The 55,111-nt window shown below is 49.8% G+C and carries 65 protein-coding genes, 1 tRNA gene and 1 riboswitch (2 of these 67 only partly in view); of the genes, 20 read left to right on the forward strand and 46 right to left on the reverse strand.

All coding sequences use genetic code 11. The annotated features are described in order from the left end of the window. The 4 genes from BQ2674_RS05395 to BQ2674_RS05410 form a co-directional block, all read right to left on the reverse strand. Positions 1-149: the 5' portion of a GTP pyrophosphokinase gene (locus BQ2674_RS05395; protein WP_075572802.1), read on the reverse strand. The gene continues 466 nt to the left of window position 1, outside the view; the window shows 149 of its 615 coding nt (coding positions 1-149); its start codon is at positions 147-149; the stop codon falls past the left edge of the window. 206 nt (positions 150-355) lie between these two features. Next, positions 356-541, reverse strand: coding sequence for a 50S ribosomal protein L32 (gene rpmF / locus BQ2674_RS05400; RefSeq protein ID WP_075572803.1), 186 nt, complete (start codon positions 539-541; stop codon positions 356-358). A 36-nt stretch (positions 542-577) separates the two neighbouring features. Then, positions 578-1,078 carry a YceD family protein gene (locus BQ2674_RS05405; RefSeq protein WP_075572804.1) on the reverse strand — a complete coding sequence of 167 codons (501 nt, stop codon included), beginning with the start codon at positions 1,076-1,078 and terminating at the stop codon, positions 578-580. A 46-nt stretch (positions 1,079-1,124) separates the two neighbouring features. Continuing rightward, on the reverse strand, positions 1,125-2,795 hold the full coding sequence (locus BQ2674_RS05410) for a nucleoside kinase (protein WP_083222308.1): 1,671 nt from the start codon (positions 2,793-2,795) through the stop codon (positions 1,125-1,127). Positions 2,796-2,945: 150 nt separating this feature from the next. Between BQ2674_RS05410 and BQ2674_RS05415 the strand changes: the two genes are divergently transcribed. Beyond that, entirely contained in the window at positions 2,946-3,980 is a 1,035-nt protein-coding gene (locus BQ2674_RS05415; RefSeq protein ID WP_075572806.1) for a hypothetical protein, read from the forward strand. A gap of 16 nt (positions 3,981-3,996) precedes the next feature. After that, entirely contained in the window at positions 3,997-4,452 is a 456-nt protein-coding gene (locus tag BQ2674_RS05420; protein ID WP_235828822.1) for a TMEM165/GDT1 family protein, read from the forward strand. Positions 4,453-4,564: 112 nt separating this feature from the next. On the opposite strand, the gene BQ2674_RS05425 is transcribed toward BQ2674_RS05420, so the two are convergent. The 7 genes from BQ2674_RS05425 to BQ2674_RS05455 form a co-directional block, all read right to left on the reverse strand. Next, positions 4,565-4,984, reverse strand: a complete 420-nt coding sequence (locus tag BQ2674_RS05425; RefSeq protein WP_075572807.1) for a SoxR reducing system RseC family protein — start codon at positions 4,982-4,984, stop codon at positions 4,565-4,567. Between the two features lie 107 nt (positions 4,985-5,091). Continuing rightward, entirely contained in the window at positions 5,092-7,128 is a 2,037-nt protein-coding gene (locus BQ2674_RS05430) for a heavy metal translocating P-type ATPase (protein ID WP_235828823.1), read from the reverse strand. A 57-nt stretch (positions 7,129-7,185) separates the two neighbouring features. Continuing rightward, on the reverse strand, positions 7,186-7,836 hold the full coding sequence (locus tag BQ2674_RS05435) for an HMA2 domain-containing protein (RefSeq protein ID WP_075572809.1): 651 nt from the start codon (positions 7,834-7,836) through the stop codon (positions 7,186-7,188). A 2-nt stretch (positions 7,837-7,838) separates the two neighbouring features. Further along, positions 7,839-8,120: an HMA2 domain-containing protein gene (locus tag BQ2674_RS05440; RefSeq protein ID WP_075572810.1), complete on the reverse strand. Its 282-nt coding sequence runs from the start codon at positions 8,118-8,120 to the stop codon at positions 7,839-7,841. A gap of 93 nt (positions 8,121-8,213) precedes the next feature. Further along, positions 8,214-8,429 carry a 50S ribosomal protein L9 gene (locus tag BQ2674_RS05445; RefSeq protein ID WP_075572811.1) on the reverse strand — a complete coding sequence of 72 codons (216 nt, stop codon included), beginning with the start codon at positions 8,427-8,429 and terminating at the stop codon, positions 8,214-8,216. A 91-nt stretch (positions 8,430-8,520) separates the two neighbouring features. Next, positions 8,521-9,408 (reverse strand): UTP--glucose-1-phosphate uridylyltransferase GalU, encoded by an 888-nt coding sequence (gene galU / locus BQ2674_RS05450; protein ID WP_075572812.1) that lies wholly within the window; start codon positions 9,406-9,408, stop codon positions 8,521-8,523. Positions 9,409-9,426: 18 nt separating this feature from the next. Next, the gene (locus tag BQ2674_RS05455; protein WP_075572813.1) at positions 9,427-11,055 is read right to left on the reverse strand and encodes an LPO_1073/Vpar_1526 family protein; all 1,629 of its coding nucleotides are present in this window, start codon (positions 11,053-11,055) and stop codon (positions 9,427-9,429) included. Between the two features lie 176 nt (positions 11,056-11,231). Between BQ2674_RS05455 and BQ2674_RS05460 the strand changes: the two genes are divergently transcribed. Further along, positions 11,232-11,879, forward strand: a complete 648-nt coding sequence (locus BQ2674_RS05460; RefSeq protein ID WP_075572814.1) for an HAD family hydrolase — start codon at positions 11,232-11,234, stop codon at positions 11,877-11,879. Between the two features lie 41 nt (positions 11,880-11,920). On the opposite strand, the gene BQ2674_RS05465 is transcribed toward BQ2674_RS05460, so the two are convergent. From BQ2674_RS05465 to BQ2674_RS05475, 3 genes are all read right to left on the reverse strand, one after another. Beyond that, the gene (locus BQ2674_RS05465) at positions 11,921-13,003 is read right to left on the reverse strand and encodes an S-layer homology domain-containing protein (protein ID WP_075572815.1); all 1,083 of its coding nucleotides are present in this window, start codon (positions 13,001-13,003) and stop codon (positions 11,921-11,923) included. 15 nt (positions 13,004-13,018) lie between these two features. Beyond that, positions 13,019-14,053 carry an S-layer homology domain-containing protein gene (locus tag BQ2674_RS05470; RefSeq protein WP_075572816.1) on the reverse strand — a complete coding sequence of 345 codons (1,035 nt, stop codon included), beginning with the start codon at positions 14,051-14,053 and terminating at the stop codon, positions 13,019-13,021. A 104-nt stretch (positions 14,054-14,157) separates the two neighbouring features. Continuing rightward, entirely contained in the window at positions 14,158-15,135 is a 978-nt protein-coding gene (locus BQ2674_RS05475; RefSeq protein ID WP_075572817.1) for an asparaginase, read from the reverse strand. Positions 15,136-15,281: 146 nt separating this feature from the next. Continuing rightward, positions 15,282-15,383: riboswitch (SAM riboswitch) on the forward strand. Between the two features lie 86 nt (positions 15,384-15,469). Between BQ2674_RS05475 and BQ2674_RS05480 the strand changes: the two genes are divergently transcribed. Further along, positions 15,470-16,288 carry a MetQ/NlpA family ABC transporter substrate-binding protein gene (locus BQ2674_RS05480; protein WP_075572818.1) on the forward strand — a complete coding sequence of 273 codons (819 nt, stop codon included), beginning with the start codon at positions 15,470-15,472 and terminating at the stop codon, positions 16,286-16,288. 50 nt (positions 16,289-16,338) lie between these two features. Here BQ2674_RS05480 and BQ2674_RS05485 read toward each other — a convergent pair whose 3' ends face one another. Together BQ2674_RS05485 and megL are read right to left on the reverse strand one after the other, a co-directional pair. Beyond that, positions 16,339-17,760, reverse strand: a complete 1,422-nt coding sequence (locus BQ2674_RS05485) for a Na+/H+ antiporter NhaC family protein (RefSeq protein ID WP_083222309.1) — start codon at positions 17,758-17,760, stop codon at positions 16,339-16,341. A 239-nt stretch (positions 17,761-17,999) separates the two neighbouring features. After that, entirely contained in the window at positions 18,000-19,196 is a 1,197-nt protein-coding gene (gene megL / locus BQ2674_RS05490) for a methionine gamma-lyase (RefSeq protein WP_075572819.1), read from the reverse strand. A 161-nt stretch (positions 19,197-19,357) separates the two neighbouring features. Here megL and BQ2674_RS05495 point away from each other — a divergent pair, with 161 nt between their 5' ends. The 6 genes from BQ2674_RS05495 (at position 19,358) to BQ2674_RS05520 (ending at position 23,025) form a co-directional block, all read left to right on the forward strand. Further along, a complete protein-coding gene (locus tag BQ2674_RS05495) occupies positions 19,358-20,329 on the forward strand; it encodes a LysR family transcriptional regulator (RefSeq protein WP_075572820.1) in 972 nt (323 codons plus the stop codon). 166 nt (positions 20,330-20,495) lie between these two features. Continuing rightward, the gene (locus tag BQ2674_RS05500; RefSeq protein ID WP_075572821.1) at positions 20,496-21,053 is read left to right on the forward strand and encodes a DUF3793 family protein; all 558 of its coding nucleotides are present in this window, start codon (positions 20,496-20,498) and stop codon (positions 21,051-21,053) included. A gap of 12 nt (positions 21,054-21,065) precedes the next feature. Then, positions 21,066-21,479 (forward strand): flavodoxin, encoded by a 414-nt coding sequence (locus BQ2674_RS05505; protein WP_075572822.1) that lies wholly within the window; start codon positions 21,066-21,068, stop codon positions 21,477-21,479. A gap of 141 nt (positions 21,480-21,620) precedes the next feature. Beyond that, on the forward strand, positions 21,621-22,112 hold the full coding sequence (locus tag BQ2674_RS05510) for a PTS sugar transporter subunit IIA (protein WP_075572823.1): 492 nt from the start codon (positions 21,621-21,623) through the stop codon (positions 22,110-22,112). Beyond that, the gene (locus tag BQ2674_RS05515; RefSeq protein WP_075572824.1) at positions 22,109-22,495 is read left to right on the forward strand and encodes a NusG domain II-containing protein; all 387 of its coding nucleotides are present in this window, start codon (positions 22,109-22,111) and stop codon (positions 22,493-22,495) included. The genes BQ2674_RS05510 and BQ2674_RS05515 overlap by 4 nt, the downstream gene beginning before the upstream one ends. An 8-nt stretch (positions 22,496-22,503) precedes the next feature. Continuing rightward, positions 22,504-23,025: a Gx transporter family protein gene (locus BQ2674_RS05520; protein ID WP_075572825.1), complete on the forward strand. Its 522-nt coding sequence runs from the start codon at positions 22,504-22,506 to the stop codon at positions 23,023-23,025. Between the two features lie 50 nt (positions 23,026-23,075). Here BQ2674_RS05520 and BQ2674_RS08590 read toward each other — a convergent pair whose 3' ends face one another. Together BQ2674_RS08590 and BQ2674_RS08660 are read right to left on the reverse strand one after the other, a co-directional pair. Beyond that, positions 23,076-23,270 carry a hypothetical protein gene (locus BQ2674_RS08590; protein ID WP_235828824.1) on the reverse strand — a complete coding sequence of 65 codons (195 nt, stop codon included), beginning with the start codon at positions 23,268-23,270 and terminating at the stop codon, positions 23,076-23,078. Next, on the reverse strand, positions 23,246-23,380 hold the full coding sequence (locus tag BQ2674_RS08660) for a hypothetical protein (RefSeq protein WP_262359905.1): 135 nt from the start codon (positions 23,378-23,380) through the stop codon (positions 23,246-23,248). The genes BQ2674_RS08590 and BQ2674_RS08660 overlap by 25 nt, the downstream gene beginning before the upstream one ends. Positions 23,381-23,589: 209 nt before the next feature. On the opposite strand from BQ2674_RS08660, the gene BQ2674_RS05530 reads away from it, so the two are divergent. Next, complete coding sequence (locus BQ2674_RS05530) at positions 23,590-23,970, forward strand: winged helix-turn-helix transcriptional regulator (protein WP_075572826.1); 381 nt, start codon at positions 23,590-23,592, stop codon at positions 23,968-23,970. A 29-nt stretch (positions 23,971-23,999) separates the two neighbouring features. On the opposite strand, the gene BQ2674_RS05535 is transcribed toward BQ2674_RS05530, so the two are convergent. Together BQ2674_RS05535 and BQ2674_RS05540 are read right to left on the reverse strand one after the other, a co-directional pair. Next, complete coding sequence (locus BQ2674_RS05535; protein WP_075572827.1) at positions 24,000-24,263, reverse strand: hypothetical protein; 264 nt, start codon at positions 24,261-24,263, stop codon at positions 24,000-24,002. A 27-nt stretch (positions 24,264-24,290) separates the two neighbouring features. Further along, positions 24,291-25,271, reverse strand: a complete 981-nt coding sequence (locus BQ2674_RS05540) for an AEC family transporter (protein ID WP_075572828.1) — start codon at positions 25,269-25,271, stop codon at positions 24,291-24,293. Positions 25,272-25,382: 111 nt separating this feature from the next. Between BQ2674_RS05540 and BQ2674_RS05545 the strand changes: the two genes are divergently transcribed. The 3 genes from BQ2674_RS05545 to BQ2674_RS05555 are packed head-to-tail and all read left to right on the forward strand — an operon-like array spanning position 25,383 to position 27,565. Then, complete coding sequence (locus tag BQ2674_RS05545) at positions 25,383-26,024, forward strand: tetratricopeptide repeat protein (protein WP_075572829.1); 642 nt, start codon at positions 25,383-25,385, stop codon at positions 26,022-26,024. Between the two features lie 3 nt (positions 26,025-26,027). Next, positions 26,028-26,675: a lactate utilization protein gene (locus tag BQ2674_RS05550; RefSeq protein ID WP_075572830.1), complete on the forward strand. Its 648-nt coding sequence runs from the start codon at positions 26,028-26,030 to the stop codon at positions 26,673-26,675. Positions 26,676-26,692: 17 nt separating this feature from the next. Continuing rightward, a complete protein-coding gene (locus BQ2674_RS05555; RefSeq protein WP_075572831.1) occupies positions 26,693-27,565 on the forward strand; it encodes a DMT family transporter in 873 nt (290 codons plus the stop codon). Positions 27,566-27,682: 117 nt separating this feature from the next. Here BQ2674_RS05555 and gmhA read toward each other — a convergent pair whose 3' ends face one another. The 3 genes from gmhA to BQ2674_RS05565 all read right to left on the reverse strand — a co-directional run bounded on the left by gmhA (position 27,683) and on the right by BQ2674_RS05565 (position 29,429). Beyond that, on the reverse strand, positions 27,683-28,240 hold the full coding sequence (gene gmhA / locus BQ2674_RS05560; RefSeq protein ID WP_075572832.1) for a D-sedoheptulose 7-phosphate isomerase: 558 nt from the start codon (positions 28,238-28,240) through the stop codon (positions 27,683-27,685). Positions 28,241-28,285: 45 nt separating this feature from the next. Continuing rightward, on the reverse strand, positions 28,286-28,432 hold the full coding sequence (locus tag BQ2674_RS08415; protein WP_159427202.1) for a hypothetical protein: 147 nt from the start codon (positions 28,430-28,432) through the stop codon (positions 28,286-28,288). A 238-nt stretch (positions 28,433-28,670) separates the two neighbouring features. Next, on the reverse strand, positions 28,671-29,429 hold the full coding sequence (locus BQ2674_RS05565; RefSeq protein ID WP_143696401.1) for a hypothetical protein: 759 nt from the start codon (positions 29,427-29,429) through the stop codon (positions 28,671-28,673). Between the two features lie 167 nt (positions 29,430-29,596). On the opposite strand from BQ2674_RS05565, the gene BQ2674_RS05570 reads away from it, so the two are divergent. Beyond that, positions 29,597-29,878, forward strand: coding sequence for a hypothetical protein (locus BQ2674_RS05570; protein WP_075572834.1), 282 nt, complete (start codon positions 29,597-29,599; stop codon positions 29,876-29,878). 720 nt (positions 29,879-30,598) lie between these two features. On the opposite strand, the gene BQ2674_RS05575 is transcribed toward BQ2674_RS05570, so the two are convergent. After that, entirely contained in the window at positions 30,599-31,627 is a 1,029-nt protein-coding gene (locus tag BQ2674_RS05575; RefSeq protein WP_075572835.1) for a YeiH family protein, read from the reverse strand. A gap of 105 nt (positions 31,628-31,732) precedes the next feature. Next, positions 31,733-31,809: transfer RNA gene (locus BQ2674_RS05580), tRNA-Arg, on the reverse strand. Positions 31,810-31,920: 111 nt separating this feature from the next. On the opposite strand from BQ2674_RS05580, the gene murQ reads away from it, so the two are divergent. Genes murQ through BQ2674_RS05595 form a run of 3 tightly spaced genes read left to right on the forward strand, consistent with a single transcriptional unit; the run spans position 31,921 to position 35,268 of the window. After that, entirely contained in the window at positions 31,921-32,835 is a 915-nt protein-coding gene (murQ, locus tag BQ2674_RS05585; RefSeq protein WP_075572836.1) for an N-acetylmuramic acid 6-phosphate etherase, read from the forward strand. Then, positions 32,825-34,204 carry a PTS transporter subunit EIIC gene (locus tag BQ2674_RS05590; RefSeq protein ID WP_075572837.1) on the forward strand — a complete coding sequence of 460 codons (1,380 nt, stop codon included), beginning with the start codon at positions 32,825-32,827 and terminating at the stop codon, positions 34,202-34,204. Before murQ ends, BQ2674_RS05590 begins: the two co-directional genes overlap by 11 nt. Then, positions 34,201-35,268: a MupG family TIM beta-alpha barrel fold protein gene (locus tag BQ2674_RS05595; RefSeq protein WP_075572838.1), complete on the forward strand. Its 1,068-nt coding sequence runs from the start codon at positions 34,201-34,203 to the stop codon at positions 35,266-35,268. The genes BQ2674_RS05590 and BQ2674_RS05595 overlap by 4 nt, the downstream gene beginning before the upstream one ends. 28 nt (positions 35,269-35,296) lie before the next feature. Here BQ2674_RS05595 and BQ2674_RS05600 read toward each other — a convergent pair whose 3' ends face one another. From BQ2674_RS05600 to BQ2674_RS05650, 11 genes are all read right to left on the reverse strand, one after another. Next, complete coding sequence (locus BQ2674_RS05600; RefSeq protein ID WP_205407614.1) at positions 35,297-36,370, reverse strand: ABC transporter permease; 1,074 nt, start codon at positions 36,368-36,370, stop codon at positions 35,297-35,299. Positions 36,371-36,393: 23 nt separating this feature from the next. Beyond that, entirely contained in the window at positions 36,394-37,518 is a 1,125-nt protein-coding gene (locus BQ2674_RS05605; protein ID WP_075572840.1) for an ABC transporter permease, read from the reverse strand. Between the two features lie 4 nt (positions 37,519-37,522). Further along, a complete protein-coding gene (locus BQ2674_RS05610) occupies positions 37,523-39,352 on the reverse strand; it encodes an ATP-binding cassette domain-containing protein (RefSeq protein WP_235828825.1) in 1,830 nt (609 codons plus the stop codon). An 18-nt stretch (positions 39,353-39,370) separates the two neighbouring features. Continuing rightward, entirely contained in the window at positions 39,371-40,360 is a 990-nt protein-coding gene (locus tag BQ2674_RS05615; protein ID WP_075572841.1) for an efflux RND transporter periplasmic adaptor subunit, read from the reverse strand. 91 nt (positions 40,361-40,451) lie between these two features. Beyond that, complete coding sequence (locus BQ2674_RS05620; RefSeq protein WP_075572842.1) at positions 40,452-41,198, reverse strand: TRM11 family SAM-dependent methyltransferase; 747 nt, start codon at positions 41,196-41,198, stop codon at positions 40,452-40,454. Continuing rightward, positions 41,198-42,073, reverse strand: a complete 876-nt coding sequence (locus BQ2674_RS05625) for a type II restriction endonuclease (protein WP_075572843.1) — start codon at positions 42,071-42,073, stop codon at positions 41,198-41,200. The genes BQ2674_RS05620 and BQ2674_RS05625 overlap by 1 nt, the downstream gene beginning before the upstream one ends. Before the next feature lie 37 nt (positions 42,074-42,110). Further along, positions 42,111-43,073, reverse strand: coding sequence for a DNA adenine methylase (locus BQ2674_RS05630; protein WP_075572844.1), 963 nt, complete (start codon positions 43,071-43,073; stop codon positions 42,111-42,113). 39 nt (positions 43,074-43,112) lie between these two features. Further along, on the reverse strand, positions 43,113-43,688 hold the full coding sequence (locus BQ2674_RS05635; protein WP_075572845.1) for a xanthine phosphoribosyltransferase: 576 nt from the start codon (positions 43,686-43,688) through the stop codon (positions 43,113-43,115). A gap of 15 nt (positions 43,689-43,703) precedes the next feature. Next, complete coding sequence (locus BQ2674_RS05640; protein WP_075572846.1) at positions 43,704-46,067, reverse strand: endonuclease MutS2; 2,364 nt, start codon at positions 46,065-46,067, stop codon at positions 43,704-43,706. A gap of 126 nt (positions 46,068-46,193) precedes the next feature. Continuing rightward, the gene (locus tag BQ2674_RS05645) at positions 46,194-47,006 is read right to left on the reverse strand and encodes a peptidase U32 family protein (protein WP_075572847.1); all 813 of its coding nucleotides are present in this window, start codon (positions 47,004-47,006) and stop codon (positions 46,194-46,196) included. Positions 47,007-47,038: 32 nt separating this feature from the next. Then, entirely contained in the window at positions 47,039-47,557 is a 519-nt protein-coding gene (locus BQ2674_RS05650) for a gamma carbonic anhydrase family protein (protein WP_075572848.1), read from the reverse strand. A 255-nt stretch (positions 47,558-47,812) separates the two neighbouring features. Between BQ2674_RS05650 and BQ2674_RS05655 the strand changes: the two genes are divergently transcribed. Together BQ2674_RS05655 and BQ2674_RS05660 are read left to right on the forward strand one after the other, a co-directional pair. Further along, the gene (locus BQ2674_RS05655; protein WP_075572849.1) at positions 47,813-48,358 is read left to right on the forward strand and encodes a glutathione peroxidase; all 546 of its coding nucleotides are present in this window, start codon (positions 47,813-47,815) and stop codon (positions 48,356-48,358) included. Between the two features lie 27 nt (positions 48,359-48,385). Continuing rightward, the gene (locus tag BQ2674_RS05660) at positions 48,386-49,867 is read left to right on the forward strand and encodes an aldehyde dehydrogenase family protein (RefSeq protein ID WP_075573369.1); all 1,482 of its coding nucleotides are present in this window, start codon (positions 48,386-48,388) and stop codon (positions 49,865-49,867) included. Between the two features lie 50 nt (positions 49,868-49,917). On the opposite strand, the gene BQ2674_RS05665 is transcribed toward BQ2674_RS05660, so the two are convergent. The 10 genes from BQ2674_RS05665 to BQ2674_RS05715 form a co-directional block, all read right to left on the reverse strand. Further along, positions 49,918-50,388, reverse strand: coding sequence for an 8-oxo-dGTP diphosphatase (locus tag BQ2674_RS05665; RefSeq protein ID WP_075572850.1), 471 nt, complete (start codon positions 50,386-50,388; stop codon positions 49,918-49,920). Positions 50,389-50,402: 14 nt separating this feature from the next. After that, on the reverse strand, positions 50,403-50,828 hold the full coding sequence (locus tag BQ2674_RS05670) for a DUF3783 domain-containing protein (protein WP_075572851.1): 426 nt from the start codon (positions 50,826-50,828) through the stop codon (positions 50,403-50,405). Between the two features lie 80 nt (positions 50,829-50,908). After that, positions 50,909-51,247, reverse strand: a complete 339-nt coding sequence (rplQ, locus tag BQ2674_RS05675; RefSeq protein ID WP_075572852.1) for a 50S ribosomal protein L17 — start codon at positions 51,245-51,247, stop codon at positions 50,909-50,911. Positions 51,248-51,262: 15 nt separating this feature from the next. After that, entirely contained in the window at positions 51,263-52,246 is a 984-nt protein-coding gene (locus tag BQ2674_RS05680; RefSeq protein WP_075572853.1) for a DNA-directed RNA polymerase subunit alpha, read from the reverse strand. Positions 52,247-52,298: 52 nt separating this feature from the next. Continuing rightward, positions 52,299-52,697, reverse strand: a complete 399-nt coding sequence (gene rpsK / locus BQ2674_RS05685) for a 30S ribosomal protein S11 (protein WP_187364808.1) — start codon at positions 52,695-52,697, stop codon at positions 52,299-52,301. A 21-nt stretch (positions 52,698-52,718) separates the two neighbouring features. Further along, on the reverse strand, positions 52,719-53,087 hold the full coding sequence (gene rpsM, locus BQ2674_RS05690) for a 30S ribosomal protein S13 (RefSeq protein WP_075572854.1): 369 nt from the start codon (positions 53,085-53,087) through the stop codon (positions 52,719-52,721). 19 nt (positions 53,088-53,106) lie between these two features. Further along, positions 53,107-53,220: a 50S ribosomal protein L36 gene (rpmJ, locus tag BQ2674_RS05695; RefSeq protein WP_006791131.1), complete on the reverse strand. Its 114-nt coding sequence runs from the start codon at positions 53,218-53,220 to the stop codon at positions 53,107-53,109. A gap of 21 nt (positions 53,221-53,241) precedes the next feature. After that, entirely contained in the window at positions 53,242-53,460 is a 219-nt protein-coding gene (infA, locus tag BQ2674_RS05700) for a translation initiation factor IF-1 (RefSeq protein ID WP_023053313.1), read from the reverse strand. A 272-nt stretch (positions 53,461-53,732) separates the two neighbouring features. Continuing rightward, the gene (gene map, locus BQ2674_RS05710; RefSeq protein ID WP_075572856.1) at positions 53,733-54,482 is read right to left on the reverse strand and encodes a type I methionyl aminopeptidase; all 750 of its coding nucleotides are present in this window, start codon (positions 54,480-54,482) and stop codon (positions 53,733-53,735) included. Between the two features lies 1 nt (position 54,483). Next, positions 54,484-55,111 carry the 3' portion of an adenylate kinase gene (locus tag BQ2674_RS05715; protein WP_075572857.1) on the reverse strand. Its footprint extends 23 nt past the window's final position, so 628 of the gene's 651 nt are visible here — the last part of the coding sequence; its start codon lies beyond the right edge, outside the window; its stop codon occupies positions 54,484-54,486.

Consider the following 55,111-nt stretch of genomic DNA (forward strand, 5'->3'; position numbering starts at 1 on the left):
GGTGATTTAATGCGGCTGATAACGTGCTCATATGCAGATGCACCAGTCTCTTCTTTTACGGCATTTCCATATAATTTAAGTTGTTCCAGCAAATACGTGCGCACCAATTCCAGCGTGCTCTTATATTCACCGTAAATATTATCGGCCATTACTGCTCCACCTGCTTTTCCTTAGATCTATACCAATTATACCATACGACCGCTTTTTGTTCAGAAACAATCGTCCGCAGCCGTCTGCCCTATTGAGCAGGCCGCTCTCTGCATGAAACACAGCATTATACCGCATAATCAACTCACTTAATGAGAGGAAATAAAAAAGAGCATGCCTTCAGGCATACTCCCTGTTTCTTACGTCCTTATTCGGCTGCCGTATTGTTGACAACCTGTTTACCCTTGTAAAACCCACAAGTAGGGCATACGTGATGAGGCATAACCGCTTCATGACACTGCGGGCATTCTACGAATCCCGGAACCGTCAATTTCCAATTGGCACGGCGGCGCTTCTGACGCGTTTGGGATAATCTGTTCTTCGGTACTGCCATTTATGTGCACCTCCTTAAAAACTCGGCTTAAATTCATCAATGTTTTCGGTTCAACAGTTCTCCTAAAACAGCCAACCTCGGGTCTATATTATCGGCAGGGCAACTGCAAGTACCTTCATTCAGATCCGACCCGCATTGAGGACAAAGACCTGCACAATCCGTACGACACAAGACCTTCATGGGCTCGCTTGCAATCAGGAGCTCCCTAACGGACTCCGTCAGGTCAACGTATTCACCGTTATAGTAAAATACATCTTCCGGAAGTTCTCTTTCCGTACCGTACGTTTCGGCCAATAAGGCTTCCCGTTCCACCGTAACCGGTTTCAGACAACGGCTGCAAGGATATGTGCCTATCGTACGAATCGTACCGGCGACAATTAAATGACTGCCGTCAAACCAATACTCGCCGTCAACGGACACGTCGCTGTCCTTCCAAGGCAAATCACCTACATCTCCCAAGTGATAAACGGGCTGTATAAAAGAAAAGGAGAACTTCTTCCCTTCCTCTTTTCGCGCATTTTCGACTTGAATCCGCATCTTTTTTACCTCGACTTTTTTATTATATCCAGGCCCCTATTCTTTGTCAATACATTCCTTGCGGCCTGTTTTCTTCCCAGGGGCCTATAAATTCGCGCAGGATGGACATGTAAGGTACCGCTTCCTGTGAAAGAGGCGTAAAAGGACGCATAAATGACTGCAGCCGCCTGGCTTCCGAGTAGTACCTGCTGCCACTGCTTACTGAATCAAGCAACGCTTCCGCATACGGTTTCATTACGGAAAGCTCATACGGCAGCGCCGTATTGAAAATCACATCCGCATCTTCCTGATACGGATAAATATTGGTCTCTTCTCCATGACGCACATTCTCCCATTCCTTCAAAGTCGTCTCAGGGCCGCGGCTGCGGAAACGGGAGTCACGTATCATCCTTCTGATAATCCGCGTATCTGCCGTAGAAATACGATTATGATCATTAATGCGTATCTGCGTCAAAACACCTAAAGAGATCTTGAACTTTTCATAACGGGGAAGCATGTATGTCAGCGAATCGTTCAGCGCATGTAAGCCTTCAACCATGATCAGTCCGCCTGCCGGCATCCGCGTACTGTCTTTATCACAGTACCTTCTGCCCGTCGTAAAATCAAAACGGCTGAGGCAAACGGGCCTTCCTTGCTGCAATTCATTGATCTGACGGCTAAACAACTCTGTGTCGACGGCGCGCAGCGATTCAAAATCATAGGTCCCGTCCGGATTGCGGGGCGTTTCTTCGCGCTCAAGAAAATAGTCGTCCAACGAGAGAACAACGGGCCGCAAGCCTACGACCTGAAGCTGTGTCCTCAGGCGTTTACAAAAAGTCGTCTTCCCCGATGAGGACGGCCCCGCTACGAGTACGACCTTAACGGCCGGTTTCTGAGCGACGATCATATCGGCTATCGCACCCATTTTCTTCGCCTGCAGCGCTTCAGACACATCTATGATCGTTCGGATCGTTCCGTCAGCTATATACCGGTTAAGGTCGGCAACATATTCACAGCATATGATGCGCCCCCATTCCTCCGACTCCAGAAAAAGACGGGCCATCTTCGGAACCTCCCTATATGCGGGAAGTTCTCCCGGTGCATCCGGTTTGGGCGTTTCCAAGATAACTCCCGGCGCATACGGGCGTAAGTTGAAACACGTAATATAGCCCATATCCGGCAAGAGAGGTCCGACATAACAATCCGTGACGGATCCGCACCGGTATACGGCCACATCCTCGGCTACGATATGTTCCCTCAACTCCGCCGCTCTGCCGTCATATAAATCACGACACGTGCGCGCAATCGTCTCTTTTGAGGAACGGAGCTGTTCCACCGGCTCTTTGCAGCGGATCAATTCGTCCATTCGTGCTTTAATACGGGCCACATCCTCCGCCGTAACGGTATGACCGATATCGAGTTCGCAGTATAAGGCCTTACATAAGGCATGCCGAACTCTGACAATACCGTTTTTGTACAGATCGGCAACAGCCCGTACAAGCAGAAGAATACAGGTGCGAATGAGGTATCCGTTGCCTTCAGGCGATGCCAAAGAAACCCAGCGGAGCCTTCCGCCCGATCCCGCCTTTTCCTGCAGACCGACAAATTTATTGTGATAAAAAGCGCCTGCAACCGGCCATCCGTCTCTACCTGCCGGCAACGGACATACGGATATTAACGGTTGCTCCGGTTCCGCTGCTATTTCCTTATTGTATGTCAGATCATAGATGCTTACCACATCGGTTCGCCTGCCTTCAGTAAATAAAATGATATGAGCCGTGCATTCATCACAAACAGTTTATTCTATGTTATAATATGTTTTATTATTCAGTATATATCATATGCTCTTTATTGAACAGAACCAATTTAACGGGAAGAAGGTTGTACTGTGCCCAAAACAAGTACGAGGCTTGTCGATTCCGGCACGATAGGCGCCGTTCTCGCTATTGTTTTTTGTCTTGCCGCAGCAGTTGCGGCAAGACATGACATATACGAGAAAACACCTGACTACGCGCTTCGTCAAATCATCAGCTCTGCCGAAAGCGGTGATAAAACCGATTTTTTCGAAGCCGTCCACGACAAAGATATCGCATATGCCGCCTTTGACAGTTTAACCAGACGACAGCAAGGCGACGCCGTGACCGCCATCCTGGAGTTGGCGGGGCTGCCTGCACGGGAAAATTTTGCCAGTGATATACATATCCTTTGGGAAGATGCGCTGACCGGTTCGAACGCGCTTGACGAAGACGGCGGCAAGGCAGCTGAGGCAGGCGGCATATTGCGTGGATTCGGGTTTTCCGTCCCTTTGAAAGGTTGGTATTATGATTCTCACTCCTTCAGTAAATCAATTGCGGCAGGCAAAGCGGAAATCACGGTCAGCCTTTATAACGACAGATTAAAAGCGACACTCCCCTGCTCAATCATTATGGAAAAAAACGCCGACAGTTGGCAGATAACCGGATTGACCGACGATATCGGTTTTCTTACGGCTGTCGACAAGGCTTATAAAAAAGCCTTGGACACGTACAATAAAGATGCAGTACGTCAAATGGAACGTTTCGTCACAATCGGGTCCGTCAATTCATTCCTTAACAAGGATCCTGCAAGCGGCAAAACCTTCCTGTGCCTGCAATATGCACCGTCCTTTCCGAAGGGGACCGCTAATATCAAAGATATTCTGTGCCGCTATACACTGCGCCGCAATGCGGACGAAGCGGTGCTTTATGAAACGGACCTGCATCTCCCCGCATATAAGGACAATGCCGTCCTTACAAGCCAGTTTCTCTTAAATCCTCTTATCCCGTCACATCAGGCTTTACTGGCAAAGGACGGGCTTGACGATACGACAGGTACGTTGAAACTCATGTCCGTTCTTTTAAAGGACGGTACGGCTATAAGATGCGCGGAAAGGTTACCTCAATAAAGGAGTTTTAATTCTTATGACAGCATTTATCACGGCCTTCCTCATGGTTTTCCTGGCGGAGCTGGGCGATAAAACACAGCTTCTCGTCATGACCTTCGCGGCCAAATACAAATGGCAAACCGTGATCTGGGCAGTCTTTGCGGCTACTGCACTCAACCATCTCATAGCCATCATAATCGGCATCTACCTGAACACGGTCATCAACATGAACTACATTCATATAGCCGCAGCCTGTGCCTTTCTCCTCTTCGGCATAATGACGATTCTGCCGAAGAAGAAAAATGACCGGTTCAAAGGTACGAGAGTTATTCTCAATCCTTTTTGGACAGTTGCCATTGCTTTCTTCCTTGCCGAAACAGGCGACAAGACACAACTCGCTACAATAGCTATCGCTGCAAGGTTCGGCGAATGGCTGCCCCTCCTGGCAGGCACGACGTTGGGCATGATTGTGGCGGACAGCCTGGGTATATGAATGGGAATAATTATCAATAAATACATAGCAGCTGAGAAGATTCAACTCTTCTCAGCTGCTTTTTTTATCTTCTGCGGTCTTTTTGAGCTGGCCACAGTTTTTACTTAATTGCTTACGCTTCAACAATTTCAATGACACGAGGCTTCGTATTCTGTTTTTTCGACAGTGTGCGGTCAAAGAACTTGACGCCGGCCAACCCTATACAAAAAGCGATAATCGCGCCGACTACTTCGCTGCGTATCTGATCCGTTCCCATGGAGCCGCTCACAAAGTAGCCGATGAACGCACCGGCTGCAGCCAGGAGAAGAGGCATAATAAAACAGATAAAGGCACCTATGACAATATTCGTATCGTGGAATTCAAACTTTACGTGTTGTCCTTCCTGAGCATTTACGGGGTTCAAGGCCGTAACGACAATGTCACTGGCGCCGTCGCACGCGCCGCAGGCAATACAATCCGAATGGCGGCCTACTTTTACTTCCGCCGTGCCGTCTTCCAAGATGGAGACAATCGTCCCTTCTTCAATCTTCATAAGAATCACTCCTTTTAGAGTACTAATCTCTCCTCTTGTAAGCAGTATATCACAGGAGGGCATGCCAATCAATACTATTTAAGTGCTGATTAGTATGCCCTCTTTATTTATCGAATTTTCCCTTTTCCCGGCCCTAAAATTCGTACGCTGTTGAGCACAACCGCCAAAGTCGCCGTGTTGTGAATGACAGCTGCCCAGAGAGGACTAATCCGCCCCAGCGCGCCGAGAAGCATGGCAGTCGAATTGACAAGAACGGTAGCCGTAAAGTTCTGATTAATAATTTCCATGGTCCGCTTGCCGATTTGCAGAGCATCGTAGAGTTTGCCCGGATCTTCGGAGCGAATCGTAATGGCCGCCGATTCGGCGGCAATATCCGTTTTCCGACCGCCCAGGCTGACACCGATATCCGCAAAAGCCAAGGCCGGTGCATCGTTGATGCCGTCACCGACCATCATGACATTGCCGCGCTTTTGCAGTTCCATAACATAATTCGCCTTATCTTCCGGCAAAATGTCCGCGTGATAGCCGTCAATATCCATGGCATGAGCCACATCGGCCGCCACTTCCTTGGAATCTCCCGTAAGCATGACCACCTCGTCGACACCGATACGCCTCATGCGGTTGAGCGTTTTCTTCATACCGGGCCGCACGGGATCCTGAATAGTCAAAAAGCCTATGTACTTACGGTCTCGCGCCACGTAAAGAATATTCTTGCCCCATGTCGTGTCGATTACGGCAGGAATGCCCGTTACGCCCTGCTCCTCCATAAAGCGCCGGCTGCCGACAAGTATATCCCCGCCGTGCACATTTTCAAAATCCGGCACGGTTGCCTTCATGCCTCTGGCCACGATCGTTTCAGACATAGTATGCGGCGGTGTCTCCCAGTTGTTGTTTGCCACATACTTGTGTATGGCCACGGCCAAGGGATGAACGGAATGCATTTCCGCCGAAGCGGCCAGAAGAATAACTTCTTTTTCCGTTACGCCCGGTTCCGTCTCAATGTGAGAAATCTGCGGCACGCCGATAGTTATGGTACCGGTTTTGTCAAGAACGACCGTATCGACAGACGAAAGGTTTTCAATATAATTTCCGCCCTTGATCAGGATGCCCTGCTTTGCCGCTACGCCGATAGCTGCGGAAATAGCCGTTGCAGTCGATAATTTCAGGCCGCAGGAAAAATCGATAAAGAGAAGATTGAGTACCCGCTGCCAATCCTTCGTCGCCCCATAGACGATGGCCGCGCCGATAAAGGAGACGGGCACGAGCATATTGGCCGTCTTGTCGGCAAAGTTCTGCACCGGCGCCCGCCGAGTCTGCGCTTCTTCAACAAGATGGATAATCTGAGCCAAAGACGTGTCGTTACCGACTTTTTCGACACAAATAACGAGGTCTCCCGCTTCAATAACGCTGCCTGCATAGACGGCGGAATCCGTCTGCTTAATAGCCGGATTCGACTCACCCGTAATGGATGCCTGATTAACGGCTGCATTGCCGCTTATAACTTTACCGTCGACACAAATTTTTTCGCCCAAATGAACGGCTATATAGTCTCCCGGTTTTAACGATTCAACGGGAACCTTACGTTCTCTGCCGTTCTCAACGATCCAGACATCGCGCTGGTCGAGTTTCAAAAGGCCCGAAATTTGGCTGCGCGCTTTTTCGGCAGCATATTCGGTCAACATTTCCGCTCCGTTTGATAAAGCCAGCAGAGTCAGGCTCGATTCGGGTTTACCCGAAAGGACCGACGCTAAAACGGCCGTAGCCGTCAGCGTATCCGCATTGGCCTGCTTGTCTTCCAAAAAGCCCATTACACCGTTACGAATAAAGCGGCGTGCAATAAAAAGCGTAAAGAGGCGGCGAAAGAAGAGAATGCTCCCATAAAACTCGGGGCTCGCCTTGTGAAGTATATTCATGGCAATAAAGCCGCCTACAGAGAGGACGGCTTCGCGCCGATAAGCGGAAGCGTCCAGGTCTTCTTTTATTTCCCGCTTTACGCCCCGTTTATTTTCAAAAGTCCGCACGAACTGTGTAACCGCCCGTATATCAAGGAGTCCTTTATAGTAGAGGATCACTTCCTTTTCCTTGACCGAAGCCGTTACGATACCGCAAATACGGCGCAGCTGAGCGCCCAGAACCAGCCGCATAGGAACCGGCAAAAAGGCCCTGAGCGGAACTCTATAACAACTGTACATACGTCTTACCTACCTTCCGCGTAAGAGGGCGACAGCCCACCAGAGCATTTGCGGCCCTGAAGGCATTTCGCCGAGTGCGACCATGCGTCGTATACCGCGTGTAATTAAAATAAAAGAAACGAGGGAACGCAGATCAAAGAGATGATGTGTTCGTTCATAGACATATGCGCTCATGGAAGACAATACTTCCTGCAATGTATGCTTGTATTCGGATGAAGGCTGACGATTCAATGTATAGCAGGATACATCGGCACAAGCCGTAACAGGTGCGCCCGTGCAGGGGCAAAAGAAAAATCGGCTTTCCAAAAATATTTCCAACCGTTTAAACGCATCATCACTTTCGGCTCGGACAAGAATACTGCCGGTCATCCGGTTTACTTCCACACTCGTCAAACCCCTTACGTCCTTCAACCCTTCCTGCAAGAGCTCCGCCAAGGGTGCATTTCGCATAATCGCCTTCGCCCGATACCGCCTTCTCCCGGGCAAAGCGGAAACACAGGCAAAATCCGGAATCGCCCGCATCCGATATAAAGACGTGCTTTTCCGTTCATTGACGTCACGTCGCGAAACGGCGGAAGCCGATTTTCCGTTACCGCCCAAGTATTTGTGAACGGCTTTGCCGATAGAGGCGCCCAACATAAATCCCGACACATAGGACATGGTTATATCCTCCTTTCTACATGATTCATAATATATTGCTCCACTTTAGCCAATTCACGATTGGATCGCAAGCTGGAAGGTTCATATTTAATTAAAATCGAACCGGTCAGGACATTCGCCTCTACGGACGCGATTTCCTTATAAGCAGATACGTAGCGGCAAACCTGATCGGTCAGGACCTGATTGTTGACAAGGCGATTACTTTGCAGGCGTATTCTGCCGGGTATATATGAACGGACGGAAACGGCCTGCATAATAAAATCCCACTTCGATACGGGTATCATGAATGCTTTTGAACTCCTCCATTATAACATTCGCCATCTTTAAAAAGAACTGCCGCCACTAGTGGCGGCAGTTACATTCATCCGTCTTGCAGCCTAAGCCTGTTCCGCTTCCTGTGCCGCAATGAGGTCTTCCAATTCTTCTTTTTGACGCTGTAATTCGGCCAAAGGAATGTTAGCGGCAACACTGCCTGCAGCAGGCTGCTGCATAGCCAACAATTGCTGTTCCCTTTCCACCATCAATTTATAGCCGAAAATGCCGGCAACAACGCCTACGCCCAAACCGATCCAAAAATCACCATTCTGAAACATAATACACAACTCCTTTTTCTGATAACCCAAAGCAATATATTTTGCTTGTTCTCAATTATATTACCCTTATTGAGAATAGTCAAGGCAAATTTTAAACTTTTTTCGACTCTTTTTCAGCCAAGTTTTGCAAATATGCCCGAAAAGCATCTCCCAAGTCGGGATTGCGCAGGCCATACTCGACGGTAGCTTTCAGAAAGCCGAGCTTGTCGCCTACATCATAGCGCTTCCCCTCAAAGCAGTACGCATACACAGCTTCGTTGCGCGCCATTTCTTTCAGTGCGTCCGTAAGCTGTATTTCTCCGCCCTTCCCGGGCTTCGTCTCGACAAGCGTACGGAATATGTCAGGTGCAATGATATAGCGGCCCAACACGGCCGTACGGCCGGGCGCTTCTGCAGGAGCCGGCTTCTCAACCATATCGGTAACGCGGAGAATATTTTTTCCTGCAACGGGCGTGCCGGAAACGATACCGTAAGCCGACACTTTTTCGGGTTCCACTTCCTGACAGCCCAAAATCGTGCCGCCCACGTCATTAAAAACATCGATCATTTGCTGCAGCGCCGGACGCGTTTCATTATAGACCACGTCATCACCCAGTAAGACGGCAAAAGGCTCGTTATCAATAAACGACCGGGCGCACAAAATGGCATCACCGAGGCCGCGCATATGCTTTTGCCGAATGTAATGGATATTAATATCGGAAATTTCCCGCACGAGATTGAGCATCTCCGTCTTACCGGCTTGTTCCAAGTGCTGTTCCAGACCGGGCGTCGTGTCGAAGTGGTCTTCTATAGCCCGCTTGGCATGACCGCTGATGATCAGAATTTCTTCTACACCGCTTGCCAGAGCTTCTTCAACAATATATTGAATCGTCGGCTTATCAACGATAGGCAACATTTCCTTCGGCGTCGCCTTGGTGGCCGGCAAAAAACGCGTGCCGAAACCGGCGGCGGGAATAACGGCCTTACGAATCTTTTTCATGTGTATATCTCCCGAATCTTATTCAAACCAACGACTTAAATCAAATTCTTCCCCGATTATTTCACGAATATAGCCTTGTCCCAAGTAGAGGCCCAAGAGAGATAGCGTCGACACGCGCAGCATTGTGCTGTCCCAAATATCGCCCATATCGGCGAGAATCGGTGATATTTCTTCCATCACGTCCAGAGCTTCTTCACCGCTGAAGTCGGCCGGCCGTTTCCGCGCCAAACGCAGGAGACCTTCCTGAATATCTCTGTCTTCAATGCGGGCGAGGCGGAAGAAACGGGACGCCATGTTGTCGTCAATGAGGGCCAGCTTATGAAGTGGCGAGTTGAAAGATTGAACGATGAACTCCGCCGGCATATAGGCCGTCTTCAAAGCCTTGCGCAATTCTTCCTCCGTAAAACCGCGATAGCGGAAGAGGAGAGGGTATGAATCGCCGAGAAGTGTAGCGAAAGGCGTGCCTTTCGTTTCTACGGCCGTGCAGTGGAGGTAATCCAACTGCTGATAATAAGGCCGTTCCGTCGGAAAGTGATTGACTATAGGCAAGACATATTTCTCTATATATTGGCCGAAGGTTTCTTTATCGACATTGTGCGAGTTGCGTGAGTAGAGGAAAAGCAGCAACAGCGCCAATATCTGATAATGAGGCCGTGACAAGTAAGGCATAACCTTCAGGGCATCTATGGCAACCAAATGACGTGTCGATGTGGCCGGGCAGCGGACAATGTCGAAGAAAGCCCGTAAAGCGACGGCTTCGACAAAATCTTCCGGATGAGCGGCATAGGTCTTTTGCACCTGCAACAGGGCATCTTGCACTTCGAGCGTCGACAATATCTGCTCCCGATCTTCATCGAGACGGCAGCCTGCGGTACGGAAAGCCGCTCCCGTAATATATTGTACGTTCTTCTTCATTTCCGTTCCTGTAAAACTGTATTGCCGCAAGAAGTGTTCCGTACATTTGTTAATGAGAGGTGATTCAATGACTTCCTTATTCTGCCGCACTTGAACGACCGCTTCCTTTTCAGGAGCGGCAGCGGTCTGTACCTGCAATTCAGGTGCGCTGTCCTTGACTGCCGGTACGGGGCGCGTCGAATCGACGTCCGCCGCTACAGCCGACACGGCAAGCTTTTCCTTGGCAGCCAAGTCTGCGGCCACGACGGCACCCATACCGGACAACGATTCGCTTTCCTTCCGGTTTTGCCGTTTCGCCGTTTCCCGGCTTTCAGCCAGAGCGGTCGCCTTGTTCATGGCCGCCGTAATTTCATCGCGCCGTAATACGCGTGTACTGCCTGCGTCGTCGGCAACCTTATCCGGCCGTTCGGTTTTATATACTATTTCTCCGGCATCGTTAACCGCTTCTCCTCTATGATTTAAGTAAGCACTTTCCGCCTTTCTTACGGGCTTTTCGTGAACCTGTACGGACGTCGATTGACTAGGCGTTTTCTTTTCCTGACTCGGTTGTAATGCATTCACGCGGCCGGCCGACCGTTCCGGGCCGTGCTGACGCAAATCGCCGCGAGATCCGGTCTTATGTGATTCCGCATGCTTTTTCTCTCCGTCGTCACCGGAATAAACGAGATAACAGACGGCAAAAAACACGATGACCATACCGACTACAAGCGCATATGGCAAAAACTGACTCATACAGATTCACTCCTCTTTCTCAGCAATGAAAATACCTTGTATCATTGTATCACACTCCGTATGTTGTTTGTATCTTTTTAGGATTTAAGAAATTAGACAAATACGGGGAAGCCTCTTATAATAAATTCAATGCACCGTCAGGCGCACCATATATTAGAGCCGAGGGACTGATACTCATGAAAACATACAAAGCTATCCTCTTCGATATGGACGGCACCGTCCTGGATACGTTGAACGGCCTCACGAACTCCCTGGCTGTCGTTTGGAAACGCCATAATCTGCCCATCTTATCAAGCGGAGACGTGCGTCTTTGCCTGGGCTACGGCTACGACGGCCTCATTGCGAGAGCGGCGCCGCACCTGTCAATCGCCGAACAGGCCGAACTGACGGAAGAATTCAAAAATCACTACAGCACACACTGTCAAAACGGTACGGCACCTTATGCAGGCATTCGACAGGCCTTGGACGGTTTAAAGTCCAAGGGTTATAAGACAGCCATCGTATCCAACAAGGGACAGGCCGCCGTGACGGCCCTGCACGACCTGTACTTCCGGGGCCTTGCAGCATTTTCCCTCGGCGCGACGGACGCCGTGCCGAAAAAGCCGCAGCCGCAAATGCTCTATACCGCCTTGAAACGCCTCGGCTGCACGCCTGATGAGGCCGTGTATGTAGGTGACTCGGAAGTGGACAAGATCACTGCCGACAACGCCGGTCTGGACAGTCTTCTCGTCACATGGGGGTTCAGAGATGCCGCTTTCCTGCAAGTTCTGCACCCGACCTATCTGATTCACGACGTGGCTGAACTGAGCCGGATTTTTCCGTAAGAAAACGCCGCCCTTTTTATAAAGGTGCGGCGTTTGTACCGTTAAAATTTTCTTGACGCGACGATGGCCGTCTCTCTGTCCAATAGAGACGATGTAAACAAAGCTTTCGGCAGACGATGTCTCGTTCGCGCCGTTACGGGCTCGCGTACACCCGAATCGGCCCGCGTTCCCTTCACTTTTTCTTTGGCCGTCACGGCATCTTCATTGCGTACAATGCCGCGGCCTGCCTGCCTTTCCAATTCCGCCAGCACATCCGCCGGCAAGGGAGTCTTCGTCATAACAACGATTTGCTGTGCCTTGTAATCGGGCAGGCTGCCTAAATATTCCTCTTTGTCCACAGTCGCGGCAAGGACATCACCGACAATGCGCAAAAGCGTGTCATACTCACTCTTCGCCATGACGACGGGCTTCACCTGCACGACGCTTCTGAGAGAGTGATCGCGTTTCAGCCGCCGTTCAAGAGACCTTGACGAGCCGTCCAACAGACCGATGACAAGCGTATCTCCGTCCCAGTAGAGCGTCCCCTCGTCGAAGAAGGAAATCATGGAACCGTATTCGTCGTTCAGGCACTTCATGGCGGCCTTTTCCAGCTCTACATGCGGCACATAGACACCGTCCGGTTTGATAATCCGGAATAACTGCTCCGCCGCGGCGCCGCGCGTCATGTATTCACCTGCAGCCGGCTGCTCTTTAAGCCGCGCCGTATAGGGTGTCATGTCCAGACGGCTGTACGCACCGTACCGTTCCAAGGCGGCCGCATACTCACTGACGGACAGTGGCTCGGATGCTCGAAAATCGCCCTTTCCGTCAGCCTTCAGAATACCTGCGGCCTCTACAGCATAAAAGGGCGCCGCAGCACTTTCCTTCTGCTGCGGCGTAAGGACTGCAGAAAGGGACGGCGTCACATTGTAGAGCAAATGTGCCAAATCGCCGCGCGTAAGGGGTGTCTGCGGCTGAAACTCATTGCCCATAATAAAATCCAGGCATTTTATATCGTATAAATAATCTATGGCCCCTCTGTTCGCCACACTCGCCAAGTCCTTATAGGGCGCGCGGGAAAATGCACAAAGGCTGCCGCTGACGGCAAGGACGGCGCAGAGAAAGGCTGTGCGTTTACGATTCATACGCTGAAACTCCCGTTATTCGCCATCTTCCGCAACGATTATCCGCAGCCCTTTGCCGACGGCTTTCTTCAGCGCTCTTTGCGTACTGTCCGACATGGCCGGTGCCGTAAGTACGACTTCTTCGTTTAAGTAATCGACGGCAACGGTCGCCTCTTTGCCTTCTTTTTCTTTATATACGCGAAGAGCATCGTTTTGCATCTTCTTATAGTCGTTATAGCTGTACGCACCCTTGCGCACGACAACGGAACCGTCGGCAATGCGGTCATCGCCGTTAATCAGGCCTTCCAGCTTGGAACGGTTGGCGTCTTTCTTGACGATTACGTTGAGCGTATCGCCCTGCCAGTACATGGCTCCGTCGTCGGAAAACTTCCTGACCGAGCCGTATACCTTCGTAATGTGGGAGAATACATATTTTTCTACTTCCTTTTCTTCAGCCTGCGTCTTTGAATTGCCCGTGAGGACACGATAAAGAACGTTGACGGCTTCACCGCGTGTAATGTGCCGCTGCGGCAGGAACATGTCGTTCGACCCCTTCATGTAACCGACGGCGGTCAACGTATCGACGGCCGTCTTGGCCCACGGCGCAATATCTTTTTCATCCTTGTAATCTACAGCCGATTTCTGGGCGGCAACACCTTTGTAATTCATGTAATTATAGGCAATGACGGCAAATTCCTGACGCGTAATTGCCCTTTCCGGTTTAAATGTTCCGTCTTCATAGCCGTTCATAATCTGTTTGTCCACCATGGAAGCGATTGCCTTTTCGGACCAGCGCCCTTTGACATCCTTGAAATCGACTGTAGCCTCATCAGTTCCGCCGATTATATTGTTCAAAATAGACGCGGCGCCTTCACGTGTAATGTCTTCATTCGGTTTAAATTCATCGCCCATGCCGCTCACATAGTGGCGGTCATAAAAATATTGAATTGCCGGTTTGCCCCAATAATTATCAATATCTTTAAAAGGAGCCGCAGTTTTTGCGGCAAAGGCGGACCCGCTCAGAATAACGGCACACGTCAAAGCTGCCGCTATTTTTTGATATTTTTTCATCTTTAATCGCTCCCATCCAACAATCCGGAAAAGTCTAATAAAACCTGATTTATTTTAGCATACCGGCCGCATAAGGACAAGGTTAAAGCCCTTTCCCGCAGCCCTTAATACTGCGCAAAATTCCGCTTCGTTTCAGCGGCGCCGTCGGACCGTAACAAAGATAATTGCAAGAGAATTTTTGCCTGCTGCGGTGTCAATGAATCTCCGCAAATAAAAGCCTTGCCGTCGCCGCCTTCCGTAACTATGCCGCCCAACACACGCGACGTGCGCACTATGATGATTCCCGCCCGGGCCGCCTGCTGCAGGGCGGACTCACAGTAAGAGGGATTTTTCCCGTGCCCCAAACCGGCAAGAACCAATCCTTTGACACCGCAACTTACAGCTGCCCTAATGAGATCCGGCGACATACCTACGTAAGCGTACAAAATCCAAACGGGCGGCAACGTTTCCGCGTCGCCAAGGAAAAAAGTCGATTTGTACGTGTGCAGACGCAAAGGCTGCTGATAGAAAAAAGGCTCGCCGTTTTGGATAAAGCCGACGACACCCATTTGACGGCCCTGAAAAGCATGGACGTGAGTCGTGTCCGTCTTGTAACCGAAACGGGCACTGCAAAGCATACCGTTCATGGCAATGAGGACTCCGTACTTTCCCGCTTCCGCCGTCTTTGCCGCCTGCACGGCTTCCAAGAGATTCAAAGGTCCGTCCGCACTGAGTGCCGACGCCGGCCGCATGGCGCCCGTAAGGATGACGGGCTTGCATGTATGGACCGTAAGATTTAAGAAATATGCCGTCTCTTCAAGCGTATCCGTACCGTGCGTAACAACGATACCGTCCACGTCGTCGCGGGCTGCCGCATCCTCCGTCCGCCGTGCCAGGGCAAGCCATTTTTCTTCGGTCATGTCGGAGCTGTCAATATTGAACAGCTGTTCCCCCGTCACGGCGGCAACATCGTGAATTGCCGGCACGGCAGCCAGGAGATCACCGATGTCCATAACCCCCGCCGTATAACCGGTCAAATTCGTCGCCCTGTCCGCCCGGCCGGCAATCGTGCCGCCGCAGGCAATAATATGTATGTTTCGCAAGACCGCCGCACCTCCCCTATGTATACGCTAAAGTATAGCGAATAGGGCAGCCTGCTGTCTACCCCGCCTTTAAACGGTCAAGCGTAAATTCGCAGGTTGACAGCCCGGAATGACAATGCTATGATTAACACCATAAATTGCATATAGTTTCATCAAGAGCAATCGAGGGACATGGCCCGATAACATTGCGGCAACCCCCATTACGGGAAGGTGCCAATTCCACGGCAGAATCTGCCGACAGATGAATTTGCATAGTAAAAGCCGTCATATACCATGACGGCTTTTTTATGAAACTGTATGCCATTAATTTCTTCTTATGAAAGGATGTTGCCTTATGAAATTATCCCTATCCAAAGCCCTTGCCCTGACCCTTATAGCCGCTGCCATAATTTTTACCGCCGGCTGCGGCAGTTCCGATACGGCTTCGACCGACAAGAAAGAGGTTAAAATCGGTGTAACCGCCGGCCCCCACGCGGAAGTTATGGATGAAGTCGTCAAAGAGGCGGCTAAACAGGGCATTACCCTGAAAGTCGTCGAATTTAACGACTATGTTCAGCCGAATACGGCGCTGGCCCAGAAAGACCTGGATATCAACTCCTTCCAACACCAACCGTATTTGGATAATATCGTCAAAAAGCAGGGCCTTAACCTGAAATCCATCGGTAAGACGATCATCCTGCCCATGGGCGTCTTCTCTCATAAATATAAGAACTTGAGTGACGTAACGTCCGGCGCCAGAGTCGCCATCCCTAACGACCCGACGAACGGCGCCCGTGCCCTGCTGCTTTTGCAGGCAGCCAAACTCATCAAACTGCAAGACGGCAAGACCGTCGACGCAACGGTTCAGGATATTGTTGAAAATCCGAAAGACCTGCAAATCGTCGAACTTGACGCGGCACAAATCGCCCGCTCCCTCGACGATATGGATTTGGCTTGCGTAAACACGAATTACGCGATCCCCGCAGGCCTGAATCCACAGAAGGATTCGCTCACAGTCGAAGATAAAAACTCTCCTTATGCCAATGTCTTCGCCGTCCGCACCGAAGATACGGACAACGAAACGTATAAAAAAATCGTAGCCATTTACCAGTCCGAACCGATTCGAAAATTCATTGAAGAACATTTCCGGGGATCCGTCTTACCGGCATTCTAAAGACGACACAAAAGGGGCCCGCATAATGCGGGCCTCTTTTTTTCATGTCCTTATTGAGTCTGTACTTTGCTTTGCGGTTTCTGCCGTTCAAAATTCCAAGGGTCTTTCCGAATAAAGCCGTCCGAGAAGGGAATGAAGACGGAAATAACGGCCGAAATACCGAGGAGGTAAATGAACCACGTGTACGGCAAAACTTCAAGAGGCGACACGGCACCGGCCGTAAAGCCCGTAATAATCAGCATTTGTGCACCATAAGGAATGAGCCCCTGGAAGATGGTCGAAAACGTACTGAGCAGGGCTGCACTGCGACGCGGGTCAACGTGGAACTTATAACAAATGCGTTTTGCCATTTCGCCGTTAATAATGATGGAAACCGTGTTGTTCGCCAAGGCAATATCCGTAACCGACACGAGAGCGGAAATACCGAGTTCGGCGGACCGCTTGCCGACGATTAAATGCTGCACCGAATGGAGCAGATAAGCAATGCCGCCGGCCTTGCTTACCATCGCTGCCAGACCTCCTGTCAGCATGGACAGGAGAAAGATGTCGAACATGCCGCTGAAGCCCTTATACACAGCTTGCATGAAGGTCAGGAAGTTGAGATCGCCATAGGCCATGCCGATGACGCCGGCAAGAATCGTACCGCCGACGAGAACCAGGAAGACATTCATGCCCATGACGGCCGTGATGAGGACAATGATATACGGCAGTATTTTAATTACATTAAAATCATGATCGCCCGCACTGACTGCCGTTTCGGCGCCGCCGAAAAGAACGAGGAGAATAAATGTAATGACTGCCGGGAAGATGGTAAGCCAGAAATTCAAGCGGAACTTATCCTTCATTTTGCACCCTTGTGTTCGCGTAGACGCAATGGTCGTATCGGAAATGATAGATAAGTTGTCTCCCAACATGGCGCCGCCGACAAGACACCCCAGAACCAAGGCCAAGGGTGTACCGGACCGTTCGGCAATAGCAACGGCAATCGGACCGACAGCGGCACAACAGCCGACGGATGTACCCGTTGCCGTGGAGATAAAAGCGGAAATCAAAAAGATACCGGCCGCCAGGTATTCCGGCGGGATATAGGTCAGCCCCAGGTTAACCGTCGAGTCGATGCCGCCCATAGCCTTGCAAACCGAGGCAAAGCCGCCGGCCAACAAGAAGATGCAGCACATGATCAAAATGTCCGGATTGCCGCAGCCCTTAATAAAGGTGTCGAATTTATCGTTAAAGGTCCCTTTCAAAATAATGAAGGCAACAATAATGCCGATAATCGACGCAAGCGGTGCCGGAAACTGATAAAAGGGCATTTCAACGCCCTGCATTTGGAGGAAAATCCCTGCACCCAAGTAAACCGCGACAAAGACGACGAAGGGCAGTAAGGCCGTACCGTTCGGTGTGACATGAGATTCTTCACTTATCTTCCCGGCAAGTTCCTCTTCTGCACGATATTCTTCATTCTCATTCATTACTAATACACTCCTCTCTCCGTACCCACGAAATTAATATTTTCCCTGCCTATGCATTATGGACAATGGTAACACAACGATATATTTCCGTAAAATATAAAAAGCACAGGCTTATGTATAGATAAATTATATGAAATTTTATTTATTTTCCTTATAGTTTTAATTGATTGTATTTTATTTTCAAATAAAAAGGGAATTACGCCGCTTTTGACGTAATTCCCTTTCATTAATCATATCTTTTAAATTTTATCAAGAGCCTGTTTCAAGTCGGCAATAATATCAGCCGCATCTTCCAGGCCGACAGAAAGGCGGACAAGGCCCTCACTGATACCGGAAGCTTTCAGTTCTTCTGCCGTGTATGTCGAATGTGTCATGGTTGCGGCATGTTCGATAAGTGTTTCCGCATCGCCCAAAGATACGGCGAGCTTGCAGAGTTTTACGCTGTCCATAACGATGCCGCCGGACTTCTTGCCGCCCTTTACTTCAAAAGAAATCATGCCGCCGGGCAGGTGCATTTGCTTCTTAGCGAGCTCATAGTAAGGGAAGCTCTTCAGCCCCGGATAGGCGACGGATACGACGGCCGGGTGTGTTTCCAAGAAGGCAGCCACTTCCATAGCGTTGGCGCAGTGCCGTTCCATGCGGATGGCGAGAGTCTTCATACCGCGGGCAATGAGGAAGGCGTCAAAGGGACTGAGAACGGCACCGGTCATATCCTTAATACCGAAAAGGCGCACCTGTGTCATGCATTCTTTCGTACCGCAAACAAAACCGGCAATGACGTCGCCGTGACCGTTCAGGTACTTCGTAGCCGAATGAACGACCACGTCTGCACCGAGAGAGATGGGTTTTTGAATATACGGCGTGCAGAACGTGTTGTCCACGACAACGGAGCAGCCGGCTACAGTATGAGCAATTTCGGATACGGCTGCAATGTCAACGATATCGAGTGTCGGGTTGGCCGGCGTTTCGACATAAACCATCTTCGTATTGGGCTTCATGGCCTTCTTTACGGCGTCAAGGTCCGTCATGTCGACAAAGGTCACTTCCACGCCGGCACGAGGTATGCCGTGGCTTAAGAGAGCAAAGGTGCAGCCGTACAGCGTCTTGCCGGCAACGATATGATCGCCGCTCTGCACTAAAGTCCAGAAGGTCGTCGAAATAGCACCCATGCCGGAAGCCGTAGCCACGCAAGCCTCAGCACCTTCAAGAAGGGCCACTTTTTCTTCAATTACGGTCGTCGTCGGGTTGCCCAGCCGGCTATAAATATATCCTTCTTCTTCCAAGGCGAAGCGCTTGCCGCCTTGTTCGGCCGAATCAAAGACGAAGGTCGACGTCTGGTAAATAGGAGCCGTCAGCGCACCGAAAGAGTTCGGTGCGGCACCGCCGTGAATAGCCTGTGTCGAAAATCCCATTTTTTCCAATTCTTCCCGTTTCATAAGTATCCTCTCCTTCATAATTATTTTTTATAAATACTTTAATATTTCATGACTTTTTCGCATATTCTTTGACTCTTTAAAGTATAACACCGTATACTGTTCTTGAATAATATGATCTGTCAATTCTATTTCATAGAAAAAATATATGACGGAGGTTCGCCATGACGCTTCAGCAGCTGCAGTATATTGTAGAAATATCCAAATGCAGTTCCATTACGGCGGCAGCCAAAAAATTATTTGTTGCCCAACCGAGTTTAAGCAAGGTCGTCAAAGACTTGGAGAAAGAGTTTCACATTACTATTCTGCGCCGCAGCCGCCACGGTATTTCCTTTACGGCGGACGGCCTGAAATTCCTGCACTTTGCCAATCAGGTACTTGACGCGTCGGCCAACATGCAGGACTACTTTCTGCATGAAAAGGGGGATGGTGAAAAAATTCGTCTCTCCATTTCGTCGCACCATTACCTCTTCGCCATTGACGGCATGATCAGCTTTCTCCAAAGGCAAGCGGATACCGCGGCGTATACGGTACGCATTTCCGAAGGGCGTACGTCGCAAATTATTCACGACGTCCTCGTCCAGCGCAGCCAGATCGGTATTATTTACATTTCCGAATTGACGGAACAGTTCATGTACCGCATCCTTGCAAAAAACAACTTGGAGTTTGTCCCCTTCTGTGATTTCCCTCCTCACGCTTATTTGAGCAAAAACCATCCTCTGGCAGGACTGCCGGAAATTTCAATCGAACAACTCCTGCCGTACCCGCATATTTGCTACGAGCAGGGCAATGACCCGTCGCAGTTGTCGGAAGAATACATTATTCCCAAGTACTATTCGCGTAAGACCATTTACGCTACAGACCGCTCCACCATGCTCAGCATCATTGCCCACACGAACGCGTACAACCTGGGTACGGGCTGCCTCCTGCCCCGCATCACCGGACAAGACGTCGTCTCCATTCCCATCAGCGGCGCCGGCGGCACTATGACCATCGGTTGGATAAAGAAAAAGAACATGCCCCTTACAAACGAATTAACCGAATACCTGCACGACTTGCAAAACTCCCTGCGTGCGGCTCTCGGGCACACGCCCTTTTCGGCCCGTCCGTCTATGCCGAAAAAGCACATGTCATAAGTTATCTATAAAGAAATAACAACTATCAACTAAATCCCCGTCTTTTACCTTGTTTTTCATAAAAATATACGGATTCATCCACCTTCGGCAGAAAATGCGTTTGACAATTATTTTCACAATTGGTATATTGGTATAGGCAGTACTCGGAGTAAGGGGGAGGTAAGGAATGGATATCGACGCACTCTTGATTACTCATTGCGCGCCGACGTTGGCACGCTTGAAAATCGGCTCACTTCTCTGCTTCCACAATCTTGAAGAAGCCGAGGATTTTCAAGACACCATAGAAAAATATAATCGGAAATACAATAGCAAAGGCCTGTATTTCCGCATTCTTTTCGCTTGCCCGAAACGCACACTCCTCTACGTATATCGGCCCGGTTCCGTCCGGGCGTATATGATGCAGCGAAGCGTGCTCTGCTTCTTAAAGCAATATGGTTACACTGCCGACATGAGCTTGGACGACATGCTTACCCTCTTGGAAAAGCGTTTCGACGAAGCTTGTTGTTTCCCCCATGAAGCGGGACTGTTTCTCGGCTATCCCGTCGAAGATGTATACGGTTTCATTCACCACAAGGGCAGCCACGCCAAACTCTGCGGCGAGTGGAAGGTATACGGAAATCCCCAAAAAGCGGCACGCCTTTTTAATACATTCACGCGATGCCGAAAATATTACAGCAACAGATATTCTGTTGGCATAAAATTAGAAGAGCTCATTATAGCTTAAGGAGGAATTATCATGGTATCAATCGTTTATTGGAGTGGCACAGGTAACACGGAAGCGATGGCAAATGAAATCGAAGCGGCTGCAAAGGCTGCCGGCGCCGAAGTTGAAAAAATGTTATTTGAAGACACGACTGTCGACGAAGTGGCAGGCAAGGATGTTATCCTTCTCGGCTGCCCCGCAATGGGCGGCGAAGAATTGGAAGAAACGGTTGTTGAACCGTTCTTCGCTGAATTGGCAGGCAAGTTGAGCGGCAAAAAGGTCGGCCTCTTCGGCTCTTACGGCTGGGGCACGGGCGACTGGATGGAAACGTGGAAACAACGCGCTGTTGATGCAGGCGCCAACGTTTTCGGTACGGCTATTGTCAACGAAACGCCGGATAACTCCGAAGAATGCGCAGCTCTCGGTAAAGCGGCAGCTCAGGCTTAATAAAAAAATATTTCAAACAAAGGCGCTTCATTGATATGGAGCGTCTTTTTAGATTTCCGAAAAATCTGTTCATTTCGAAAATACATCGGCCTATGCTAGAATAAAAGAGGAAAAAATCTGTACGAAATACCGAGGTATACCATGCCGCAACACAATCGCAACTCACTCATCATTTATTCACCCTTTACGGGGAACCTGCATCCCATTGCGGATACGCCTGACAACGTATTTTCCCAAAAGGTCACGGGCGACGGGTTCTGTGTTTTTCCTACAGACGGCACGGTCCTTGCACCTGCCGACGGTACGGTGAATTTCGTTTTCGACGCAAAGCACGCCCTCGTCATGACCGACACGGAAGGGGTGGAATACCTCCTCCACATCGGCATCGACACGGTAACTCTCGGCGGCACCGGCTTTACGGCTTACGTCAAAGCGGAAGAAACCGTCAAAAAAGGCGATATTCTCCTCTCCTTTTCACCGGATGCTATTGAAGCGGCCGGCCTGTCTCCTGCGTGCGTCTGTGTTTTTACGGACCTTACGGACGACGTAGGCGTCGAAGAATTTACGCCCCGCGCCGTAAGGGCGGCGGAAAAAGCGGTTTGTCTTATTTACCGGAAGGAGACTGCCGAATGAAGAAAAAAGATATACTCCTCATTATATGCCTCCTCCTTCTTTCCTGCGCACCGACGGTCTATTATGTTTTGCAAGGCTCTCTGGCCGACTCATCACAAACCTATGCGGTTATCACCGTGGACGGCGCCGTATATAAAACCATCCCCTTAGGCTCACACAGCGGCACGAATATGTTTACCATACAAACAGCGGCGGGCTATAACACCATCGTCGTGAGAGAACATGAAATCGGCGTCGTCGAAGCGGACTGCCCCGATCAGATTTGCGTGGACGAAGGCTTCATTTCCAAACCCGGTCAGACCGCCGTCTGCCTGCCCCACAAGGTTCTCATTGAAGTGAAAGCGGATAACGCCGACGAACCGGACATCATTCCGGCACGCTAGAGGTGCGTATGAATAAAACGACAAAACTTATCTTACTCGGGCTCTTCATTGCCCAGTCGCTGGTGCTCTATATTATTGAGGGCATGCTGCCCGTTCCTTTTATCGCACCGGGTGCCAAGCTCGGCCTGTCCAACTTGATTACGGTCGTCGCCCTCTACACCTTTCCGCGCAAGAGAGATACGGCATGTATCCTTTTAATCCGCATCATCCTGGCAACCGCCTTTGCCGGCGGTATTAACGCCTTTTTGTACAGCCTTGCCGGTGCGGCCTTCAGCTTTACGGCCATGGCGCTGCTCATGAAGACGGAGAAATTCTCCCTCATCGGTGTCAGCGCCGCCGGCGGCATCTTACATAATTGGGGCCAGGTTCTCACAGCATCGCTCATTGTGGAAAATGCGAAGCTTCTCCTCTACTTGCCCGTCCTCTCCGTCACCGGCACCGGTACGGGGATTCTTATCGGTATTACGGCGAATTTCACGCTGCGCCACTTGAAACGATTGCCCGTGTACCAACGCATGCGGGGACAATAACTGCAAAAGCAGCGGTTCTGCCGTAGAGCCGCTGCTTTTTTACTCTCTTTTTAAGCTATGCCGTAAACTTTTATCTCCGGTTCGCCGGCCCAGGTCGGCTGCAACGCAGGTGCAACCTGCTTGGTAAACATCTCACTTGTCAAATATGCTTGTGCATGTTCGACACTGTCAAAACCGTGCAATACCTGTACATCTTCATCACGCACGAGAAGTTCTTTCGTCAGCGCCCCTTCAATGCTATCCAAAAAATGCTATCCAAAAAAGGTTGTCTATATTTTGTGTACACACCTGCCGCCGCGGGACGATTCTCTTCATTGATTTTCATCGTAACCTGTAAATATGCTTTAACAGCCATTTCCAATTCCTCCTGTATCTGCAATTATAATAAACGGGAATTTATTTTCCGCTTTTCCTTAAGGACAATTTTATTATAAGAAACAAACTCATTCTTTTGAAGATATTAATAAATTGATGAGCTGCTAATAAATTTATTAGTTGCTTACCTTTTCGGCATAATGGCGTATAATAGCATTACTTATTATATTGCGATGCAGGAAAGACTTCATGTATCAAAAAAAATTGAAAGAAGATATTCGCTGTCCTTTGGAATACGGTTTAAAGGTCTTCGGCGGCAAATGGAAATCACGGATTATCTGCGTTCTGGCTGACGAAAAATCGCTGCGCTACGGCAGACTTCGCCAGACATTATGCAACATTACGGACGCCGTCTTGGCGGCAACCTTAAAAGAATTGATCGCCGACGGACTGATTATGCGCAAGTCTTTTGACGAAATTCCGCCGCACGTCGAATACTCGTTGACACCCAAAGGCCGGTCGGTCGTTCCCCTATTGCGGAATATCTGCAAATGGGCGGGACTTTTTTACAGAAAAACAGAAGATACGAGCCTGGAAAAATGTAAGCACTGCGACTATACACAAATATAAAACACCGACTCCACGAGGAAGCGGTATTTTTACGTCTGTATCGTTTTTAAATACGCCCGCAAGTCTTCATCAAAGAGAATTTTGTCGTCGTCCGTAAGAAGACCGGGAACTCCTACATAGCCCTTAGCCCGCCGTTCCGCAAATTCCGGACGCGTATCGCGGAGTTTTAAAAATTCTTTGAGTTCCGGCATGGAGCCCGTAATGTTAACAACCGTCATGTCCAGGCCGTTTTCTTTAACGAGTTCCAAAACGGGCGGGCATTCGGGGCATAAGTGACTGACATATAACTTCATAACAGTTCCTCCTCGTATATTCAACATCTATTTAAAAGGCAGCGCGTCGAAGACGACGAGCAAATAAAAAAGCGGATAAAAAACAAAAATATAAAAGAGATTCGTACTGATGAAGGCTGCCATGGAAAGGTTGATATTCAGCTCATAAAGGCGCACCGCAATAAGGGCATTAATGGCGCACGGCGCCGCCATGGCAATGATCAGCGTGCCCAGGAGCAGCGTATCTTCAAAGAAGAAGAGGCTCAGGCCGTACAAAATGAGCGGCGTAATGATAATCTTTAAAGGAATGAGCTCGACGGTTTTCTTAAAATACGTCGAAAGCGTACGTAAATCGATGAGATAACCGATGGGCAGCAAGTTTGCCCAGGCACTGAAGTGAATGAGAAAATCAAAAGCATTGCCCATGACGGCCGGCCGCGGTACATCGAAAAGATAAAGCCCCATACCGACAAACATACCGACAACGGAAAGCTGATTTTTGTTGATGAAGACATCCTTCCAGTTGATGCCGAATATTCCCTTTATGCCGTGACTGTCGCCGGTGTATTTATAGTAACTGCCCATGGGAAAGAGAACGAGGAAGAGGACGAGATTTTGAAAGACAGCCATGAGTTGAATATAGGCGTATGAAATTTCGCCGTACATAATGAAGCCGCACAACCCGGCGAGGGAGCCGACGTTGGACGGAATGACCGTAATGAGATAACTGCCCCGTTCGTTTGACGTAACAAAACGCTTATCCAGCTTAAAAACTTTGGCCAGTCCCCACGGTATAATGACGTTGAGATAAGCAAAAAAGGGCAAAGCTATGAGCTCCTGCCTGAGCGGTAATATCCAAAAGCTGAGCACGGCCAGGACGGTCATGACGACGACAATATTGAAGCGAATAATTTTGTTGCACGTCTCCGACGACAAGCGGTTGTACCGCTTTAACATGTAGCCGACAATAAGGGGCAAAATGATGTCAAAAAATATATAGGCTATGCGAAATGCTGCGCTTTCAGGCATGATTGCCCTTCTTTCCTCTTGTATATGTACGGCCTTATTATAGCATATTTACGGCCATATGGCGGCAACTCCTGTGCTATAATGAAAGCAGGAGAAAAAAGGAGATTATTTATGAGAAAAATGTTGTTCGCCACGTTTACTGCCTGTTTATGCCTGCTTACACTGACGGCCTGCTCCGGAGAAACCGCACCGGCAGGACAGTCACAGGCGCAGCAATCCCGTTCGCTCGATGCCGAGTCCGTCCGCATTACCGCAAAAGCCCGGAAAGCATACGAGCAGTTCGACTATGACAGGGCGATTGAGCTCTATACCCAAGCCCTTGAAAAAGACGGCGAAAACTACGCGGCCCTCTCGGGTAAAGGCGTAGCCCTTGCCATGCGCGGCAACGGGAACGGCGTAAAAAAAGACGTGGCCGACGGCATCACCTGCATCGAAAAGGCCCTGCAACACGCGCCGGACGATCCGGCATCATGCTATAACCTGGCCCTGGCCTATAAAATTGACGGCCGCAGTGATGAAGCCGTCACTTATTTCCAAAAGGTTATCGACGCGGACCCGTCCAATACGTGGAGCTATTACGGCATCGCCACGATCTACGGCGACCGCGGCGATGCCGCCAACACTGTCACCTGGCTGCGCCGGGCCGTAGAATTGGACGGAGAAAATGTCCGTAATGCTGCCCGGACACAGACCCACTTCGATTCCGTCCGCCGTGACAAGGCCTTTAGAGAGCTTATTTACGGGGAGGAATAAGATATGAACGACAGATCGGATGTACGCCACAAAATGTACGATATAAAAGGCCCGCTTGTGGCAAAAAACTTTAACAGCCGCGGCTTTGAGGCCGTATACTGTCCCACAAAGGAAGCCGCCCTGGAAAAGGCCGTTTCCTTCATTCCGAAAGACCACGTCGTCTCTTGGGGCGGTTCTGTTTCCATTGATGAAATCGGCTTGCGGCCGTACGTCTTGGAACATAATAAGGTCATCGACAGGGATACGGCCGAAACGCCGGCAGAACGGGCGGACATTATGCGCCGCGCGCTCCTCTGCGACACCTTTATTATGGGCACGAATGCGGCCGTAGAAGACGGGCAGCTTATCAACATCGACGGCAACGGCAATCGCCTGGCGGCCCTCACGTACGGTCCGAAACAGGTCATCGTCATTGCAGGCATAAATAAACTGGAGCCCACCGTAGAAACAGCTATATCTCGCGCCCGCTCAACGGCGGCGCCCATAAACGCTCAACGCTTTCCGGGATTAAAAACGCCCTGTTACGCTACCGGCATGTGCGGTCATTGCAAGGGCACCGACTCAATCTGTGCCCAAATCCTGCGCACGCGCATTTGTAAGCCTGCAGGCCGTATCAAAGTCATTATTGTCGGAGAAATCTTGGGATTCTAGCACCGTCAGGATGAAGAATGAATAAACGAAATGCCGAAATACTCCTCATAGCAGTTATTATACTGAGAAGTACATCATACTTATTCTCGAAAATCGGCTTGGCCACCTTACCGCCTTTAGAAATTCTCGCCATCCGCTTTTTCCTATCGTTTCTTATTCTCGGTCTTATCTTTTACAACCACCTGCACCGCACTGTTACGAAACCGCTGCTGCGCAGCGCAGCCAACCTGGGCGCTATTCTGTTTGCCTGTATGGCCTGTGAACTCATCAGTCTGACGACAATCGATTCTTCTATGGCATCATTCCTGGAAAATACGGCCGTCGCTTGGGTACCGCTCATTTTAGCCGTTAAAAACCGGGCATTGCCGAATAAATCGACTTCAATCTGTACGCTCGTTATCGTCTGCGGCATCGGGCTGCTCACACTGAACACAACGGAATTTCACCTGTCTTCGGGTGAACTTATTTGCCTTTGCGGCTCCGTTTGCTATGCTTTTTGGATTATCAAGACAACTAAAGAAGCGCGGCGTTTCGATCCGCTCTCTTTGGGAATTACACAATTTTTCTTTCTTACACTGTACAGTACGGCCGGCACGTTTCTTTTTGAAATACCTTTTATTCCAACAAAGCCCGTCGAATGGGAAGTCATCTTGGCGCTTACCTTTATCTGTACCATCCTGGGGTTTACGCTCCAACCCGTAGCGCAGCGCTACACGACCTCGGAGAAGGCGGGACTCTTCACGGCCGTTAATCCGCTCTTCGCCGCTATTTTAGGCTTTGTCATACTGGATGAGCGTTTTTCGTTCCCTCAAATCATCGGCGGCACACTGATCCTTTTCTCGATCGCCTTGATTCAAGCTGCCGGCAGCCGAAACGTCTTCCGTCACTAAAAAGGCAATTAAGTATCTATCTTTATACCGTCCAAACTCGGCACCATGGCAAAAGAACAAACGAAACAGGCTGTACCGCTCGGAATAATCCGAAGCGTACAGCCTGTTTCGTCTGCTCTACATCTTTTCTTCCATGATTTCGCACATAATATGAATCATGAGAATATGCATTTCCTGAATACGCGCCGTCACATTTGACGGCACGTCCAGGGACACATCGCTCAGTGCCGCCAGCTTACCGCCGCCTGCACCGGTCATGGAAATAATGCGCAGGCCTTTCTGCTTGGCCGTCTCCACGGCCCTTACGACGTTGCCGCTGTTGCCGGACGTAGAAATGCCGATGAGCACATCTCCGGCTTGTCCCAATCCCTCTACCTGGCGGCTGAAGATCGTATCAAAGCCGTAATCGTTACCTACGGCTGTTAAGACGGACGTATCCACGGTCAGCGCCAGGGCCGGCAAAGAGGGACGTTCTTTTTTGAAACGACCGATGATTTCCGCTGCCATATGCTGCGAGTCGGCAGCACTGCCGCCATTGCCGCAAATAAGGAGCTTGTGGCCTGACTCCAGAGCCTCACGGGCGAGGAATCCGGCCGCTTCTATGCGGCTTTCCAAGGCTTTTGTCGCCTTGAGCACCGCTTCGTGCTCGGCCATTCGTACACTTGTTATACTCATATCCGGTTCCGTCCTCTCTCCGATCGTCAAGTACTCTTAGGTAATTTAGCTCTTGCAGGATGTGCCGATAGGCGCCAGCGACGCCCATGAGCGGCAGTGCGCTATATTCCGCAGCTGTCCGGAAATGCAGAACTGCCCTCGCTGTAATACAATGCCGACCAGGATTCCTATCAAGAGTCCCGTAATCGCCATCTCCTCCACCTGCTTTCTTTGTTATATGATGCGGAACACACCTTTATTTATAATACACTAATCCGGTATAAAAATCAGCATAAATAAAAAATTCCTATAATCCCGGACGGGCAGCACATAATTTTATATAGACCGAGCATTACCAATGGGTGATGCGTTCCTTGAATGAACATTGAGTTTTGCCCTCAGCAAATGAATGAGCTGCGTCTCCCATACCCGTCAGCAATGTCATCGGCATTTATTCTCCCGCTACTTTCATTAAAAGTTCGGCTCTAACCGTTTCCCAAGATTCAATAACACCGATTCCATTACGGCTTTCATATACGGTAAAGTCCGTATGCCACGGCCAGCGACCGTCAGCATTGGGGGAATACCCCTTTAAGTGCAGGCCGATGACAGTAACGTCTATCGTAGAGCCACGGCCGTTTACCAGAACCGGGTATTTCGCTTCCAGAAAACGGGCGAAGCCTGCAGCTTCCCTGTAATACGGTTCCACTTCGGCAACGGAGGATGCATTGACCTGAAACTCAAATATACCGTTATTCCAGGCATTAAGATGATGCTCCTCCACATCTCCGCCTCTTAGACCGTGAACGACGGGATTCGGAATTTGATACGTCGCACAATAGTCGGCAACAGCCAATTCTCCGATAGGACGGCGGTAGTCATAGTATATATGCTCTTCCTCACCGATAAGCCACGGTAAAAAGGGCGGCGCCGTCCTCCCTCCGGAATAGCCTCTCCATATAGTAAAAGGCACCTCCGGATACGCATGTAAGGTAACGACATATTGAATATTAAAAGGAAAAAAATAATTCTCCGGCACAAGAATATACGTATCAGGCCCGAACTCATTATCCAATGCGCAAATAATTGCATCCCTATCCCGAGAAATTTCCCGATACGCACAGCCGAAAAACAAAACCGCAACAAGCAAAATACTTCCTATGACGGTCCCAATCCGGTTACGCCGCATCTTTTCAAACACATTATTCATAATATCTCCCGCCTGAAATCGGGCCTGAACATTCCCTTCCCGGTAAACGAAAACGCCACAGCAAAGCGTATATGCCTGCTGCGGCTGTATTTTCAGTGAATTGCCCGGAAACATTTCGGCACATAGTTTACCGCTAGTATATTACCATTTTTCTGCTAGCGTTCTTTATGCAATACTGTTTCGGCATTGTAGTTCTGTACGGCCTTTACAAGCATCGACTTCCGTACTCTCATAATACCGAATCCTATTATGACAAGGGCTATTATAAACGGAGCAAGTACCGGCAAAATCTCGATGAGATTTATCAGACGGCCAACCCGCCCATGGTAATGCTCTTTGGAGGACGGCGTCATTTGACCGACGGCAATAAGAAAATTATCATCAAATATGCAAAAAAGAAATACTGCCGCAAATATAACGAAAATAATACCTGCATAGACCAGCAATAATTTTTTGGCAATTGCGTTGCAAATGGATACTCAAGCTTCCGGCGGAATCGCTTCCGCTCCCGGTATATTTTTAAACCACTGTTCCGCCCGCTTCGCTTCCGCTGCTCTCGGTGCTTTTTTTTCGTTCATACGTATATCATCCTATGTGCTGCCGGTGTTGCAACCGGCCGACTAACAAAAATACTTATCCGCCTTATTGCTTAAGAAAGCAGCGGAACGGTCTTTCAGGTTCTATATTTTACGGGATAGTGCGCCTCTAAATTATCAATGAGTTCACTGCCGTCGGTCAGGCACTTATTGTCGTGAAAATATAAGATAGCACGGTGATTTCCCGGAAATTCTTTTGCTACAATGGAGATGCTTTCACCAAGGCGGTTAACGGAAAACTGTAAAGATTCCTTCGGCGCAAAGTATTCTTCTTTTGTGCTCTGAAAGTAATGTTCTTTCCATTGTAAACTGCCTCCTCTAATGTAGTATTCTGGACATGGACCCAACGAGCTTGATAGTAACATATTTATTTACACCGGAACAGCATCGCATGAAAATCTAGTCGAATCTGTTAGATAACAGGTCTTACTCCTGACAAAAATTAAACTTTTCCACATTTTTGGAACGCAACCCGCCAGTAGGCTCAAGCTTTTACACTCTCTTCATATTGTCATTCTCTCTTTCCAATTCTTCATCCTTATCTGCTTCTTATTAATACGCTTTCCGTCTATATTACCAGAGTCCCATAAGACGTTGTATATATAAAGAAACGATAGAAATCGCAACCCAGCAACAACATCCCAAGATTAATATTTTACTGCTCTCTTTCAATAATTTTACAATATTCGTATTCAACCCGATTGCCATCATAGCCATGACAATCATAAACTTGGATAGCTCTTTCAACGGGCTGAATACACTCTGCGCAACGCCAAGATAGGCAACAACCGTTGTAATTAAAGAGGCGACAATAAAAAATAAAATGAATTGCGGCAAAATCTTATTGATGTTTAAAGGCACCGCCTCACCGGTCTGCGCCTTATGAGCCTTATGTGTCTCGTATAGTCCGAGACATAAGGTGATCGGAATAATTGCCAACGTTCGCGTAAGTTTAACAATGGTCGCATATTCCAAAGCATGAGAACCCGTATGCATTTCATCCCAAACGGCAGCTGTAGCGGTCACTGAAGACGTATCGTTAACGGCGGTCCCTGCAAACAACCCGAATCCCGTATTGGTTAACCCCAGCCAATCACCTAAAGACGGAAACAGAAAAGCGGCTACGACATTGAAGAAAAAAACTACGGAAACCGCTTGAGCAACCGCTTCATCTTTGGCCTTAATAACAGGAACCGTAGCTGCAATCGCGGAGCCTCCGCAAATGGAAGAACCGACTCCGACCAGCACTGCCGCCTCGCCATTAACATGAAACAGTTTGTAGACTATGTATGCAGTAAGTAGTGACGTCGTGATCGTGCTGATAATAACGGGCAGCGAGGCGGCACCGACACGCAGAATATCTGAAATATTGAGTCCGAAGCCTAAAAAAACAACGGCATATTGGAGTACTTTCTTAGAGACAAAGCCGATACCTGCGGCCGTATTTTGTCGTTCTTGATAAAAACAAGCCGTAATCATACCTATAATGATAGCAAAAATAGGTCCTCCCACCATGGGAAAGACTTTTCCCAGTAAAAAACACGGAATTGCCAACAGCAGACATAATAGAAACCCCTTACCTTTAGTGGTGATGAAATCCATCCTGAACAGCTCCTCTCACGGTTACCGCTACTCGTATATATACTTATATTTCGCAAAAAAGCCACAGCAGAGATTCGAAAATTCTTGCTGTGACTGGCTTTGCACTGGTGCGCCCAAGAGGATTCGAACCTCCGGCACGCAGTTTAGGAAACTGCTGCTCTATCCACCTGAGCTATGGGCGCATGCAGATTATAACTACGTATATCATCATACCATGTATAAAGCGGCAAGGCAATTTTCCATTCCCTTTTCCGTGCTATAATAGGCGTATATTACAACAAGGGGAAATGCGTATGATAATCGATTTGGACAAAATCGCAACGGAAGAACGCAGCGAGGCGAGCCGCCGCATCGATACGGTCACAACGGAAGACCTCGTCCGCATCATAAACGACGCCGACAAGGCCGTTGCGGCGGCAGTAGAGAAAATCCTGCCCGCTGTGGCGGCCGTCATTGACAAAACAGCTGTGCGTATACGCGCCGGCGGCAGACTCATATACGTAGGAGCCGGTACGTCCGGGCGCCTCGGCGTCCTCGACGCGGCCGAATGCCCTCCGACATATAATACGCCGCCCGAACTCGTACAGGCCCTCTTAGCAGGCGGCAAAGAGGCCATGTTTCGCGCAGTTGAAGGAGAAGAAGACAAGCCGCAGCAGGGGGCGGCCGATATACGGACACTCTCCTTGACGGCAACCGACACGGTCATCGGCCTCAGCGCCTCAGGACGTACGCCCTACGTGATCGGGGCCCTGGCCTGTGCGAAAGAGCGCGGTGCTTACACGGTCTCCGTCACATCCTCGCCCGGCTCAAAGCTCGCCGCCGTCGCCGACCGGGATTTGTGCGCCCTGACGGGGCCGGAGGTCGTAACCGGCTCGACGCGCATGAAAGCCGGGACTGCGGAAAAAATGATATTGAATATGATTTCGACAGGCGTCATGATCCGCCTCGGCAAGGTCTACGGCAATCTCATGGTTGACGTAAAGGCAACGAATGAAAAACTTGCGGAGCGGGCTGTGCGTATTGTCATATCCGCCACGGCCTGTGACAGAGCCGAAGCGGAGGCGGCCCTTACAGCATGCGGCGGCAAAGCAAAAACGGCGATTGTCATGCTGCTCCGCCACCTTTCTGCAGACGCTGCCGAAGAAGCGCTTCTTAAAAACAAGGGACATATACGACCGACCATTGAGGATACACGCCATGAACTATAGAGAAGCGGCACAGGAAATATACGACTGCATCGGACCGGCCGAAAATATCGCAGCCCCGTACAACTGTATGACGCGCCTGCGCTTTAATGTAAAAGAAGCCAAGTTTACTAAAGAGGATCTCCTTGCCATAGACGGTGTCAAGGGTGTCAACCTGTCCGGCACGGAGTGGCAAATTGTCCTCGGCCCGGGCAAGGCCGCCAAGGTAACGGCCGAGCTGAAAGCCATCCTGCAAGAACACAAGCCCGGAGGAGGATTGTCGGACCTTGCCGAGGCGGCCCGAGCCGGTGACGGTACGGCCCTGCACGACGCCATTCGCCGCAAGAACAGCAGTTCCTGGCAGGAAGGACTGCGCAAGATTGCGCGCATCTTCGTTCCCATTATTCCCGCCTTCATTGCCTGCGGCCTCATTACGGGAATATTGAATACAGTCGGCAAAATCGATCCGTCTCTCACGACTGCCGCCTGGTTCCGGTTGGCCGCCGTCGCCGGCAACGCAGCCTTTTACGGCCTCAACCTCTTTGTCGGCATCAACGCGTCCGAAGAATTCGGCGGCACGCCCGTCATCGGCGGTGTACTGGCAGCTTTTATGAGCCATCCCGCTTTGTCGTCGATTATGCTTTTTGACGAGGCCTTGACGCCCGGACGAGGCGGTATCATCGCCGTTATTTTACTCTGCTTTTTTGCGGCAGCCTTGGAAAAGCGGCTGCACCGCTTCATTCCGGATATGTTTGACTTGTTCTTGACCCCCTTATTGACCGTGATCATTTCCGCAGTCGTCGCCATCGTTATCTGCCAACCTGTAGGCGGCTTTCTTTCTGCCGCCGTCGGCACGGCAGCGACGACATCCGTTAAACAGGGCGGTGCCCTCACGGGCTTTATTTTGGGCGGAACTTTTCTGCCTCTGGTTCTCCTCGGCATTCATCAGGGACTCACGCCCATTCACGCGGACCTGCTCACCCGTTACGGAGTAACCGTTCTCCTGCCGATTCTGGCCATGGCCGGTGCCGGACAGGTCGGTGCGGCACTGGCTGTTTACGTAAAAACGAAGAATAAACGCCTGCGCAAAACTATCGCCTCTGCCTTACCGGTCGGCATCATGGGCATCGGTGAACCCCTCATTTACGGAGTCACATTGCCTTTAGGCAGGCCCTTCATCGGCGCCTGTCTCGGCGGTGCCTGCGGCGGTGCCGTACAGGCCGCCTTCGGTATCGGTGCGGCCACCCTCGGCATTTCGGGACTGCCGCTGGCAGCGGCGACGACGAATATTCCAGTCTATATAGCGGGTCTTGCTGCAGCTTACGGCATCGGCTTTGCAGCGACATACATCATCGGTTTTACGGACCCGGCGCCGGAGGAGGCAGCTTCATGAATAAGGGCATTTCTCTCTACCCCGGCCTCGATAAGAGCGCCGATATTCGGCAATCCTTGGATCTCGCCGCAGATCACGACATAGGGACTTATTTTTGCTCCCTACATATACCCGAATCGGACGTAAGGGCACTGAAACGGGATTTACGGTATATCTTGGCCGACGCCGCCGCAAAAAAAATGGAAGTCATTGCCGATATTTCGCCGACCGCCCTTTCTCGCCTGCACCTGACGGCGGAAGATCTGTTCCGCTCCCATATTACACTGCGCCTGGACGACGGCTTTACGGCGGAAGAAACGGTACGCTGCAGCCTGTCCGGAACTGTTTGCCTGAATGCCTCGACCGTGACGGCAGCCTTCCTTCAAAAGCTCTCTGCAGGCGGTGCCGACTTTTCCCGCATCAAAGGGCTGCACAATTTCTATCCTCGTCCCGGAACGGGCCTAATGCCGGCTTTTTTCGCTTCGCAAACGGCATTGTGTCATGCCTATGGTCTCTCCGTCGGAGCCTTTGTGGCTGCTGTGACCAATCGCCGCGGCCCGCTGTACGAAGGATTGCCGACAATTGAAAACACGCGTTCCCTTTCCATCGAAAAGAGCGCCTTTGTCGTCAAAGCTCTCGGTGCAGACCATATTTTTATAGGCGATTCACGGCCATGCGCAAAAGATATGCAAGCCCTCTCCGCCGCCGCGCAGACCGATGCGGATATCATCATCATTCCCGTTATACTCCGCGATACATCGGAAAAAATACGTAAACTTCTGAACCGTATCTACACGCCTCGCCCGGACAAAGCGGAGCATATCATTCGCGCCAAAGAAAGCAGAACCCATGCCAAAGGCCTTTTCATCAAACCGCTGACGACACTGCCGGCACGACGGCAACGGGGCGACATTACTGTAGACAATGCGGATTTTCTCCGCTACGCCGGTGAAATCCAGCTCATAACGGCTCCCATGCCGGCAGAACCGCGAACCAACACCATCGCCGCCATCCCGGAAGAACACTGCTATCTTTTGGACTGCCTGTGCGGCGACAAAAAATTTACCTTCCGGTTCATAGAATAATCGAATCGTAATGAACAGAGTCCCTCCGTTACTGCGCCTTATTTCTAAATAACCATCCTGCCGCCGGCATTGTGGCGGCGGCTATGCAAATCATCGGCACGAAGTCAAAGGAAACATCTGCCAATGCAGCCCCTTCGAGGTAAATACGGCGCACCGCATCAACGGCGAAGCGTAACGGGTCGATATAGGTAATATATTGAAGAAAGTCCGGCATATTATGAATCGGTGTCGCCACCCCCGAAAGGAGTACCAACGGCATCATAAACACGAGGAGGTACACAAGAACTTGCTGCATGTTCTTGGCTATAGACGAGAGAATGAGCCCGAAGCCGGTTCCGCTCAAGGAAAAAACGGTAATAACGGCCATAAGGGCAAAAAAAGAACCGTTAAAAGGTACGTCAAACCAATACCGTGCCAATAAGAAAAGCAACGTGCTTTGAAAAATCCCTACGCACATCGGCGCGAGCGCTTTGCCGGCTAAGATTTCCGATTGCGTCAACGGCGTTACCAGGAGCTGGTCAAAGGTCCCCTGTTCCCGTTCTTTCGCTACGGACATGCCTGAGAGCATCAGGATTTGGATGAATGAAATCATAGCGATGAGGGACGGCAAGAAATTCCATCGCGACATCTGGTTCGGATTGTACCACGTCCGCGTGACAAGTTCCGCCGGACTCTTAATGCCATGCTCCGCATTACAGGTCATGACGATATTCGTCACATAGCTTTCGGCACGGCCTGCAATCGAAGGATTACGGCCGTCCAGAAGAAGCTGGACGGCCGCTTCCCGACCTCCCCGGACACGATCTTCGAAATCGGACGGAAAGACGACGGCAAAAATAACCTCACCTGATTCTACCAGTCGTCCCGCATCCTCTACATTACCGACTGTCGCCTTTCTTTCAAAAAAACCGGTCCCATCCAAATGAGACAAGACCTCACGTGACGATTGGCCATGTGACTGATCCACCACCGCATAAGGCGCCTCAAGCAAATCATAGTTGGCGGCATAGCCGAAGAGGGCCCCTTGGATAATAACTCCCATCACGATGATGAAGCGCAGCCGCGGATCTTTGAAGATACTCAAAAATTCCTTTTGAATCATAAATAACAACTGCTGCCGGCGCATCACTCCACCTTCTTTCTCGTCAGACGGAATGTGAGCCCGAAGAACAGTCCCAAATAGCCCAGTAAGATCAGACCGTTTTTGATGATAAGCGCCCAATTATTACCTACGAGGAGAAGTGATTTTAAGAGTTGCAAATAGTAGGTAGTAGGGAACAGTTCGCCGATCACCTGGATGGCAATCGGCTCCGAATGAAAGTCAAAAATGAATCCCGAGAGCATTACCGACGGCAAAAAGCTCACATAAACAGCCACCTGACAGGCAACGAATTGATTCCTTGTGAGGGCCGAAATGACAAGGCCGATACACAGGGCCACCATCAAATAGAGCATGGATACTCCCACGATGAGGATAAGAGACCCTCGCATCGGCAAATCATACAACATGCGTCCGGCAACAAGGCATAGGCACAGCCCTCCCACGGCGACTGCAAAGTAAGGTAAAATCTTCGCCACGACAATTTCCCATACGCGGACGGGTGTTACAAAGAGGGATTCGAAGGTGCCCCGCTCCCATTCGCGGGCCATGACGATAGCCGTCAGAAATACCCCCGTAATGGTTAGGACGAGCATCAAAATACCGGGTACGAAGAACCATGTGGACGTATTTGCATCGTTGAACCAAAGGCGACTGTCTACCGTAATTTGTCCGTATCCCCGATTCCCCGCCTCGGTGCTTGCCGCCATAGACGCCGCCTTTGCAAGAACCGCCGTCGACACATAGGCGCCAGTCACTTGCGCCGTCGTTGCGTCGCCGCCGTTCAGAATAAGCTGGATTTGCGCTTCCTGACGATAGAGCTTTGATGTGAAATCGGCAGGCACTACAATGATCGCATCCGCTTCATGAGCAGTCAGCATCTTGGTTGCTATTTTCATATCATACACATAGGTCGGATTAAAATATTCCGAACCGTCCGTAAAACTCACCATTTGCCGCGCCGTTGGCGAATTATCTTCCAACACAACCGCCACCGGTACATGCTTTACGTCAAGGCTCATGCCGTAACCGATGATTAAAATAAGCATGAGAGGGAGTACAATCCCCATGAGGAGTGAACTGTTGTCGCGAATCAGCTGGAATACTTCCTTACGGAGGAGCGCCCCTAAACGGTTGCTTGTTCGATTCATGTACTCACCTCCTCGCCTCTTCTACAATACGAATAAAAATTTCATTCATATCCGCACGGTCCGCGTGCATCTGCTGCCGTATTTCATCAGGCTTACCGAGGACGAGCAGGTTGCCGCGATCCTGAATAATGAAGCGGTCGCAATACTCGGCTTCTTCCATAAAGTGGGTCGTAACAATAATGGTCGTCCCCTCCAGGGCAAGACTCGTAATTCGCTGCCAGAACGCGCGCCGCGCCAGAGGATCGATACCGGAGGTAGGTTCATCAAGAAATAAAATTTGCGGCTTATGAATGAGTCCGGCAGCCATCGACAGGCGCTGTTTATATCCCATGGATAATTCATCAGCCGCTACATTTCTTTTTTCCGTTAAATGAAATTCTGCCAACAATTCTTCAATACGGTTTTTAAGCTTGTCCCCGAACAACCCGTAAGCACCGCCGAAGAATCTGAGATTTTCGTACACTGTAAACGTCCCGTACAATGAGAATTTTTGCGCCACATAACCGATATTCGCCCGCGCCTCCGTACGGGCTGTCCGCAAATCAACACCGGCCACGGACAAGGAACCGTCGGTAATCGGCAAGAGCCCGCAGAGCATTTTAAAGGTCGTCGTCTTGCCGGCCCCGTTAGGGCCCAGAAGGCCGAACACCTCTCCTTGGTGTACATTGAAGGTCGTACGATTAACAGCCACGAAATCTCCGAACTTCTTTACCACATGATCTACGGCAATATCGATAGGCCCTGTTTCCAAATCGGTTTTAAAGGTCTTTACCTCCGACGGAGTAATGCCCGTGTAAGATGAATCGTCTTCAACCTCTCCCGTTTGCGGTGTATTTCCGTCCGGCTGTCCCGCTTTGTAGAGAATCATCATAAAAGCATCCTCTAAAGAGCTGTCTACAGGCTTTACATCAGTGTTTAAGGGGGCTAACCAGGGCACGACACCCCCTGCTTCACGAGTAATAAATCGCACCACCCCATGAGAAGGCACAGCATCAATGACACGCGGATCGTCGAGGAGGCGACTTTGCAACATCCGCAGGGGAATCGTCGCCGGCGGCGTCGCTTCAAAGCAACGTCCCGCAGCCATTTTGCCGAGCACATTCGGATGATCCATGGCAAGAATATGCCCTCCATGCATCATATACACGTAATCACATCTTGCCGCTTCATCCATATAGGCCGTACTGACAAGAACCGATAAGGATTCATCGGCGATAAGCTGCTCCAATATGCCCCACAATTCCCGGCGCGACAAGGGGTCAACGCCGACATTCGGCTCATCCAAAATTAAAAGCTTCGGCGACCGCACAAGGGTGCACGCAAGACCCAGCTTTTGCTTCATCCCGCCCGACAGGTTGCCGGCTAAACGCTCTGTAAATTGGTCAAGCCCCATCATAACCAGTAAGCGGTGAAAGCGCCCCGGGCGAGTCTTCCCGGGCACACCGTGGAGATCCGCGTAGAGCTCCATATTTTCCTTCACCGATAAATCTTCATAGAGGCCGAACTTCTGCGGCATATAACCTAATTGCTCCTGTACCTCTTGCGGATGGTCGGGAACGGATAATCCGAAAGCGACAAGATCCCCGCCGGTCGGCGTCATCAATCCGCAAAGAAGACGCATGAAGGTGGTCTTGCCCGCTCCGTCAGGACCGATAAGCGCCGTCATTTTTCCCTTCCTGACAGTTATGTTCAAATGGTCCAGGGCGATTGTTTCCGTTCCTGCTTTATCTGTAAACACCTTGTAGAGATTTGCAGCACGCACTAAGGCAGTGTCATCCATCGCTTCTGTTGCGGCAACCGAAATTTTGGGCATCACCGATTGTTCTCCACTCATGACGGTCCTCCTCTGCATCTACAGATCGAATATAACCGTAGCCGGCATACCCATACGAAGGACATTATCCGTATCATCTACGTAGACACGGACTTCGTACACAAGGGCTGTCCTAAGTTCATTGGTTTGTACAGTCTTCGGCGTAAATTCCGCCGTTCCCGAAATATAGCCTACTTGGCCTATCAAGATTTTATTGAGTCCGTCAAGCTTTACATGCGCTTCCTGACCTTCGTGAATCTTCGGTAATTCCGTTTCATTTACATACGCCCGTATCCACTTTCGTGTCAATACGGATTCTTTGAATACCGGTTTTTGCGGGGACGCCATATCACCCGGTTCAAGCAAACGAGACCGAATCACACCATCACTTGGTGCCTTGAGTTCGTATTGCGACAACACATATTCTTGGCGCGCCAACTCATCCTTTATGGATTGGAGTGTCGCTTCCGCTTGTGCCACATCTTCCGAGCGGGAACCGTTAACAAGTTTGTCCAGTTCCGCTTTGGCTTGCGCCAATTGGGCCTGCGCCGCCTCGTAATTCGATTGCTCTTTATCGAACTCCAATTCCGAAATCATACCTTGCCGGGCCAGTTCCCGTTTACGGCTAAAGGAACTTTCCGCCAGGTTCAAAGCGGCTCCGGCTTGATCCGCAGCATCTTGAGCTGCCCGAATATCTTCTGCACGAGCCCCGTTTACAAGCTTATCTACTGCTGCCTGTTGAGCTGCAATTTGGGATTTTAATTTATCAATAGAGAGAACGAGCTCATGACTGTCGAGCTTGGCAAGGACTTGGCCGGCTTTCACCGTATCGCCTTCATTCACGAAAATCGAATCAATGCGATCGCTGGCACGGAACGCGAGGGATACCTCGCGAATATCCACATTGCCGGATACCGACAAGACTGTATGACGCGGCACGTAAACCTGACTATAGTACGTATAACTGCCTCCAACCGCAAGAACTGCAATGATAACGGCACCAACAATAAATTTTTTCCTCATATCCATAATCAACCTCTAACCAACCATAATTTTTTATGATTACATTATACCGTCATGCAAAATTTTCGCACATCATTAGGTATGGGTCATTTAATTTTTATTTTTTGAAAACAAAAAGATATTCATGCGCGATGAGCAGGAAATTGTATTTTATACTGTTCGTCTTCCAATATCCCGTAGCACGGCAGTTATGTTGTTCTTTTATAATCAATTCTTTCAGCCTAAAGCCGGATTCCTCAAAAATACGCATAACTTCAAAAGACATGGGCTGCATATATCCCTTTTTACGCGTATCGCCCATGAGAATGGCACAGAATTTACTGGGCTTTAAAACGCGATAAGTTTCTGCGGCAACTTTCTTCATTTCATCAAGAAATGAATCTATTTTCAACAGCGACAAATCTTCCTGAATATTTTCACTGTAATGAATAATATCGGCATAGGGCGGATGCGTACAAATTAAGTCGATACTTTCATCTGATAAGAAATCCAACTCCCGCGCATCACCCTTGTGAAGCGCTATATTACCGTCAGCACCTTCATGTGTAAAGTCAATCTTTTCTTTACACCGTTCTAAGGCAACGTCGTTCACATCAATACCGATGCAATTACGGTTTAATAATTTCGCCTCAACCAAAGTCGTACCACCGCCGACAAACTGATCCAACACCAAATCGCCTACTTCAGAATAGCGTAACAAAATATTTCGAGGAATATAGGGCGACCAGTTGCCGCGCCATTTGGCATCATGTGTAGCCCAATCACCTCTTTGCGGAAAGGACCAAAGTGTCGTCATCTGCAGCTCAAAATTTTCAGGCTCCCATTTTTTTATCTTCGTTACCATTATACAAATACTTCTCCCACAATACCGTTTTCTAAATCCTTAATGTTATAAATGTGTTCCATAATATCAAAAGTCTCTTCTAAATTGTGTCGTGCACTTGCCCAACCCTTGCCATCTGTGAACCAAACAAAGGCAAAGCCCTCTATCGTATCCGTTTCCAAGGCCAAAGTCTTGTAGCTGCGTGCCGTTTCATTCAGCTTACTGCCGGCACTGGCATAAAAATTGGCTTCAATTCCATAAGTCATGTTTTTTGTCTTAACAACAAAATCAAACCGCTTCTCTGCCCTTCCGTCATTAGAAATGGCACCTAAGTCAATGCCCCACTTGCCCGTAATTTCGTGAATATACATTTCTTTAAAATAGGAGTCTCCTTTTACGAAGCCATTTTTCTTAATAAACGATTCAACCAGGTCTTCCATCAAATGACCGCCGCGATTCTTTCTACCGTTTGAATCAAGCCCTGTTTCTACACCTGTGGCATAGTCGAATACGCTTTGAATAATTCGGTGCGACAATAATTCAAAAAGGCCAGTCCTCTCCATGAAATATACATATCGGTCAACAGGTATTCGATTTTCTGTAAATACTTGATGAGAAAAATCATAAATATAACCGCCCTGTTCATCTTGGCAGTATATCTCCTCTTTTCTGACAGCTAATAGTAAGGGGATACATTTCAACACCTCCGGGTATTTCCCGAGAATATGTCGGAAGTCTTTTTCTATAGTCTTTGAACCGACAAGGGTATTCAATATATTTAACTCTATTTTTAATTCGGCCACATTACGATAGACTTTGGCAAAGTCGATATAATAGTCATACGTCGCAATGCTGTCGCGAAAACCGGCCATCCATTTCATAAAGTCTCGTTTCATACTTCGCCTCCTCTCAATTTAATTTAACATGTTTGCTTTAAAAATTGCTGATAAGCAGTTCTTTTATTTTTCCCCGAGCCGAACCTTTGCTGTTAATAGCCCGTTTAGCTTCCACTCTTCGTATCTTGAAGGCTCTGTACAGGTCATCAAAAAAGTTATCCTTGTCATCAATGTTTTTAGGATCCCCGTTGCTCAATAGGAATTTTGCCCCTTTTCCGGCAATACGTTTGACAAATTCCCCCAATTCCAATTGTGCCGTATCATCAAATCCCGCATCAGTGTATGCCGTAAAGGCGGCCGTTTTAGTAAGCGGACGATACGGCGGATCAAGGTAGACAAAGGTTTTGTCGTCAATAAAAGCTTCAGCTTCCACATAGCTCCCACAGGCAATAGTTACATTCTTTAATTTTTCCGCCACTGCGTAGAGATTTTTCGCATCACAAATCAAGGGTCGCTTATAGATCCCCATGGGCACGTTGAAGATGCCTTGTTTATTAACGCGATAAAGCCCGTTAAAACAGGTCTTATTCAAAAAAATTAAAAGGGCCGCCCGCCGTACTGCCGTCGTTTCGTCATGCAGCGCTCTTAATTCATTAAATTCATGCCGTTTTTCCAGATAATAAGTCTTACGTGTCTCTATAGCCTGCGGAATGTATTCCCTTTCATATGAAGCAAGAATTTCCACAAGAAAGTCTGTCCGGTCCCGTATGGCCTTATAGGCGACAATGAGATCCTCGTTTGTGTCGCTTATATACACGCGCGACAGCTCATAACGCTTGAGAATGTCGAATAAAACAGCACCGCCGCCGATAAAAGGCTCTACATATGCATCTATATGGCCGTCACCGAAGGGATAGTATGCTGAAATTTCGGCCAATAGCTGCCCTTTTCCTCCGGCCCATTTCAAAAAGGGCTTGCCCTTGTTCGCTACCGCCGGTTTATAATCATCCTTTCGGAAGATATATGTTAGTGCATTATTGCTTGCTGCTGTGGATTCCATAAATTGCTCCTATTGTAAAACCAATATTTTATAACTGTCTTATTCCACAAAAACAGGCTTGTTGTTTACAAAAGCGGCAATGCGCGCCAGGGATTCGACGCGGTAGCCTTTTTCTTCCAGAGCCGCCCGGCCCGGTTGAAAGGTCTTTTCGATGACTATGCCTACGCCCGCTACAACGGAACCGGCCGTTTCGACGATAGACGCCAGTCCCAGCGCGGCGGCACCGCTGGCGAGGAAGTCATCCATAATAAGAATCTTCTCACCTGCCGGGATATAGGCCTTATTGACGCTTGCCGTATAAGTTTCTTCTTTTGTATACGAGTAAATATCCGCCGTGTAAACGTCGTCCTCCATAAGGATGGATTTTTTCTTGCGTGCAAAAACGAAGGGTATATTCCCCATAGCCGCAGACGTTGCCATTGCAACGGCAATACCCGATGATTCTATGGTTAAAATGCGATCCGCCTGTACGTCTGCAAAACGGGCGGCAAATTCCCGACCCATATGCATTATAAGGGCTGTATCAATCTGCTGATTAAGAAAATTATCAACTTTTAAGAGGCGGTTATCAATGATTGATCCGTCCTGTACGATACGTTTCTTCAGTTTCTCCATCTGTCCCCCGAAGTATTAAAAGTGTACGACCGTCACGCCGTCGCCGCCGCTTTGAGCATCATCCGGAGCGTAGGCTTTCACAAAAGGCTGGGCTGCCAAATACTCGTGCACCTGCTTGCGCAGGGCACCGCTTCCCTTACCGTGAATAATCCGTACCGGACTGAAGCCGGCAGCCAGAGCCTGATCCAAAAAACGGGATACTTCCGGCAGCGCTTCGTTTCCTGTCTTACCGATAATGTTTATCTCTGTCGCCACGCGTCCCGTGCGTACGGGACGAAAGGTAGAGGCCGCAGCGGCACGTTTTTCCGCCTGCCGTTCTTTCTTTACTTCTTCCGGATAAGGTGCGCTGAGCTCGGCAAGGCCTACGCGGATAGTCATGCCCCGTGCCGAGACGGTCAGGCGTTTACCCTTTATTTCTTCCACCTTGCCCAAGGCACCGAGAGAGTTGATATATACGGTGTCACCCGGTTTCAGCGTTTTCGAATTCACGGGAATGCGGTTCTCTCCCGTAACGTCAGGCAAGGAAATTTGTTGTATTTCTCTGCGTGCCCGGTCGATGGCACGGGATTTTTCCCGTTCTGTCGCCTCCCGCGACAAATGCTTGAGGTCACGAATAATCCGTTCCGCTTCAAGTCGCAGTTCACGCTTCAAGTCGGCCGCTTCACGGCGACTTGAAGCAATAATATCCTGACGCTTGGCGGCAGCCTTCTCCTTTTCCCGGCGCAACCATTCTTCATGGCTCTTTGCTTCCGCTAAGAGCCGCTCCAGCTCGGTCCGTTCTTCATCCAGTTGCCGTTCCCTGTCGTTGAGCTTCGTCAAGACCGCTTCTATATCGACGTCTTGTGCACGGCTGCGCAGGTTTCTCGCTTTTTCCAGGATGGGCGCAGGCATACCGAGGCGTTCGCTGATATTGAAAGCATGGCTGCTGCCGGCTGAACCTATGCGCAGCTTGTACGTAGGCCGCAATGTCTCCGTATCGAATTCGACGTGGCCGTTTTCGACACCCGGCGTATTGTAAGCATAGTTTTTCAAATCGTTGTAATGGGTCGTCACCATGGCGAAAGCGCCCTTTTTACAGATTTCTTCCATAATGGCGATAGCCAAAGCGCAACCTTCGGCCGGATCCGTGCCCGAGCCGATTTCGTCGGCGAGGATCAAGTCGTTAGCCGTGCTGTGCATAATAGTGTAAATGAGCTGCTTCATATGGCCAGAAAAGGTACTGAGATTTTGGGCAATATCCTGTTCGTCGCCAATATCCGCAAAGATGTCGCCGAAAACGGGAAGCTCCGAGCCGTCGCGCACGGGAATGAAGAGACCGGACTGATACATAAGGACCAAAAGACCAAGGGTCTTCATGGCCACGGTCTTGCCGCCCGTATTGGAACCCGTTATAAGAAGGATACGATATTCGCCGCCGAGAAGAATCGTATTGGCGACGACCGCATCGGCGGGAATCAGAGGATGCCGCGCACCGTAAAGCTTAACGGCCCGCTTCGTTGACAGCATCGGACGCTGCGCCTTCATGCGTATGGCCAGACGAGCTTTTGTAAAAGCAAATTCCAAGTGAGCCACGGCAGCCGTACTCGTCATCAAGTCATTATAATTTTCCGCTACGAGCGCCGTAAGGCGGCGGAAGATGCGCTCCACTTCCTTTGTCTCACCCAGACGCGCCGCCTGCAAATCGTTATTTGCATCTACAAGAGCCATGGGCTCTATGTAAAGAGTCGCGCCGCTCGCGGACATGTCGTGGACAATACCCGGAAAGGCATGCCTGTATTCCTGCTTGACCGGAATGACACTGCGGTTGTTGCGCACGGTCACTATAGTATCCTGAAAGTACTTCTGATACTCTTTGTTGGCGAGAATCGTATTGATATACCGCTTCGTACGCCGCTCCAATTCGGCAATGCGGCCTCGCAGACGCAGAAGCTCGGCCGATGCGTTGTCACGAATACGGTTTTCTTCATCAAAGACGCCGGAAAATCTTCGCTCAAGCTGCGTGAAATCGCCTATTGCCCGCGCTTTTTCCGAAAGCTGTACATAGTCTCCGTATTTCGTCTCAAAGAAGTCCTTAATTTCACCGTAACGGCGGACGTTCTCCCAAAGGACAACGCATTCGGCGCCGTCCAAGGGTACTTCCCGCTTCGCCTTTTCCAGCTGCGGCCGAATGTCGCCGCTGCCGCCTAAGGGCACGGATCCTTCCCGTTCCAGACAGGTGAGCGCCTCTTCCGTATCATTCAGAGCACGCGCGATTTCGTTTTCATTATCATAAGGTTTTATATCTTGCGCCAACTCTTTCGACAGACGCGACGGCGCCTCTCGGACGAGCATATCCCGAATTTCGTTGAATCCGAGAATGCGCATGCTTCGTTTATTCATATCAAGCTCCCGATCAATCCGTAATACCGCGGAAAAAATGGCCCCGTGTTACGGTCCTGTCTTCTTTTGACACATGCGACGGCCGCTCTCCATCACAAAGACGCCTATACAGCTTGACAACACGTCTCAGCCACTCGGCATCACGGCCCCGCCCTTCAATGCGCAAGACTGAAATGCCCGGCAAGAAAAGGGCTCTTGCCTTTCCGCAACGGTTGCGCCGAATCGGCCGGACAAGGCTTCCCGGCAGAGGGCCGTACATAGGCAGCCAGGCGACAAGCCGTCATTTCTTCCGTCATCCGGCGGCGCAGATCGTTGAGAACGCTCGCCGGCAGCATACTGTCTTCCGACCAAAGCGTCAACGAGTCCAAGGTATAGACAGTATTGCCGAGGCGGCCCCCCCATGAAGCTGCTCATGAGGCACTGACCCGAATAAGACATGCACGATGCACCATGAATGAAGACCTCCACGGCAAGCTCCGTCTGCGCGCAAATGGCCGCGATTTCCGCAAGGCTGAGCTCCCGTGCCAAGACGACCTGCGTAAAGCCCAAGCGTTCTAAAAAACGTACGCCTTCTATGTCGGCAACGGTCATTTGTGTGCTGCCGTGGAGCGGCAGATCCGACACGGTCTCATGAGCAATTTTAGCAACGGCCAAGTCCTGAACGATAATGCCGTCGACCTTCGCTTCGTCGAGAAAACGCAAATAATCCCGCAATTCCGCCATTTCCGCGTCTGCAACGACAATGTTGACGGTCGTATAAATGCGCACGCCGAAAAGATGTGCAGTCTCTACGGCCGTGCGTATTTCCTCATTATCCAGATTGTGTGCAAATTTCCGGGCACTGAAGGCCCTGCCGCCCAAGTAGACGGCATCGGCTCCCGCATCGATTGCGGCCCGCACGTGCGCAAGTGAACCGGCAGGTGCCAATAGTTCCGCCATATATCTGCTCTCCCGCTTACAATTCGCTCTGCTTATGCCTGCCAGTCCGTATACTGCGAACTCAAAGCATGGTATTCCATAACCGCTTTCTTCGTCTCTTCGACAGCCGCATCCTCCAAAGTCCGGACAATACGCGCCGGGTTGCCGTAGACGAGAGAGCGGTCGGGAACGGTCTTGCCCTGCGTAATGAGCGTACCCGCACCGACAATACAGCCTGAGCCGATATCTGTCCAGCCCATGGCGCAGACACACATGCCGATGAGTGTGCAGCGGCCGATGCGGCGGCCGTGTACCATGGCGTTGTGGCCGATGAGTACGTAAGGCTCAATCTCCAAGGGCGTATCGACGTCGGCATGCAGAGTCGAATTATCCTGTACGTTCGTATAGGCGCCGATGTGAATGGAGCTGATGTCGCCGCGAATGATGACGTTCGGCCAAATACTGACACCTTCGTCAATAGTAATATCACCGATCAGAACGGCCGTCGGCGCAATAACGGCGGTCTCATGAATCTTCGGCCTCTTTCCGTTGAAGCTTTCAATATATGCCATATAACAGTCCTCCGCTTCAGATATTTTTATTATTATACCATTATTTTACCTCTATACAGAACATTTGAGGCGGATATATTCATGTCTTTCCTGCACTTCACTTATTCTATTCCTAAAATGCACTACAATAGTATTGATTTATTTTTTTCTTTCCACTATACTGTATATAACTTCTCTAAATGGATAACTGTTATTAGCAATTTTCTGTTTAGAGCAACACAAAAGATAAATATTCTGAATTTTGGAGGAAAAATCATGAACATTTATGATTTCAATGTAAAAAATATTAAAGGCGAAGAGGTTTCTCTTGCCGATTACAAGGGCAAGGTCGTACTAATCGTCAATACGGCCAGTAAGTGCGGATTTACGCCGCAATACGAAGGTTTGGAAGCATTATATAAGAAGTATAAGGACCGGGGTTTCATTATACTCGGTTTCCCGTCCAACCAATTTCTTGCACAGGAACCGGGCAGTGCGGAAGAAGTGCAGTCTTTCTGTAAGCTGAACTTCGGCGTAACATTCCCGCTCTTTGCCAAGACAGACGTCCGAGGCAAAAGCGCGGCGCCTTTGTTTACTTACTTAAGCGATGCGGCACCTTTCCAAGGCTTTGAAACAGACAAGGAAATGGGTAAACTGATCCAACAGGTCGTAAGCGAACATTATCCGGAAAATGTCGAAGGCAACGGCATAAAATGGAATTTCACAAAGTTCCTTGTCAGCCGCGACGGGAACACAGTCACGCGGTTTGAACCGACTGTAACGCCGGAAGAGTTGGAACCGGCTGTAAAAGCGGCTTTATAAGCTCAAATGAAAGGAGCGATGATTATTATGTCTAAATACGTGCAAAACTCCTATAATCTGTACATTGACGGGAAATGGGTTCCCGCAAGTGACGGCAAGACCTTTAAAGAGTACAACCCGTCCAACGGCGAACTCCTCTCAACCGTTGCGGAGGCGACGAAAGACGATGTGGACACAGCCGTAAAAGCTGCAGCAAAAGCGCTGGAAACGTGGAAACACACGTCGCCTATCGAACGGCAGAATCTGCTCTTAAAAATCGCTGAAATCATTGATGCCAACGCGGAACACTTGGCAATGGTGGAAACGCTCGACAACGGCAAGCCCCTGCGTGAAACACGGGCAGTGGACATCGCCTTGGGCGCCGATCACTTCCGCTACTTCGCCGGTGCCGTACGCACACAGGAAGGGCGCGCTATCATGCTCGACGACCACACACTGAGCCTGGTCGTACACGAACCGATCGGTGTTGTCGGCCAGATCGTACCTTGGAATTTCCCCTTCCTCATGGCGGCTTGGAAACTGGCCCCAGTCTTGGCGGCAGGTTGTACTACCGTGCTCAAACCGTCGAGTTCCACGTCTCTCAGTGTACTTGAACTGATGCGCCTTATCGGCGATATCATCCCGGCAGGCGTAATCAACGTCATCACCGGAGGCGGTTCCCGCACGGGCCAATACCTCCTCGACCATCCGGGCGTACAGAAGCTCGCCTTCACGGGTTCAACGGAAATCGGCTATGACGTGTATAAGGCGGCTCAGGAAAAGATGGTGCCTGCAACCTTGGAATTGGGCGGTAAATCGGCAAATATCTTCTTTGACGATTGCAAGTGGGATATGGCTATGGACGGCGCCCAATTAGGTATCCTCTTCAATCAGGGGCAGGTTTGCTGCGCAGGATCCCGTATTTTCGTACAGGAAGGCATTTACGACAAGTTCGTCCACGATCTGGCTGAACGATTCGGACGCGTAAAAGTAGGTCTTCCTTGGGAAGAAGGCGTACAAATGGGCTCGCAAATCGACGGCAAACAGGTTCAAAAAATCCTTGATTATGTCGAAATCGGCAAAAAAGAAGGAGCCCGCCTCATTTGCGGCGGTGAAAAGATTACGGAAGGCGGTCTCGACAAGGGCAACTTCATTCGCCCGACAATTTTTGCTGATGTAACGAACGACATGCGCATTGCTCGCGACGAAATCTTCGGCCCCGTCGTCTGCATCATCAAGTTTAAAGACGAAAAAGATGTCGTCGCCATGGCAAATCAATCGGATTACGGATTGGGCGGTGCCGTTTGGACGCGAGACATCAACAAAGCGCTGCGCGTAGCCAATGCGGTAGAAACGGGTCGTATGTGGATCAATACGTACAACGCCATTCCCGCCGGTGCTCCCTTCGGCGGCTACAAACAGTCCGGTATCGGCAGAGAAACGGACAAGACAACGCTTGAACACTACACGCAAACCAAGAATATTTACATCAACATTTCCGAATCACCTTCCGGTTTATACGAAAGCTAACTTACGCTTCCCGGAAGCAAAGAGCGGCCTCACGCGAGGCCGCTCTTTGCTTATTCATGTTTATAAATTTCCATTCGGTCCACCTGCTCGCCGCCGGCGGCAAAGGTAACAATGCCTTTAATTTTTTCGCCCTTCAGGAGCATAGGTAACCAGACGCGATCGCCTTGCCACATTTCATCGTATGGAAGGTTATCTGCCGAAAAAAATCGCGGCTCCATCTCTTCCGTCTCCACCGGCGTCCCTGTCCATGTACGGGCAAAGTATATATACGTAATATGGTCATCGTTCGGGGATGCGGGAAAATGGAAGTCCAAAAATCCGATAATCTCCAAGTCTTCCGGCGCCGCTATAAGGCCCGCTTCTTCATGCAGCTCCCGCACGGCGCACTGGCGAAAGGTCTCACGTCCTTCAAGCTTGCCGCCGAAACCGTTCCACTTATCGGCGCCGAAGCCGCGCTTCTTACGCCCCAAAAGAAGCCTGCCGTCCGCCGTGATGGGAAAACACAGTGTCGTCGGTCGCACAGCGTATACCTCCTTCAGCGGGATCTGTTCTTCTTAAAATACTCATGTTCTTCCTGTAATTCGTAGAGAATAGTATGAATGTTCCAGCCTACATTATTGGGCGTGAGCATGGCTTTTAAGGGAATGTACTTCACCTTGCCCCGCTTAATCGCCTCCAAAAACTCGTGAGCCGCCGCCTGATCGAAGCCGCAGAGAATGACGGCTTCTTTCATTACGGGTTCCGCATCGTCGGGAATAGCCGTTCCCTCTATCGTATCCTGCGCAAGGGCGGAAATTTCTGCCGTTTCCTCCTCCGTCAAACCGATGAGCTCGCCGACGGTCTTATCTTTTTCGTCTTCCCCTACGGCCCGCACTTTCGCCTGTGCCGTAAGGCCGACATGTTTCAATAGACGCAGTCGTTCTTCGTCGAAGTTGACGGCCAATATAGTTCTGTAAGCCATGAAACCTCCTTTAATAAAGAAAGCGTTGCAGAACTCTGCAACGCTTTCTGCCGTAAGGTCCTATTCCGTACCGAACGGCCTTAAACCAGTTCAATAATCACGACGGGAGCCGCATCGCCCTGACGGACACCCACCTTAATAATGCGCGTATAACCGCCTTGGCGTTCCTTATATTTCGGAGCTACTTCTGCAAACAGTTTTCTTACTACGTCTTCATCCGTTATGTATGCCAATGCCTGACGGCGCGCATGCAAGTCGCCGCGTTTAGCAAGGGTCAGCATCTTATCTGCTACTTTGCGAAGTTCTTTTGCCTTCGCTTCCGTAGTCTCAATGCGTTCATGCCGGAATAAAGAGGTAACAAGGCTGCGCAATACTGCTTTGCGCGCAGAGCTGTCGCGTCCTAATTTTCTATAAGCCATCGTTCATCCTCCTCATTATTCATCATTAGGCTTCAATTCAAGGCCGACGTCTTTAAGTTTTACAATAATTTCATCAACCGATTTCTTGCCGAGGTTGCGGATTTTGGAAAGTTCCGCTTCCGAATGGGCAATCAAGTCAGAGATGGTATAAATATTGGCACGTTTCAGACAATTGGATGCACGAACGGATAATTGTAAGCGATCGATGGATTCGTCACCGATACCGCCGCCCGTACCGCCTTCATCGCCGCCCTCTTCTTCATCCCCGTCGGGAACGAAAGGCGGCTTTTGCAATTCATCGTCTGTCGTAGCCAATTTTTTAAATTCGTCCAAATAGCAAGTCATGATAGAAGCTGCCGATGCCAACGCGTCGGCAGCCTTAATGCTGCCGTCTGTCTGAACTTCCATGGTCAACGAATCATAATCCATTTCGTTGCCGACCCGAACATTATCGACTTCATACTTAGCCCGTAAAATAGGGGAATAAATCGAATCGATAGGTATGACGCCAATGACGTCCGTTTCCTTCTTATTCTTTGTCGAAGGAACGTAGCCTTTTCCCTTTTCAATATGACAATGCATACGAATATGCGCATCTTCATCCAAGGTGGCAATATGAAGTTTCGGGTTCAAAATTTCTATGTCTGAGTTTACGTTGAGGTTTTCAGCCGTAAATACGCATTCTCCCGAAATATCCACGATAATATCCGCTTCCGTCAGTTCATTGCGTGTGAACTTCATGCGAACCTGTTTAAGGTTCAAAATGATTTCAGAAACATCTTCCCGTACACCGGGAATCGTAGAAAATTCATGAAGGACGCCGTCGATCTTAATCGATGTAACGGCAACGCCTTCAAGAGAAGACAAGAGGACGCGTCGCAAGCTGTTCCCCAAGGTGATTCCATAGCCCCGATCAAGAGGCTTGCATACGAATTTTCCAAAGGTTCCGCTTTCGTCAGACTCAACGGATGTCACTTTAAAAATGTTTTCGTTACTCATGTGGAAAATCCTCCTATTCCAGAATCAAAATCAATCGCCGCGAGGCCATTGATTATACGCGTCTCCGCTTGGGAGGACGACAACCGTTGTGAGGAATAGGGGTAACGTCTTTAATGGAATTTACTTCCAGTCCTGCAGCCTGCAAAGCACGAATAGCCGCTTCACGACCGGATCCCGGGCCTTTAACGAATACATCTACCTGGCGAAGGCCGTGTTCCATAGCCGCTTTGGCAGCCTGTTCCGCAGCCATCTGCGCAGCAAAGGGCGTACTCTTACGGGAACCGCGGAAACCGAGACCGCCCGCGCTTGCCCAAGACAAGGCATTGCCTTTCGTATCGCTGATCGTAACAATGGTGTTATTGAAGGTAGAACGGATATGTGCAGCACCGGATTCTACATGCTTTTTTTCTCTTTTCTTGTTACTTCTTACGTTATTTTTAGCCAAAATCATTTCCCTCCTTACGCAACAATATTATTTTTTCTTACCTGCAATCGCTTTTCTCGGACCCTTGCGAGTACGCGCGTTCGTCTTCGTACGCTGTCCGCGCAGAGGAAGCCCCGAGCGATGCCGTTTGCCGCGGTAAGAGTTAATTTCGATAAGGCGTTTAATATTAAGAGCCGTATCACGGCGCAAATCGCCTTCTACCTTGTATTCTTCGCCAATGAGTTCGCGAATTTTCTGCACTTCGTCTTCCGTCAAATCACGAACGCGCGTGTCCGGATTGACGCCCGTTTTCTTTAAAATCTCCTGTGAGGAAGAAAGGCCGATTCCGAAAATGTATGTCAATCCAATTTCAACTCGTTTATCGCGTGGTAAATCCACACCGGCTATACGTGCCATCTATTCATCCACCTCCTTATTAACCTTGCTTTTGTTTATGTTTCGGATTTTCGCAAATAACCATTACGCGGCCTTTGCGCTTGATAATTTTGCATTTATCGCAAATCTTTTTTACTGAGGGTTTTACCTTCATAATTACCTCCTACGCAAGCAGTTATTTGAAGCGATATGTAATACGCCCGCGGCTCAAGTCGTACGGAGTAAGTTCCATCGTAACTCTGTCTCCGGGCAAAATACGGATAAAGTTCATGCGCATCTTACCGGAAACATGAGCCAATATAATATGGTCATTCTCCAACTTTACCTTAAACATGGCATTCGGCAACGCTTCAACAACAATACCTTCAACTTCAATAACATCTTCTTTAGACATGTACTACTCCTCCCCGGTCAAAATCCGTTTCGTCCTGCTTATCAGTTCGCGTATACACCGATCATCTTTATAACGATGCGGCTCTGCGCTCGGTTCTAAAGGCTTGAGATGTCGGCAGTTTTTTTTCTTGGGCTTTTCCTTCTTGTATTTCCTACCGTCAGCGATATACACATACGGATAAGCCCCTACTGCGACAACTGCATATATGCCGCCTTTATCTTTACCTGTCAGACTGAGAACCGTCATTCCGACAGACTGGTGAACCCTGTTCATTATGACTGTAAAGTCAGGATTTCCGGACCGTGATCGGTAACGGCAACAGTGTGCTCAAAATGGGCTGCCGGTTTCTTATCCTGTGTAATAACAGTCCATCCGTTATCAAGCTGACGTACCTTCTCGGTACCCATATTGATCATCGGCTCGATGGCCAGGACCATGCCTTCTTCCAACAGCACACCGTGTCCGGCCCGGCCGTAATTGGGAACTTCCGGTTCTTCGTGCATATCCGCGCCGATGCCGTGACCGACATAGTCTCGAACGACGCCGTAGCCGAAAGATTCCGCGTACTGCTGCACGGCCTGCCCGATGTCACCCATGTGCTTGCCGGCGACGGCCTGTTCGATGCCCTTGTAAAGACATTCTTCCGTCACTTCAAGCAGTTTAAGCGTTTCAGGCGACACGCTGCCGACAGGAATCGTAATTGTTGAGTCACCGTGATAGCCGTCTTTATTTACAACCAAATCAACACTGATTATATCACCGTCATGCAATTTTCGGTGACCGGGAATACCATGTACCACTTCTTCATTCACGCTGGCACAAATCGTTGCGGGAAAACCGCAGTAGCCCTTGCAACTGGGGAAAGCGCCTTGGCTGCGAATATACTCTTCACAGCGCCGGTCCAGTTCTCCCGTCGTCACACCCGGCTTGGCCAGTTCCCTCATGAGGGCCAACGCGTCTGCTGTAATGCGTCCGGCTGCGCGTATGTAACCGATTTCGCGTTTGGACTTTAATATAATCATCTTACTTGCCCTTTTTCAAACTTGCCACGATGGCGTTGAAGACCGTATCCATATCCTGCTGACCGTCCACTTCAATATAAAGGTTCGAATTTTTGTAATAGTCAATCAAGGGTTTGGTCTGAGCCGCATACACGGAAAGACGTTTTTTAACGGTTTCGGGCTTATCGTCATCACGCTGATACAATTCGCCGCCGTCCTTGTCGCAAGTGCCTTCCGTCTTGGGCGGCTTGGACGTCAAATGATAGGTGGCGCCGCAGCTGCGGCAAATGAGACGGCCCGTTGTGCGCCGTACCAGCTCTTCATCGGGGACGGCAATGTTGATAACGCCGTCCAGCTTGATACCGAGGTCGCGGAGAATCGCGTCAAGCGAGACGGCCTGCGACGTCGTGCGCGGAAAGCCGTCAAGGATGAACCCTTCCTTACAATCATCCTTTGCCAGTCTTTCCCTGACAATGCCGATTGTAACCGCGTCGGGAACCAATTGGCCGCCGTCCATATACTTCTTGGCTTCCAGACCGAGAGGTGTCTGTTCCTTTACGGCCGCACGGAACATGTCACCGGTGGAAATCTGAGGAATCTTGTATTTTTCAATCAGTCGTTCGGCCTGCGTGCCTTTACCGGCACCGGGA

Origin of the sequence: Megasphaera coli, from assembly GCF_900095855.1 — a bacterium.
Classification (GTDB): Bacteria; Bacillota; Negativicutes; order Veillonellales; family Megasphaeraceae; genus Megasphaera; species Megasphaera massiliensis_A.

Coding starts and splice junctions, on each gene's coding strand:
- BQ2674_RS05530 (WP_075572826.1), top strand. CDS start 23,590: ATGTATCAAAAAAAATTGAAAGAAGATATTCGCTGTCCTTTGGAATAC.
- BQ2674_RS08660 (WP_262359905.1), bottom strand. CDS start 23,380: ATGGCTGTTAAAGCATATTTACAGGTTACGATGAAAATCAATGAAGAG.
- BQ2674_RS05635 (WP_075572845.1), bottom strand. CDS start 43,688: ATGGAGAAACTGAAGAAACGTATCGTACAGGACGGATCAATCATTGAT.
- BQ2674_RS05420 (WP_235828822.1), top strand. CDS start 3,997: ATGACAGCATTTATCACGGCCTTCCTCATGGTTTTCCTGGCGGAGCTG.
- map (WP_075572856.1), bottom strand. CDS start 54,482: ATGATTATATTAAAGTCCAAACGCGAAATCGGTTACATACGCGCAGCC.
- BQ2674_RS05570 (WP_075572834.1), top strand. CDS start 29,597: ATGCAATACTGTTTCGGCATTGTAGTTCTGTACGGCCTTTACAAGCAT.
- BQ2674_RS05535 (WP_075572827.1), bottom strand. CDS start 24,263: ATGAAGTTATATGTCAGTCACTTATGCCCCGAATGCCCGCCCGTTTTG.
- BQ2674_RS05680 (WP_075572853.1), bottom strand. CDS start 52,246: ATGAGTAACGAAAACATTTTTAAAGTGACATCCGTTGAGTCTGACGAA.
- BQ2674_RS05445 (WP_075572811.1), bottom strand. CDS start 8,429: ATGTTTCAGAATGGTGATTTTTGGATCGGTTTGGGCGTAGGCGTTGTT.
- BQ2674_RS05485 (WP_083222309.1), bottom strand. CDS start 17,760: ATGAATGAGAATGAAGAATATCGTGCAGAAGAGGAACTTGCCGGGAAG.
- rpsK (WP_187364808.1), bottom strand. CDS start 52,697: ATGATTTTGGCTAAAAATAACGTAAGAAGTAACAAGAAAAGAGAAAAA.
- BQ2674_RS05660 (WP_075573369.1), top strand. CDS start 48,386: ATGTCTAAATACGTGCAAAACTCCTATAATCTGTACATTGACGGGAAA.
- BQ2674_RS05655 (WP_075572849.1), top strand. CDS start 47,813: ATGAACATTTATGATTTCAATGTAAAAAATATTAAAGGCGAAGAGGTT.
- BQ2674_RS05505 (WP_075572822.1), top strand. CDS start 21,066: ATGGTATCAATCGTTTATTGGAGTGGCACAGGTAACACGGAAGCGATG.
- murQ (WP_075572836.1), top strand. CDS start 31,921: ATGATAATCGATTTGGACAAAATCGCAACGGAAGAACGCAGCGAGGCG.
- BQ2674_RS05540 (WP_075572828.1), bottom strand. CDS start 25,271: ATGCCTGAAAGCGCAGCATTTCGCATAGCCTATATATTTTTTGACATC.
- BQ2674_RS05600 (WP_205407614.1), bottom strand. CDS start 36,370: ATGATTCAAAAGGAATTTTTGAGTATCTTCAAAGATCCGCGGCTGCGC.
- BQ2674_RS05565 (WP_143696401.1), bottom strand. CDS start 29,429: ATGAATAATGTGTTTGAAAAGATGCGGCGTAACCGGATTGGGACCGTC.
- BQ2674_RS05605 (WP_075572840.1), bottom strand. CDS start 37,518: ATGAATCGAACAAGCAACCGTTTAGGGGCGCTCCTCCGTAAGGAAGTA.
- BQ2674_RS05620 (WP_075572842.1), bottom strand. CDS start 41,198: ATGGTAACGAAGATAAAAAAATGGGAGCCTGAAAATTTTGAGCTGCAG.
- BQ2674_RS05425 (WP_075572807.1), bottom strand. CDS start 4,984: ATGAAGATTGAAGAAGGGACGATTGTCTCCATCTTGGAAGACGGCACG.
- BQ2674_RS05430 (WP_235828823.1), bottom strand. CDS start 7,128: ATGCGGCTGGTTCTGGGCGCTCAGCTGCGCCGTATTTGCGGTATCGTA.
- rplQ (WP_075572852.1), bottom strand. CDS start 51,247: ATGGCTTATAGAAAATTAGGACGCGACAGCTCTGCGCGCAAAGCAGTA.
- BQ2674_RS05465 (WP_075572815.1), bottom strand. CDS start 13,003: ATGAATCGTAAACGCACAGCCTTTCTCTGCGCCGTCCTTGCCGTCAGC.
- BQ2674_RS05435 (WP_075572809.1), bottom strand. CDS start 7,836: ATGTCCTATGTGTCGGGATTTATGTTGGGCGCCTCTATCGGCAAAGCC.
- BQ2674_RS05455 (WP_075572813.1), bottom strand. CDS start 11,055: ATGAGTCAGTTTTTGCCATATGCGCTTGTAGTCGGTATGGTCATCGTG.
- BQ2674_RS05630 (WP_075572844.1), bottom strand. CDS start 43,073: ATGGAATCCACAGCAGCAAGCAATAATGCACTAACATATATCTTCCGA.
- BQ2674_RS05645 (WP_075572847.1), bottom strand. CDS start 47,006: ATGGCGGAACTATTGGCACCTGCCGGTTCACTTGCGCACGTGCGGGCC.
- BQ2674_RS05495 (WP_075572820.1), top strand. CDS start 19,358: ATGACGCTTCAGCAGCTGCAGTATATTGTAGAAATATCCAAATGCAGT.
- BQ2674_RS05590 (WP_075572837.1), top strand. CDS start 32,825: ATGAACTATAGAGAAGCGGCACAGGAAATATACGACTGCATCGGACCG.
- gmhA (WP_075572832.1), bottom strand. CDS start 28,240: ATGAGTATAACAAGTGTACGAATGGCCGAGCACGAAGCGGTGCTCAAG.
- BQ2674_RS08415 (WP_159427202.1), bottom strand. CDS start 28,432: ATGGCGATTACGGGACTCTTGATAGGAATCCTGGTCGGCATTGTATTA.
- megL (WP_075572819.1), bottom strand. CDS start 19,196: ATGAAACGGGAAGAATTGGAAAAAATGGGATTTTCGACACAGGCTATT.
- rpmF (WP_075572803.1), bottom strand. CDS start 541: ATGGCAGTACCGAAGAACAGATTATCCCAAACGCGTCAGAAGCGCCGC.
- BQ2674_RS05610 (WP_235828825.1), bottom strand. CDS start 39,352: ATGAGTGGAGAACAATCGGTGATGCCCAAAATTTCGGTTGCCGCAACA.
- BQ2674_RS05510 (WP_075572823.1), top strand. CDS start 21,621: ATGCCGCAACACAATCGCAACTCACTCATCATTTATTCACCCTTTACG.
- BQ2674_RS05515 (WP_075572824.1), top strand. CDS start 22,109: ATGAAGAAAAAAGATATACTCCTCATTATATGCCTCCTCCTTCTTTCC.
- infA (WP_023053313.1), bottom strand. CDS start 53,460: ATGTCTAAAGAAGATGTTATTGAAGTTGAAGGTATTGTTGTTGAAGCG.
- BQ2674_RS05550 (WP_075572830.1), top strand. CDS start 26,028: ATGAACGACAGATCGGATGTACGCCACAAAATGTACGATATAAAAGGC.
- BQ2674_RS05625 (WP_075572843.1), bottom strand. CDS start 42,073: ATGAAACGAGACTTTATGAAATGGATGGCCGGTTTTCGCGACAGCATT.
- rpmJ (WP_006791131.1), bottom strand. CDS start 53,220: ATGAAGGTAAAACCCTCAGTAAAAAAGATTTGCGATAAATGCAAAATT.
- BQ2674_RS05595 (WP_075572838.1), top strand. CDS start 34,201: ATGAATAAGGGCATTTCTCTCTACCCCGGCCTCGATAAGAGCGCCGAT.
- BQ2674_RS05460 (WP_075572814.1), top strand. CDS start 11,232: ATGAAAACATACAAAGCTATCCTCTTCGATATGGACGGCACCGTCCTG.
- BQ2674_RS05575 (WP_075572835.1), bottom strand. CDS start 31,627: ATGGATTTCATCACCACTAAAGGTAAGGGGTTTCTATTATGTCTGCTG.
- BQ2674_RS05440 (WP_075572810.1), bottom strand. CDS start 8,120: ATGATACCCGTATCGAAGTGGGATTTTATTATGCAGGCCGTTTCCGTC.
- BQ2674_RS05480 (WP_075572818.1), top strand. CDS start 15,470: ATGAAATTATCCCTATCCAAAGCCCTTGCCCTGACCCTTATAGCCGCT.
- BQ2674_RS05670 (WP_075572851.1), bottom strand. CDS start 50,828: ATGGCTTACAGAACTATATTGGCCGTCAACTTCGACGAAGAACGACTG.
- BQ2674_RS05650 (WP_075572848.1), bottom strand. CDS start 47,557: ATGGCATATATTGAAAGCTTCAACGGAAAGAGGCCGAAGATTCATGAG.
- BQ2674_RS05520 (WP_075572825.1), top strand. CDS start 22,504: ATGAATAAAACGACAAAACTTATCTTACTCGGGCTCTTCATTGCCCAG.
- BQ2674_RS05500 (WP_075572821.1), top strand. CDS start 20,496: ATGGATATCGACGCACTCTTGATTACTCATTGCGCGCCGACGTTGGCA.
- BQ2674_RS05615 (WP_075572841.1), bottom strand. CDS start 40,360: ATGGATATGAGGAAAAAATTTATTGTTGGTGCCGTTATCATTGCAGTT.
- BQ2674_RS05555 (WP_075572831.1), top strand. CDS start 26,693: ATGAATAAACGAAATGCCGAAATACTCCTCATAGCAGTTATTATACTG.
- BQ2674_RS05405 (WP_075572804.1), bottom strand. CDS start 1,078: ATGCGGATTCAAGTCGAAAATGCGCGAAAAGAGGAAGGGAAGAAGTTC.
- BQ2674_RS05640 (WP_075572846.1), bottom strand. CDS start 46,067: ATGAATAAACGAAGCATGCGCATTCTCGGATTCAACGAAATTCGGGAT.
- BQ2674_RS05470 (WP_075572816.1), bottom strand. CDS start 14,053: ATGAAAAAATATCAAAAAATAGCGGCAGCTTTGACGTGTGCCGTTATT.
- rpsM (WP_075572854.1), bottom strand. CDS start 53,087: ATGGCACGTATAGCCGGTGTGGATTTACCACGCGATAAACGAGTTGAA.
- galU (WP_075572812.1), bottom strand. CDS start 9,408: ATGAAAAAGATTCGTAAGGCCGTTATTCCCGCCGCCGGTTTCGGCACG.
- BQ2674_RS05545 (WP_075572829.1), top strand. CDS start 25,383: ATGAGAAAAATGTTGTTCGCCACGTTTACTGCCTGTTTATGCCTGCTT.